At 74.2% G+C, this 56,168-nt stretch carries 52 protein-coding genes (2 of these 52 only partly in view); 26 read left to right on the top strand and 26 right to left on the bottom strand.

Annotated elements, in window-relative coordinates:
* The 10 genes from WCD58_RS23080 to WCD58_RS23125 form a co-directional block, all read right to left on the bottom strand.
* Positions 1 to 402, bottom strand: the 5' portion of a protein-coding gene (locus tag WCD58_RS23080; protein WP_337705425.1) for a VOC family protein. 222 nt of this gene lie to the left of the window's left edge; 402 of the gene's 624 nt are visible here — the first part of the coding sequence; the start codon lies at positions 400 to 402; its stop codon lies off the left edge, out of view.
* Between the two features lie 33 nt (positions 403 to 435).
* Positions 436 to 1,155, bottom strand: coding sequence for a TetR/AcrR family transcriptional regulator (locus tag WCD58_RS23085; protein WP_337705426.1), 720 nt, complete (start codon positions 1,153 to 1,155; stop codon positions 436 to 438).
* Positions 1,156 to 1,194: 39 nt separating this feature from the next.
* A complete protein-coding gene (locus WCD58_RS23090; RefSeq protein WP_337705427.1) occupies positions 1,195 to 2,382 on the bottom strand; it encodes a cytochrome P450 in 1,188 nt (395 codons plus the stop codon).
* Positions 2,379 to 3,143, bottom strand: coding sequence for a maleate cis-trans isomerase family protein (locus WCD58_RS23095; protein WP_337705428.1), 765 nt, complete (start codon positions 3,141 to 3,143; stop codon positions 2,379 to 2,381). Before WCD58_RS23095 ends, WCD58_RS23090 begins: the two co-directional genes overlap by 4 nt.
* Positions 3,140 to 4,858, bottom strand: a complete 1,719-nt coding sequence (locus WCD58_RS23100) for a (2,3-dihydroxybenzoyl)adenylate synthase (protein WP_337705429.1) — start codon at positions 4,856 to 4,858, stop codon at positions 3,140 to 3,142. The genes WCD58_RS23095 and WCD58_RS23100 overlap by 4 nt, the downstream gene beginning before the upstream one ends.
* Complete coding sequence (locus tag WCD58_RS23105) at positions 4,855 to 6,435, bottom strand: FAD-dependent monooxygenase (protein ID WP_337705430.1); 1,581 nt, start codon at positions 6,433 to 6,435, stop codon at positions 4,855 to 4,857. Before WCD58_RS23105 ends, WCD58_RS23100 begins: the two co-directional genes overlap by 4 nt.
* Positions 6,436 to 8,742: a hydantoinase B/oxoprolinase family protein gene (locus WCD58_RS23110; protein ID WP_337705431.1), complete on the bottom strand. Its 2,307-nt coding sequence runs from the start codon at positions 8,740 to 8,742 to the stop codon at positions 6,436 to 6,438.
* A 3-nt stretch (positions 8,743 to 8,745) separates the two neighbouring features.
* A complete protein-coding gene (locus WCD58_RS23115; protein ID WP_337705432.1) occupies positions 8,746 to 10,854 on the bottom strand; it encodes a hydantoinase/oxoprolinase family protein in 2,109 nt (702 codons plus the stop codon).
* A 98-nt stretch (positions 10,855 to 10,952) separates the two neighbouring features.
* Entirely contained in the window at positions 10,953 to 11,750 is a 798-nt protein-coding gene (locus WCD58_RS23120; protein ID WP_337705433.1) for an alpha/beta fold hydrolase, read from the bottom strand.
* Between the two features lie 90 nt (positions 11,751 to 11,840).
* On the bottom strand, positions 11,841 to 12,659 hold the full coding sequence (locus WCD58_RS23125) for an SDR family NAD(P)-dependent oxidoreductase (protein WP_337705434.1): 819 nt from the start codon (positions 12,657 to 12,659) through the stop codon (positions 11,841 to 11,843).
* Between the two features lie 60 nt (positions 12,660 to 12,719).
* Here WCD58_RS23125 and WCD58_RS23130 point away from each other — a divergent pair, with 60 nt between their 5' ends.
* Positions 12,720 to 15,098 carry a xanthine dehydrogenase family protein molybdopterin-binding subunit gene (locus tag WCD58_RS23130; protein ID WP_337705435.1) on the top strand — a complete coding sequence of 793 codons (2,379 nt, stop codon included), beginning with the start codon at positions 12,720 to 12,722 and terminating at the stop codon, positions 15,096 to 15,098.
* A gap of 9 nt (positions 15,099 to 15,107) precedes the next feature.
* On the opposite strand, the gene WCD58_RS23135 is transcribed toward WCD58_RS23130, so the two are convergent.
* On the bottom strand, positions 15,108 to 15,296 hold the full coding sequence (locus WCD58_RS23135; RefSeq protein WP_337705436.1) for a hypothetical protein: 189 nt from the start codon (positions 15,294 to 15,296) through the stop codon (positions 15,108 to 15,110).
* 104 nt (positions 15,297 to 15,400) lie between these two features.
* Positions 15,401 to 16,093: a TetR/AcrR family transcriptional regulator gene (locus tag WCD58_RS23140; RefSeq protein WP_337705437.1), complete on the bottom strand. Its 693-nt coding sequence runs from the start codon at positions 16,091 to 16,093 to the stop codon at positions 15,401 to 15,403.
* Positions 16,094 to 16,372: 279 nt separating this feature from the next.
* Between WCD58_RS23140 and WCD58_RS23145 the strand changes: the two genes are divergently transcribed.
* The gene (locus WCD58_RS23145; RefSeq protein WP_337705438.1) at positions 16,373 to 16,756 is read left to right on the top strand and encodes a hypothetical protein; all 384 of its coding nucleotides are present in this window, start codon (positions 16,373 to 16,375) and stop codon (positions 16,754 to 16,756) included.
* A 23-nt stretch (positions 16,757 to 16,779) separates the two neighbouring features.
* Complete coding sequence (locus WCD58_RS23150; protein WP_337705439.1) at positions 16,780 to 17,532, top strand: SDR family NAD(P)-dependent oxidoreductase; 753 nt, start codon at positions 16,780 to 16,782, stop codon at positions 17,530 to 17,532.
* Here the strand turns inward: WCD58_RS23150 and WCD58_RS23155 are convergent.
* A complete protein-coding gene (locus WCD58_RS23155) occupies positions 17,520 to 18,695 on the bottom strand; it encodes an LLM class flavin-dependent oxidoreductase (RefSeq protein ID WP_337705440.1) in 1,176 nt (391 codons plus the stop codon). The genes WCD58_RS23150 and WCD58_RS23155 overlap by 13 nt on opposite strands.
* On the opposite strand from WCD58_RS23155, the gene WCD58_RS23160 reads away from it, so the two are divergent.
* The gene (locus tag WCD58_RS23160) at positions 18,684 to 19,997 is read left to right on the top strand and encodes a phytoene desaturase family protein (protein ID WP_337705441.1); all 1,314 of its coding nucleotides are present in this window, start codon (positions 18,684 to 18,686) and stop codon (positions 19,995 to 19,997) included. The genes WCD58_RS23155 and WCD58_RS23160 overlap by 12 nt on opposite strands.
* 5 nt (positions 19,998 to 20,002) lie before the next feature.
* Here WCD58_RS23160 and WCD58_RS23165 read toward each other — a convergent pair whose 3' ends face one another.
* Both WCD58_RS23165 and WCD58_RS23170 read right to left on the bottom strand, forming a co-directional pair.
* Positions 20,003 to 21,718, bottom strand: a complete 1,716-nt coding sequence (locus WCD58_RS23165; protein WP_337705442.1) for a class I adenylate-forming enzyme family protein — start codon at positions 21,716 to 21,718, stop codon at positions 20,003 to 20,005.
* A gap of 218 nt (positions 21,719 to 21,936) precedes the next feature.
* The gene (locus WCD58_RS23170) at positions 21,937 to 22,698 is read right to left on the bottom strand and encodes an enoyl-CoA hydratase/isomerase family protein (protein WP_337705443.1); all 762 of its coding nucleotides are present in this window, start codon (positions 22,696 to 22,698) and stop codon (positions 21,937 to 21,939) included.
* 56 nt (positions 22,699 to 22,754) lie between these two features.
* Here WCD58_RS23170 and WCD58_RS23175 point away from each other — a divergent pair, with 56 nt between their 5' ends.
* Entirely contained in the window at positions 22,755 to 23,969 is a 1,215-nt protein-coding gene (locus tag WCD58_RS23175; RefSeq protein ID WP_337705444.1) for an enoyl-CoA hydratase-related protein, read from the top strand.
* On the opposite strand, the gene WCD58_RS23180 is transcribed toward WCD58_RS23175, so the two are convergent.
* From WCD58_RS23180 to WCD58_RS23190, 3 genes are read right to left on the bottom strand one after another with little or no spacing between them, the layout of a single operon-like run.
* Positions 23,923 to 24,537 (bottom strand): TetR family transcriptional regulator, encoded by a 615-nt coding sequence (locus tag WCD58_RS23180; protein WP_337705445.1) that lies wholly within the window; start codon positions 24,535 to 24,537, stop codon positions 23,923 to 23,925. The two genes, WCD58_RS23175 and WCD58_RS23180, sit on opposite strands and share 47 nt — an antisense overlap.
* On the bottom strand, positions 24,518 to 26,065 hold the full coding sequence (locus WCD58_RS23185) for an AMP-binding protein (RefSeq protein WP_337705446.1): 1,548 nt from the start codon (positions 26,063 to 26,065) through the stop codon (positions 24,518 to 24,520). The genes WCD58_RS23180 and WCD58_RS23185 overlap by 20 nt, the downstream gene beginning before the upstream one ends.
* Positions 26,062 to 26,550: an ester cyclase gene (locus tag WCD58_RS23190; RefSeq protein ID WP_337705447.1), complete on the bottom strand. Its 489-nt coding sequence runs from the start codon at positions 26,548 to 26,550 to the stop codon at positions 26,062 to 26,064. The genes WCD58_RS23185 and WCD58_RS23190 overlap by 4 nt, the downstream gene beginning before the upstream one ends.
* Before the next feature lie 77 nt (positions 26,551 to 26,627).
* Here WCD58_RS23190 and WCD58_RS23195 point away from each other — a divergent pair, with 77 nt between their 5' ends.
* From WCD58_RS23195 to WCD58_RS23215, 5 genes are read left to right on the top strand one after another with little or no spacing between them, the layout of a single operon-like run.
* Complete coding sequence (locus WCD58_RS23195; RefSeq protein WP_337705448.1) at positions 26,628 to 27,257, top strand: TetR/AcrR family transcriptional regulator; 630 nt, start codon at positions 26,628 to 26,630, stop codon at positions 27,255 to 27,257.
* Positions 27,258 to 27,303: 46 nt separating this feature from the next.
* Complete coding sequence (locus WCD58_RS23200) at positions 27,304 to 28,593, top strand: aromatic ring-hydroxylating oxygenase subunit alpha (protein ID WP_337705449.1); 1,290 nt, start codon at positions 27,304 to 27,306, stop codon at positions 28,591 to 28,593.
* Complete coding sequence (locus WCD58_RS23205; RefSeq protein ID WP_337705450.1) at positions 28,590 to 29,075, top strand: aromatic-ring-hydroxylating dioxygenase subunit beta; 486 nt, start codon at positions 28,590 to 28,592, stop codon at positions 29,073 to 29,075. The genes WCD58_RS23200 and WCD58_RS23205 overlap by 4 nt, the downstream gene beginning before the upstream one ends.
* Entirely contained in the window at positions 29,075 to 29,320 is a 246-nt protein-coding gene (locus tag WCD58_RS23210) for a hypothetical protein (RefSeq protein ID WP_337705451.1), read from the top strand. Before WCD58_RS23205 ends, WCD58_RS23210 begins: the two co-directional genes overlap by 1 nt.
* Before the next feature lie 9 nt (positions 29,321 to 29,329).
* Positions 29,330 to 29,929 carry a TetR/AcrR family transcriptional regulator gene (locus tag WCD58_RS23215; RefSeq protein WP_337705452.1) on the top strand — a complete coding sequence of 200 codons (600 nt, stop codon included), beginning with the start codon at positions 29,330 to 29,332 and terminating at the stop codon, positions 29,927 to 29,929.
* Here WCD58_RS23215 and WCD58_RS23220 read toward each other — a convergent pair.
* Positions 29,916 to 30,725 carry an enoyl-CoA hydratase/isomerase family protein gene (locus WCD58_RS23220; RefSeq protein WP_337705453.1) on the bottom strand — a complete coding sequence of 270 codons (810 nt, stop codon included), beginning with the start codon at positions 30,723 to 30,725 and terminating at the stop codon, positions 29,916 to 29,918. The genes WCD58_RS23215 and WCD58_RS23220 overlap by 14 nt on opposite strands.
* A gap of 53 nt (positions 30,726 to 30,778) precedes the next feature.
* Here WCD58_RS23220 and WCD58_RS23225 point away from each other — a divergent pair, with 53 nt between their 5' ends.
* The 4 genes from WCD58_RS23225 to WCD58_RS23240 are packed head-to-tail and all read left to right on the top strand — an operon-like array spanning position 30,779 to position 34,143.
* Entirely contained in the window at positions 30,779 to 31,573 is a 795-nt protein-coding gene (locus WCD58_RS23225) for an SDR family NAD(P)-dependent oxidoreductase (protein WP_337705454.1), read from the top strand.
* Between the two features lie 54 nt (positions 31,574 to 31,627).
* The gene (locus WCD58_RS23230) at positions 31,628 to 32,800 is read left to right on the top strand and encodes an acyl-CoA dehydrogenase family protein (protein WP_337705455.1); all 1,173 of its coding nucleotides are present in this window, start codon (positions 31,628 to 31,630) and stop codon (positions 32,798 to 32,800) included.
* Positions 32,801 to 32,821: 21 nt separating this feature from the next.
* Positions 32,822 to 33,436, top strand: coding sequence for a TetR/AcrR family transcriptional regulator (locus WCD58_RS23235; RefSeq protein ID WP_337705456.1), 615 nt, complete (start codon positions 32,822 to 32,824; stop codon positions 33,434 to 33,436).
* Complete coding sequence (locus WCD58_RS23240) at positions 33,433 to 34,143, top strand: YoaK family protein (protein ID WP_337705457.1); 711 nt, start codon at positions 33,433 to 33,435, stop codon at positions 34,141 to 34,143. The genes WCD58_RS23235 and WCD58_RS23240 overlap by 4 nt, the downstream gene beginning before the upstream one ends.
* Position 34,144: 1 nt before the next feature.
* Here the strand turns inward: WCD58_RS23240 and WCD58_RS23245 are convergent, their stop codons facing one another.
* Positions 34,145 to 34,930 carry an aldo/keto reductase gene (locus tag WCD58_RS23245; RefSeq protein ID WP_337705458.1) on the bottom strand — a complete coding sequence of 262 codons (786 nt, stop codon included), beginning with the start codon at positions 34,928 to 34,930 and terminating at the stop codon, positions 34,145 to 34,147.
* Between the two features lie 62 nt (positions 34,931 to 34,992).
* Between WCD58_RS23245 and WCD58_RS23250 the strand changes: the two genes are divergently transcribed.
* From WCD58_RS23250 to WCD58_RS23265, 4 genes are all read left to right on the top strand, one after another.
* Positions 34,993 to 35,814 carry a class I SAM-dependent methyltransferase gene (locus WCD58_RS23250; RefSeq protein ID WP_337705459.1) on the top strand — a complete coding sequence of 274 codons (822 nt, stop codon included), beginning with the start codon at positions 34,993 to 34,995 and terminating at the stop codon, positions 35,812 to 35,814.
* A 207-nt stretch (positions 35,815 to 36,021) separates the two neighbouring features.
* Positions 36,022 to 36,435 (top strand): hypothetical protein, encoded by a 414-nt coding sequence (locus WCD58_RS23255; protein WP_337705460.1) that lies wholly within the window; start codon positions 36,022 to 36,024, stop codon positions 36,433 to 36,435.
* Between the two features lie 135 nt (positions 36,436 to 36,570).
* On the top strand, positions 36,571 to 37,167 hold the full coding sequence (locus tag WCD58_RS23260) for a DUF3159 domain-containing protein (RefSeq protein ID WP_337705461.1): 597 nt from the start codon (positions 36,571 to 36,573) through the stop codon (positions 37,165 to 37,167).
* Positions 37,164 to 38,609: a carotenoid oxygenase family protein gene (locus tag WCD58_RS23265; protein WP_337705462.1), complete on the top strand. Its 1,446-nt coding sequence runs from the start codon at positions 37,164 to 37,166 to the stop codon at positions 38,607 to 38,609. Before WCD58_RS23260 ends, WCD58_RS23265 begins: the two co-directional genes overlap by 4 nt.
* A gap of 68 nt (positions 38,610 to 38,677) precedes the next feature.
* On the opposite strand, the gene katG is transcribed toward WCD58_RS23265, so the two are convergent.
* Positions 38,678 to 40,870, bottom strand: coding sequence for a catalase/peroxidase HPI (gene katG / locus WCD58_RS23270; protein WP_337705492.1), 2,193 nt, complete (start codon positions 40,868 to 40,870; stop codon positions 38,678 to 38,680).
* Positions 40,871 to 41,257: 387 nt separating this feature from the next.
* On the opposite strand from katG, the gene WCD58_RS23275 reads away from it, so the two are divergent.
* The 3 genes from WCD58_RS23275 (at position 41,258) to WCD58_RS23285 (ending at position 44,966) form a co-directional block, all read left to right on the top strand.
* Entirely contained in the window at positions 41,258 to 42,856 is a 1,599-nt protein-coding gene (locus WCD58_RS23275) for an adenylate/guanylate cyclase domain-containing protein (RefSeq protein ID WP_337705463.1), read from the top strand.
* A 233-nt stretch (positions 42,857 to 43,089) separates the two neighbouring features.
* The gene (locus tag WCD58_RS23280) at positions 43,090 to 44,358 is read left to right on the top strand and encodes a cytochrome P450 (protein WP_337705464.1); all 1,269 of its coding nucleotides are present in this window, start codon (positions 43,090 to 43,092) and stop codon (positions 44,356 to 44,358) included.
* Positions 44,355 to 44,966, top strand: coding sequence for a TetR/AcrR family transcriptional regulator (locus WCD58_RS23285; protein WP_337705465.1), 612 nt, complete (start codon positions 44,355 to 44,357; stop codon positions 44,964 to 44,966). Before WCD58_RS23280 ends, WCD58_RS23285 begins: the two co-directional genes overlap by 4 nt.
* A 6-nt stretch (positions 44,967 to 44,972) precedes the next feature.
* On the opposite strand, the gene WCD58_RS23290 is transcribed toward WCD58_RS23285, so the two are convergent.
* Both WCD58_RS23290 and WCD58_RS23295 read right to left on the bottom strand, forming a co-directional pair.
* Entirely contained in the window at positions 44,973 to 45,362 is a 390-nt protein-coding gene (locus WCD58_RS23290) for a tautomerase family protein (RefSeq protein WP_337705466.1), read from the bottom strand.
* A 211-nt stretch (positions 45,363 to 45,573) separates the two neighbouring features.
* On the bottom strand, positions 45,574 to 47,334 hold the full coding sequence (locus tag WCD58_RS23295; RefSeq protein WP_337705467.1) for a pyruvate dehydrogenase: 1,761 nt from the start codon (positions 47,332 to 47,334) through the stop codon (positions 45,574 to 45,576).
* 86 nt (positions 47,335 to 47,420) lie between these two features.
* Here WCD58_RS23295 and WCD58_RS23300 point away from each other — a divergent pair, with 86 nt between their 5' ends.
* Complete coding sequence (locus tag WCD58_RS23300) at positions 47,421 to 48,629, top strand: alpha/beta hydrolase (RefSeq protein WP_337705468.1); 1,209 nt, start codon at positions 47,421 to 47,423, stop codon at positions 48,627 to 48,629.
* Here the strand turns inward: WCD58_RS23300 and WCD58_RS23305 are convergent.
* A complete protein-coding gene (locus WCD58_RS23305) occupies positions 48,622 to 49,272 on the bottom strand; it encodes a TetR/AcrR family transcriptional regulator (protein ID WP_337705469.1) in 651 nt (216 codons plus the stop codon). The two genes, WCD58_RS23300 and WCD58_RS23305, sit on opposite strands and share 8 nt — an antisense overlap.
* A gap of 102 nt (positions 49,273 to 49,374) precedes the next feature.
* Between WCD58_RS23305 and WCD58_RS23310 the strand changes: the two genes are divergently transcribed.
* Both WCD58_RS23310 and WCD58_RS23315 read left to right on the top strand, forming a co-directional pair.
* Positions 49,375 to 50,001, top strand: coding sequence for a hypothetical protein (locus WCD58_RS23310; protein ID WP_337705470.1), 627 nt, complete (start codon positions 49,375 to 49,377; stop codon positions 49,999 to 50,001).
* On the top strand, positions 49,998 to 51,464 hold the full coding sequence (locus tag WCD58_RS23315) for a protein adenylyltransferase SelO (protein WP_337705471.1): 1,467 nt from the start codon (positions 49,998 to 50,000) through the stop codon (positions 51,462 to 51,464). Before WCD58_RS23310 ends, WCD58_RS23315 begins: the two co-directional genes overlap by 4 nt.
* Here the strand turns inward: WCD58_RS23315 and WCD58_RS23320 are convergent.
* Entirely contained in the window at positions 51,449 to 53,092 is a 1,644-nt protein-coding gene (locus WCD58_RS23320) for an FAD-dependent monooxygenase (protein ID WP_337705472.1), read from the bottom strand. The genes WCD58_RS23315 and WCD58_RS23320 overlap by 16 nt on opposite strands.
* A gap of 210 nt (positions 53,093 to 53,302) precedes the next feature.
* On the opposite strand from WCD58_RS23320, the gene WCD58_RS23325 reads away from it, so the two are divergent.
* Both WCD58_RS23325 and WCD58_RS23330 read left to right on the top strand, forming a co-directional pair.
* Positions 53,303 to 54,397, top strand: a complete 1,095-nt coding sequence (locus WCD58_RS23325) for an LLM class flavin-dependent oxidoreductase (RefSeq protein WP_337705473.1) — start codon at positions 53,303 to 53,305, stop codon at positions 54,395 to 54,397.
* Positions 54,397 to 55,014, top strand: coding sequence for an FMN reductase (locus WCD58_RS23330; RefSeq protein ID WP_337705474.1), 618 nt, complete (start codon positions 54,397 to 54,399; stop codon positions 55,012 to 55,014). The genes WCD58_RS23325 and WCD58_RS23330 overlap by 1 nt, the downstream gene beginning before the upstream one ends.
* On the opposite strand, the gene WCD58_RS23335 is transcribed toward WCD58_RS23330, so the two are convergent.
* A protein-coding gene (locus tag WCD58_RS23335; protein ID WP_337705475.1) for an MFS transporter crosses the window boundary here: on the bottom strand, positions 55,011 to 56,168 show its 3' portion. The gene runs 567 nt beyond the window's last position; 1,158 of the gene's 1,725 nt are visible here — the last part of the coding sequence; its start codon lies beyond the right edge, outside the window; it ends in the stop codon at positions 55,011 to 55,013. The two genes, WCD58_RS23330 and WCD58_RS23335, sit on opposite strands and share 4 nt — an antisense overlap.

Here is a 56,168-nt window from a genome sequence, read left to right on the forward strand (position 1 = left end):
GGTCTCGTGCTGGATCTGCATCTCGACCGGCCACTGCGAGTCGTCGAGCCGGCGCCGGTACTCCAGCAGGTCGTCCTGGTCGTCGACGTGGATGGCCAGGTGGCGCGACCGGACGAAGAACTCCGGGACCTCGGGGCCGAAGCCCGCGTAGACGTCGCCGCGCTCGTGGCCGTGCTGGCGGTCGAGGCCGAAGTAGTAGAAGAACGCGATCCGGTCGTCGTTGCCGATGTCGAAGAAGAAGTGGATGAAGTCCGGGTGGTCCTCCGGGCCCCAGCCGGCCGCGCAGATCGAGTGCACGACCGGGAAGCCGAGGACGTCCCGGTAGAAGCGCACGGTGCCCGCGGGGTCGAACGTCGGGAACGCGGCGTGGTCCACACCCCGGACCTTGTGCTCGAGCGTCATGAGAAGGAGGCTACGCCGACTTCTACGTCTCCGTCAATCTTTTGACGACTGTGCCGAGCCGTTGATGACGTGCTCCAGGTAGTCCAGGTCCTGGCGCAGCAGCGCGAGCGCCGCGGCCGGGTCGTCGGGGCGCGGGCTCGACGGCTTCCGGTCCGCCGGCTGCGCGACGAGCGCGACCGCCATCTCCGCCATCTGCTCGGCGACGTCGTCGACCGAGCGCGCGCCCCCGGGGTGGAACCACCACGCGATCCAGTTGCACATGCCGATCAGCGCGAGCGCGGTGGTGCGCACGTCGCCGGGGCGGAACTCGCCGCTGCGCACGCCCTGGTCGACGACGCGCACGACGCCGTCGAGCACCCGGCGCTTGGCGACCTCGTGGGCGCTCGCGAGGTCCCCGGGCAGCTCGGACTCCGAGCGGATCACGAGACGGAACCGCGCGGCGTGGTCGGCCTGGCGCGCCGCGAGCAGCCGCACCAGCGCGCGGATCTTCGCAGTGGCGTCGAGGTCGCGCCCGGCGATCTCCTCGACCATGTCGGCCGGACCCTCGGTGATCTCGGTGACCAGCCGCGCGAGCAGCTCGTCCTTGTTGCGGACGTAGTAGTACAGCGCCGGGCGCGTCATCCCCATCGCGTCGGCGATGTCCTGCAGGCTCGTGCCCGCGAAGCCGCGCTCGGCGAACAGCCGCGTGGCCTGCTCGTAGATCTGGGACTCGACGAGCTCGCGGCGGGTGGAGGCTCGCCCGGCGTCGCTCATGACCGGCGACGATACGGCGGGAGCGCCGTCACGCGGCGGTCACCACACCACGTCCACGCGCTGCGGCCCGCAGAACATCGGGCTCGCGACGTCGTCGTAGGTGGCGCCGGGCGCGAGCGCGAGCGTCGGGAGCCTGTCGAGCAGCGCCTCGAGCACCGTCGAGATCTCGATGCGTGAGAGCTCCGCACCCAGGCAGAGGTGCACGCCGTGGCCGAACGAGAAGTGCCGGCGCGCGGTCGGGCGGTCGAGGACGAACGCGTCGGCGTCCTCGCCGAACACCGTGGTGTCCATGTTCGCCGACTCCAGCCCGATGATCAGGCGCTCGTCGGCGGCCATCGCCTCGCCGTCCAGCGCGGTGTCGCCGGTGACCGTGCGCAGCACCCACCGGATCGCCGAGCCGTACCGCAGGCCCTCCTCACGCGTGCCCTCGACCAGCGACCGGTCCGCCAGCAGCGTCTCCCACCGGGAGCGGTCGACCAGGAGCTGGTACACCATCGAGCCGATCGTGTAGGCGGTGCTCTCCAGCCCGGCGACGAACAGCTGCCAGGCGTGGAACGCGACCTCCTGCTCGGTCAGCTCGCGACCGTCGACCCGGCCCAGCGCGAGGCGCGCGACGAGGTCGTCGGGCGGGTCCTCGTTGGTGCGCCGCGCGCGGGCGGCCGCGGTGAAGTATCCCTCCAGCCGGCGCCACTCGTCGGTGCCGACGAAGCTCGCCGGCAGGATCGCGGTGATCGCCAGCGAGAGGCGGGCGAGCTCGTCGGAGTCCTCCGCCGGGACGCCGACGAGCCGCGCGATGACCCGCGCGGTCAGCGGCAGCGCGACCTGGCCGACGAGGTCGGCGGGGCCGCCGTCCGGCAGGGCGTCGATCAGCTCGACGGCGTACTCGCGGACCCACGGCGCGGCGTCCGTGATCGCCTTGCGGGCGAAGCCGGGCCGCAGCAGCGCGCGCAGGGCGGTGTGCTCGGGCGGGTCGCTCTGGGTGATCAGCGCGGGCGGCGGCTCGGCGCCCTCGTCGCCTTCGAGCACGAAGTTGCCCGCGTTGCTGAAGGTGCCGTGGTCGAGCAGCGCCTGCCGGACCGTCTCGTGCCGCCCGGCGAACCCGAGGCCGGGGGCGACGCGGTGCACGGGGCAGCCGGAGCGGACCTCGGCGAGCTCGGCGCGCACCTCGTCGATCGGGCCGGGCGCGAGCGGGTTGAAGGGTGCGGTGCCGGACTCGGTGGTGGTCATCGCGCGCTCCTCGTGAGGCTCGGGGTGCCGGCCCGCAGGAGGGACCCGGCGTCGGGGAGGTCGGGGGCGAGGCCGAGGCCGCGCAGGAGGCAGAAGGCGCCCGCGGTGGCCGCGGACAGGACGGGCAGGCCGAGCTCCTGCTCGGCGCGCTCGACCAGGGGCAGCGAGGGCATCTGCACGCACGCGGAGATCACGAGCGCGTCGGCGCCGGTGAGGTCGAGCCCCCGCGCGGCGTCCATCACCCGCTCGCCGGGGATGCAGCCGACCTCCGCGTTGTCGGCGACCTCGAGCGCGGTCCAGTCGACGACCTCGAGCTCCTCGGCCTCCAGGTAGCCGACGACCTTCTCGGCCAGCGGCCGCATGTACGGCGTGACCAGCGCGATCCGGCGCGCGCCGAGCGCGGCCAGCGCGTCCACGAGCGCCCCGGCGCTGGAGACGAGGCCGGCCTCGACGCCGCGCTCGTGCAGCTGCGCGGCGACCTCCGACTCGACGCGCCGGTGCTCGCCCGGCCCCTGCGCCATGACGGCGACGAGGCACGCGTAGAGCAGCGCGTCGACGCGCGCGTCGGCGAGCTCGTCGACGCACCGCCCGCGCTGGTGGTTCATCGCCGCGAGCTCCTCGGGCGAGACCGTGTGCATCCGCATCCGGCTGCCGTGGAACGAGAACGTCGCGTCGCGGTGGCGCGCGAGCAGCGCGGGGACCTCGGTCTCGACGGTGACGTTGGAGCTCGGGACGACCATCCCGATGCGGTGGTGGCTCACAGCGCTCCCTCTGCGCGAAGCTTCTCGGTGATCTCGCCCGCCATCGCCTTCTTGTCGAGCTTCCCGACGCGGGTGCGTGCCAGGGCCGCGACGGGTTCGAGGCGCTCGGGCCACTTGAACGTCGCCACCCCGAGCCGGCGCAGGTGCGCGCGGACGTCGTCGAGCGTCACCGGCGTGCCGTCGGTGACGACGTACGCGCAGCCCCGCTCGCCGAGCCGCGGGTCGGGCATCGCGACCAGGGCGACCTCGACGAGGTGCGGGTGCGCGAGCAGCAGCAGCTCGACCTCCTCGGCGTTGATCTTCTCGCCGCCCCGGTTGATGAGGTCCTTGATCCGGCCCTCGATCGAGATCGCGCGGTGGCCGTCGATCACGCGGACCGCGGCGAGGTCCCCGGTGCGGTAGAAGCCGCCGGGGGTGAAGGCGGACTGGGATCCACCCGCGTTGCGGTCCTCCGCGGCGTAGTAGCCGCGCAGCGTGTACGGGCCGCGGGCGCACAGCTCGCCGACCTCGCCGTCGGGCACCGGCTCGTCGGTGCCCGGCGCGAGCACGACGGCCTCGTCGGCGGGCGACACGGGCGTGCCGACCGTGGTCCGGCGCAGCTCGGCGGACCCGTCGCGCGGGGTGACGAGGAAGAGCCCCTCGGCCATCCCGAACAGCTGGCCCACCCACGCGCCGCGGGCGCCCACGGCCGCGAAGAGCTCCTCGGACACCTTCGCGCCCGAGAGCACGACGATCCGCAGGTGCTCGGCGAGCGCCGGGAAGTCGGGGTGGTCGACCGCGCGGTAGTGCACGTGGCCGAACAGCACCGAGGTGGTGCGCTCGGCGACGAGCAGCGGCATGGCGGTGTCCAGCTCGTGGCCGGTGAGCACCAGGCACGCGCCGACGGTGTGCGCCGCGTGCACCCCGCACGTGATGCCGGCGTTGTGGATCACCGGGATGAGGTGGCCGACGCGGTCGTCCGCGGTCCAGCCGAGCACGTCGGCGTAGGCGCGGGCGTTGTACCAGTACTCGGCGTGCTGGCGCGGGATCAGCTTCGGGACGCCCGTGGTGCCGCCCGAGAGCTGGAAGACGGCGACGTCGTCGGGGTCGATCCCGCGCTGGATCGCCGCGACCCGCGAGCGCGCCTCGTCGGGGTCGACGTCCGCTCCGAGGTCGTCGAGCCGCACCGCGTGGGCGGGCAGGTCGGCGTCGGCGGGCGCGCCCAGCACCAGGACGTGCTCGAGGCTCGGGTGCCCCTCGGCCTGCTCGACGGCGAACGCGACGAGGTCCGTCCCGCGCGTGCCGTGCTCCACGAGGTGCGCACGCGCACCGACGGCCCGGCTGATGTGCGCGATCTCGTGGCCGCGGTGCGCGGCGAGCGTCGCGACCGGCACCAGGCCGGCCTTGAGCAGCGCGTACCAGGCGACGACGGTCTCGAGCCGGTTGGTGACCTGCACGAGCACGGGGTCGCCGGGCGTCAGCCCGAGCGCGGCCAGGCCGGCGCCGACGAGGTCGGCCCGGCGGTCGAGCTCCCGGTAGCTCAGCCGCCCTTCCGCGGCGACGACGGCGTCGCGGTCGGGGTGCTGCGCGGCGGCCTCGTGGAACTCGTCGGCCAGGGTCCGCGTGCCCCACAGCCCGGCGTCGCGGTAGGCCGCGACGACCTCGGCGGGGAACGGGACGCGCCGGTCGTCCCAGCGGGCGGTCGGTCGGCGGGTCGGGAGCGGTGCGGTGCTCATGTGTCCTTCCCGGGACGCAGGGCCACCAGGTGCGTGCGGTCGGCGGCGAGGCCGTCGGCGAGGTCGTCGCGCAGGTCCGCGGGTCCCGCGACGACGACGAGCGCCGGGGCGCGGCGCCGCAGCCGCTCGGCGACCTCGAGGCGCGTGAGCACGCTGGAGCGGTCGTCGCCGCCGGTCAGCCAGACGGTGCCGGTGACGTCGGCGCCCCGGGACACCGCCGCCTCGACCGCCTCCTCGCGTCCGGAGGGGCGGTCGTCGGTGCCGAGGTCGAGCACGGTCGCCCCGAGCGCCGCGGGGTCGTCGGGGACGACGCGGGTGTCGAATCCGCGCGACCCGGCGGGACCGTCGGCCACCGGCTCCTGTCCGGGCGTGGAGGGGCGCAGGGGCCGGTCGAGCACCCAGTCGGTCAGCGCCGCGCCGGCCGGCGGCTCCTCCCCCGCCCACTGCGTCAGGGCGGCCCCCACGAGGTCGGGGGTGCCGGCGGCGAAGCGGTCGAGCGAGACGTTCCCGGCGCGGCTCATGTAGGCCACGAGGAGCTGCTCGACGGGGAGGTCCAGGCGCTCGGGGAACGTCTCCCACCAGCGGCGGGACCGCTCCGCGATGTCCTGGATGCGCGTGACCGCGGGGCGGCGGGCCGTCTCGTAGGCGGTCAGCGCCGTCCCGAGGTCGTCGGCGCCGTCCAGCGCGGCGACCAGCGCGATCGCGTCCTCCATGGCGAGCTTCGTCCCGGACCCCACCGAGTAGTGCGCGGTGTGCGCCGCGTCGCCGAGGAGCACGGTCCGCCCGTCGTGCCAGCGCGCGCAGCGCACCGTGCGGAACTGCAGCCAGCGGGTGCGGTTGCCGATCAGCCGGTGGCCGTCGAGGTGGCGCGCGAAGACGTCGGACAGGTGGTCCAGCGCGACGTCGTCGGAGGCGTCGAACGGCAGCGCCGCGGTGGTCCGGTCGAACCCGGCCGCCCGCCAGGTCGCCTCGTCGGTCTCGACGAGGAACGTGCTGCGGTCGGGCGCGTACGGGTAGGCGTGGGTGACGTACACGCCGTGCTCGGTGCGCTCGGGCGCGAACAGCGCGTGCGGCAGGGCGATGTCGACGCCCGCCCAGAGGTACCAGCCGGTGCCCACCTCGACGTCCTCGCCGAACGACCCCGCGGCCCGGGTCGCGCTCCCGACCCCGTCCGCGGCGATCACCAGGTCGGCGTCGAGGTCGTCCGCGGCGCGTCGCGTGCCGAACTCGAGCTTCACCCCGGCGTCCTCGGCGTGGCGCTGCAGCACCGCGAGCAGCTCCGCGCGTCCCACCGCCACGAGGCTGGAGACGCTCATCCCGGCCTCGCGGTCGCCGACGCGCATCCGCATGTCGTGCGACCACGCGCTCGCGAGGATGTCGTCGAGCGAGGCGGGGTCGGCCTCGGCGAGCCGGCGCTGCGTGCGCGCCGCGAGCCCGACCCCGAACCCGAACGTCTGGTCCGGCACGCCCTGCTCGTGCACGACGACGTCGCACCCCGGACGGGCGAGCTTGATCAGCCGCGCGGCGTACAGGCCCCCTGGCCCCCCGCCGAGCACGGCCACTCGTCGGAGCTGCATCTACGACCTCGCGTCCGCGAGCACGCGGCTCGTCCGGGTCACGTCGTCGACGTGGTCGACCGGCACGACGGCCGTCGAGATCGCCGTGAAGCACCCGGGGCAGCAGTACTGCCGGAAGTGCACCGCGTCGTCGACGTACTCGCCCGCGCCGTCCACCACCTGCGGCCCCGCGTCGCTGACCGGCCCCTCGTAGCGCACGAGGTCGAGCTCGCCGACCGCGCCGGAGCCCAGCACCGTCGCGCAGTGCGTGCACGCCACCTGGTCGCCCACCGCGACGAGGTTGTCGTCGAGCCGGCGCGCGGTGCCGAGGTCGACCGTGGCACGGGCGCCCTCCGCGGAGCCCCGCGCGCGCCGGGCGTCGCGCAGCTCCCGGCGACGCGTCTCGGTGGCGCCGGTGTCGACGGTGCCGGCGTCGTCGACGACCACGCCGTAGGCCTGCGCCGCCGTGGCCGCGGTGACCTTCTCCTCGCGCACGTCGCGGGCGACGTCGGCGGGGTCGCGGGTCAGCGGGTCGCCGTAGCCCCCGCCGCCCTGCCAGAACATCGTGAAGACCTCACCGGGCGCCACGTACGTCTCGCCGTAGCAGGGCTGCAGCTCCGCGTCGCCGCCGATCTCCTCGAGGTCGGCGGGCAGCCGCCCGGCCCCGAGCGCCGTCGAGACGTCGCTGCCGCGCGCGATCCACTCGACCCCGGTGTTGCCCGGGTAGCCGCCGGCGAGCCCGTTGTTCTGGCTCACCGCCTTGCCGTTGGAGGCGAGGACGAGGCCGATCGGGAAGCTCGTGCCGTGCGGGGTGATCGCGAGCGACGCGCCCACGCCGCCGCGACGCCGTCCGGGGCCGCCGGAGTCGGGCTCCTCCCGCCGCCAGAGCGCGAGCACGGGGTAGAGGAACTCGGTCATCTCGACGTCGGGCACGCGCCCGAGCGGGATGCAGAAGAGGCCACCGGTGTCCATGCCGTCGGCCTGCGGCTGGGCGCCGTAGCCGCCCGCCATCGGGTCCATCATGATCGACAGGAACGGCGTCGGGACGGCCCCGCGCTGGTCGAGCCCGGCGATCACGGCGGTGTCCCACGTGCCGCAGCAGGTGGCCTGGACGTGCGCGTCGAGGTCCGGGGCCTGGTCGAGCATCTGGCTCAGGCACTCGGCGACGAGGTTGCCGGTCAGCCACGCCGGCCCGATCGGCCCGCGGCCGACCGCCGCCGGGAAGCTGGCGTTGTTGATCGTGCCTTCCTCGGCGACGAGGTCGAAGCACCGCATCAGCCCGCCGGCCGACCACGGGATGTCGCCCGCGAGGATCGGCAGCAGCGCCAGCATCACGCCGCCGCGCATGCCGGCGTAGGTGCAGTTGACGACGCCGGACTGCGGGTCGGTGCCGGTGAAGTCGAAGGTCAGGTGGTCGGCGGCCTTCGTCATCGCCACCGTGATCTTGTGCAGACCGCGGTCGCCGGTGTGCGACTGGTCCTGGTAGCCGGTGGCGTGCCAGGTGCCGTCGGGGAGGTCGGTGAGCTTGCCGCGCAGGCGCGACTCGGCGTCGGACATCATCCGCTTCATCACGGCCTTGACCGTGTCGGCGCCGTACTGCTCGATGACCGCGAGGAGGCGGTCGCGGCCGACGGTGTTGGCGCCGACCTTCGCGCGCAGGTCGAGCCCGATCATCATCGGGACCCGCGAGCGGCGGACCCACACGTCGGCGACGTCGTCCTGGAGCAGCCCGTCGCGCACGACCTTGACCGGCGGGGTGGGCAGCGACTCGGAGAAGACGTCCTGCGCGGCCGGGGAGAACGAGCCGAGGCCGACGCCGCCGAGGTCGGGCTGGTGGGCGATCGCGGAGGTCCAGCCGAAGAGCTTCCCCTCCCAGAACACCGGCTGGTAGACCATCGCGTCGTTCTGGTGCAGCCCGCCGCCGACCCACGGGTCGTTGGTGAGGAACATGTCGCCCTCGGCGATGCCGGGGTTGGTCGCGCGGTGCTGCAGCGTCCAGTAGATCGCGAGGTCGACGGCGCCGACGAGCATCGTGTTGTAGAGCCCGACCTGCACCTCCTGGCCGAGCTCGTCGGACACCGCGAAGTCGAAGTCGTTCGCGTCGGTGACGATCGGCGAGCCGGACATGCGCTTGAGCGCCTCGCCCATCTCGTCGGTCACCGACCAGAGGCGGTGCCGGATGACCTCGTAGGTCAGCGGGTCGACCGCGTCGATCTGCTCCTGAGTGACGGTGTGGACGGGCAGGCTCTCGGGCAGCTGCCCGGCGAGCGTGGCGGGGTCGATCGGGCGGCTCGAGAACCTCTCGGAGCCGGGGACGGCCATCACCATGGGTCAGGCTCCGTTCTGGGCGTTCGTGACGATGTGGAGGTTGCCGAGCTCGTCGACGGTGCCGGTGCGGCCGTCGGGGACGACGACGGTGGTCGTCGGGACCTCGATGACGGCCGGGCCCGTGACGACGTGGCCGGCGCGCAGGGCGGTGTAGTCGTAGATCGGGGTGTCGACGAAGCCCTGGCCGATCTCGAGATAGACGGGCCGGCGTGCCGACACCTCCGGCTCCCCGGACGCCTTCTCCAGCGGCGGCAGCTCCGGGCTGAACGGCAGGACGCCGCGGCCGCGGACGCGGTAGGTGATCGCCTGGATGCCGGCGGCGCTGAAGCCGGAGCCCTGGCCGTAGAGCTCGGCGTACTTCCGCTCGAAGCGCTGCGCGGCCTCGTCCATCGCGTTCTCGTCGAGCGGGCCGTCGCCGACGGGCACGGTGACCTCGGCGAGCTGCATCGCGTAGCGCATGTCGACCTCGCGGACGATCTCGACGCGGTCGAACTTGAGGCCCTGCCGGTCGAGGCCCTGGCGGACCTGGTCCTCGAGCTGGGCGAAGTTCTTCTCCGCGCGCACCGGGTCGACCGGGAGCTGGGCGGGGTCGGAGAGCTCCTGGGCGAGCGCGATGTCGGACGCGGCGAGGCCGTAGGCGGAGAACGCCGACGCGACCGGGCCGAGCGGGACGACGACCTCGTTGACGCCGAGGTGCGTCGCGTACTTCGCGCAGAACGCGGGGCCGGAGCCGCCGAAGGCGTAGAGGACGAACTCGCGGGGGTCGTGGCCTGCCTCGACGACGCTCTTGCGCAGCAGGTCGCCGGTCTGGGCGTTCTGGGCGGCGTGGATGGCCGCGGCGGCGTCCTCGACGGACAGGCCCAGCGGCTCCGCGACCTTCGTGCGGATCGCCTCGCGGGCCTGCTCCACGTCGAGCGCCTTGCGCCCGCCGAGCAGGCCCGAGGTCGGGAGGATGCCGAGCACGAGGTTGGCGTCGGTGTTGGTCGGCTCGGTGCCGCCCTGGCCGTAGCAGGCGGGGCCGGGGACGGCCTGCGCGCTGTGCGGGCCGATGCGCAGGTTGCCGCCGGCGTCGACCCACGCGATCGCGCCGCCGCCGGACCCGATGGCGTGCACGCGCAGGGTGGGGACGTTGATCGGGTGGTGGTTGATGACGGTCGTGGTGTCGCGCTCCGGCTCGCCGTCGACGATGAGCCCGACGAGGAACGTCGTACCGCCGACGTCGGTGGAGATGATGTTGCGGTGGCCGAGCCGCCGGCCCAGCTGCGACGAGCCGACGACGCCGCCGGTGAGCACCGACCCGACGGTCGAGATGGCCTGGGCCGGCGCCTCGGAGGCCGCGACCGCCCCGCCGTTGGACTGCATGACGAGCAGCGGGCCGGCGAGCCCGCGGTCCTTGAGGCTGGCCTCGAGGTTGGTGAGGTAGTCGCGCAGGCCGGGGCCGACCTGCGTGCTCATGATCGTCGTGGAGTTGCGGGCGAACTCGCGGATGCGCGGGCTGACCTCGCTGGAGAGCGCGACGTAGATGTCGGGGTCGATCCCGGCCACCAGCTCGCGGACGCGGCGCTCGTGGACGGGGTTGCGGAACGCCCAGAGCAGGGAGACGGCGATCGCGCGGATGCCGTCCTCGCGGAGCTTGTGCACCTGCGCGCGGACCTCGTCCTCGTCGAGCGCGACGATGACGTTGCCGTCGCGGTCGACGCGCTCGGTGACCTCGAGGGCGTGGCGCTTGGGCAGCAGGTGGTGGTCCTTGTCCTGCGCGAGGACGTGCTGCAGCTCGTGCGGGCTGCGCCCGAGGTAGCGCCCCTCGACGTTCATGATGAAGATCGAGTCGCGGTGGCCCTTGGTGGTCAGGAACCCGACCTCGGGGACCTGGCGCATCACCAGCGCGTTGAGGCTCGAGGTCGTGCCGTGGGCGACGTGGTGGGTGTCGGCCAGCATCTCCTCGACGGAGCGCCCGAGCTGCTCGGCGAGCAGCTCGAGCACGTCCAGCACGCCGCGGGAGTAGTCCGGCGGCGTCGACGGGGCCTTGGCCGCGATGACCGAGCCGGAGTCGTCGTCGAGCACCGCGTCGGTGAACGTGCCCCCCACGTCGACGCCGATCACGTAGGTCATGGATCACTCCTCGTCGAGCCGGCGTGACCCGAGCCACGCGTTTTACGGTGACGTCGACTATCTGACACTACCGAAGGCTCGTCAAGGGGCTGTCGGCCTCAGGCGTCGAGGAACGTCGTCACCGCGTCCTGCACGAGCACGGTGCGCGCGATACCGCCGAAGTGCGTGGTGCCGGGCAGGACCGCGAGCTGGGTGGCCGGGACGCCGACGAAGTCGCCGTTGACGTCGCCGCCGCGCAGGCGCAGGAACCGCACGGCGTGCTCGAGGCGGACGGCGTCGCAGTCGCCGACCGTGTAGAGCGTCGGGGCGGCGTAGCCCGCGATGTCCTCGTCGCTCCACGCCGGGCCGGCGTCGAGGGCCCCGAGCCTGTCGAGCAGGCCCTGCAGGCGCTCGGGGTGCGGCGACTTCGCGCGGTACGAGTCCGCCATGGGCGTGCCCTCGATCATGTCGACGGTCATGGCGCCGACGGCCTCGGTGTTCTCCGGGCGCATGCCGTCCGGGGTGAACGCCGCCGAGGAGACGACGGCGCGCCGGATCAGTTCGGGGTGGCGGATCGCGAGGGTCAGCGCGACCGCGCCGCCGACGCTGAAGCCGAACACGTCGACCTCCCCGATCCCGAGGTGCGCGAGCAGCGCGACGACGTCGCCGGTGAGCTCGGGGATCGAGAGCGGGCGGTCGATGTCGTTGGTGCGCCCGTGGCCCTGGAAGTCGGCGGCGATCACCGTGCGGCCCGCCGACAGGCCGGGCAGGAGTGCGCCGAACTGCAGGTCGATGTCGAACAGGCCGCCGTGCAGGAGCAGCAGCGGGGTGCCGCCGGCGTCCTCATCGCCGTGGATCTCGAAGTACATCTCCAGCTCGCCGATCGGGGCGTGGCCGGTGCGGGTGGGGGTGCTCATCGGGGCTCCTCGGGGGTGCGATCTCGTGCTGACACACGCGCGTCGAACGGCCCCGACGGTCTTCGACACGGTCCCCGGAGGATTTCTCGCTCAGGCCCCGTAGAGATCCATCCCGGCGTCGAGGGCGGGGAGCAGCAGCGTCCGCGGGGCGAGGCGCCCGCCGAGGGCGGAGAGCTGGTTGAGCAGGCCGGGGGTGACGCTGCGGTCGCCCCGGACCATCGCCGCGACCCCGGCCGCGGCGACGTCGGCGGCCTCGCCGACGAGGAGGTCGGGCACGCGGTCGAAGGCGTCGGTCCCGGCGGCGTCGGCGAACCCGGTACGGGTCAGGCCCGGGCTCACGGTGGTGAGGGTGACGCCGCTGCCGGACAGCTCGGTGTGCACGGCCTCGGAGAACGACTGCACGAACGCCTTGCTCGCGGCGTAGCTCGCCGCCCCCGGCAGCGGCTGGAAGGCCGTGATCGACGAGACGTTGAGGATGGCGCCGGGCCGGCCGTCCGCGGCGGCCCGGCGCACGAGCGCGCCCACGGCCGCCACGGTCAACGAGTGCAGCGCGAGGACGTTGAGCCGGACCAGCCCGTCGAGCGCGTCCTGCTGGTCGGCGATCTCGGCGACGCGGCCCGTCACCCCGAAGCCGGCCGCGTTGACCACCCCGGCGACGCGGTCGTCCTCGACCAGCGCGCGGGCGGCGGCGAGGTCCGCGTCGGCGCCGAGGTCGAGCGCGTGGACCTCCGCGTCCTGCCCGGAGAGCTCGCGCAGCTCCGCGGCGAGGTCGGCGAGCGCGTCGCCGCGGCGGGCGACGAGCAGCGTCGGGTGGCCGCGGCGGGCGAGCTCGCGGGCGATCGCCGCCCCGATCCCCGAGGAGGCCCCGGTGACGAGGACGGCGGCGTCGGGCCCGGGTGACGGCAGCATGACCCGCGAGTACCCGCTCGACTTGCGTTCGAGTGCGCTCGAAGGCCTAGCGTCGAGGACGTGCCTGGTTCGATCATGGGAACGGCCGTCCGCCGCGTCGAGGATCCCGAGCTCCTCCGCGGCCACGCCACGTACGTCGACAACATCGTGCCGCCGGGGACGCTGTACTGCGTCTTCGTCCGCTCACCGCTCGCGCACGCCCGCCTCGACACGGTCGACGTCGCGAAGGCCCGGGAGGCGCCGGGTGTCGTCGCGGTCCTGACCGGCGACGACATGACCGACATCCCCGACCACCGGCCGTTCATGGTGCTCAACGACGCCTGCGCGCGCCCGCTGCTCGCCCGCGGCAAGGTGCGGTTCGTCGGCGACATGGTCGCGGCGGTCATCGCCACCACGCGCGCCGAGGCCGTCGACGCCGCCGAGCTGGTCGAGATCGACTACGACCCGCTCGAGCCCGTCGTCGACCCCGAGGCCGCCCTCGCCGACGGCGCCCCGCTGCAGTTCGAGGAGCTGGGCTCCAACCTCGCCGCCGGGTTCCGCGACCCCGACGACGTCCGCCCGCTGGACGACGCCGACGTCGTCGTGCGCGCGCGGATCGTCAACCAGCGCCTCGCCGTGGCGCCCATGGAGGGCAACGCGGTGACGGCGACGCCGGGCGGTTCCGAGGAGCCGTACGACATGACCGTGCACGTCTCCACGCAGATGCCGCACGGGCTGCGCGGGCAGGTCGCCGCGCAGTGGGGCTGGGACACCGAGCGCGTCCGCGTGGTCGCCCCGCACGTCGGCGGCGGGTTCGGCGGCAAGGCCGGCATGGCGCCCGAGCACGCGGTGGTCATCGAGGCGGCGCGACAGCTGGGCCGCGCGGTGACCTGGACCGAGACGCGCTCGGAGAACCTCACCGCGATGCCGCACGGCCGCGGCCAGGTGCAGTACGGCGAGCTCGGGCTGCGCCGCGACGGCACGATCACCGGGCTGCGGGCCCGGGTGGTCGGCGACTCCGGCGCCTACGCGGGCTTCGGCGGCGCGCTCGCGCTCGGCCCGACGCGGAACATGGCGCAGGGCGTCTACCGCATCCCGGAGATCGCCTACGACGGCGCCGCGGTGCTGACCACGACGACGCCGATGGGCGCGTTCCGCGGCGCCGGGCGCCCGGAGGCCGCGGCGATGGTCGAGCGGCTGGTGGACATGGCCGCGCGCGAGCTCGCGATGGACCCCGCCGAGCTGCGGCGCAAGAACTTCCTGCAGCCCGAGGAGTTCCCGCTGACCACGCGCACGGGCTCGCTCTACGACTCCGGCGACTACGGCCACGCCCTCGACGTCGCGCTGCGCGAGTCCGGGTACGACGCGCTGCGCCGCGAGCAGGCGGAGCGCCGCGCGCGGGGCGACCGCGTCGCGCTGGGCATCGGGCTCGCCGTGTACGTCGAGGTCACCGCCGGGGGCGGCGGTGGCGAGTACGGGTCGGTGAGCGTCGACGCCGACGGCGGGGCGACGGTCGCGGTGGGCACCTCCGCGCACGGCCAGGGGCACGCGACCTCGTTCGCGATGATCGTCGCCGACCGCCTGGGCGTGCCGATGGAGCAGGTGCGCTTCGTCCAGTCCGACACCGCGGCGGTGCCGCGCGGCGGCGGGACGGGCGGCTCGCGGTCGCTGCAGCTCGCCGGCTCCAGCGTGCTCGTCGCGGCCGACACCGTGCTCGCGCGGGCACGCGAGGTCGTCGCGTCGGCGCTCGAGGCGGACGTCGACGACATCACCGCGGTCGACGGCGGCCTCGGTGTCGCCGGCGTCCCCGACCGCGCGCTGACCTGGCGCGAGATCGCCGCCGCGGCCGGCGAGCAGGGGGTGTCGCTGGCCGAGGTGCGCGACGAGCAGCAGCCCGGCGCCACCTATCCGTTCGGCGCGCACGTCTCCGTCGTCGAGGTCGACCTCGACACCGGGCGGGTCACGCCGGTCCGCCACGTCGCCGTCGACGACTGCGGCACGGTGCTCAACCCGACGCTGGTCGCCGGGCAGCAGCACGGCGGGCTGGCGCAGGGCATCTCGCAGGCGCTGTGGGAGGGCTTCTCCTACGACGCCGACGGCAACCCGACGTCGGGCACGTTCGCGGCCTACCTGCTGCCGACCGCGGCCGAGGTGCCGAGCTACGAGGCCTCGTCCACCGAGACCCCGACGCCCTACAACCCGCTGGGCGCCAAGGGCATCGGCGAGGCGGCGACGATCGGGTCGACGCCGGCGGTGCAGAACGCCGTCGTGGACGCGCTGGCCCCGCTCCGGGTGCGGCACGTCGACATGCCGCTGACGCCCGACCGCGTGTGGCGGGCGATCCGCGACGCCGAGACCGGTACGCCCGCCGACCCCTGGACCGAGCCGCCGGCGTTCTTCGCCGACCTGCCCGTGCGCGGCGCCGCGGCCGACCCGGAGGCCGCTGCGGTGGACGTGTAGACCGCGTCGTCAGCGGCGCTCGCGGGGGCGGGGCGTGACGAGGGCGGGCGCGCACACCCCGCAGCGCCGGCGCTGGGCCTCGACGTCCTCCCCCGCGGCCCACGCGCGCACCACGTCCACGGCGTGGGACCGCAGGCCCGCGGGGACCTCCTCGGGCCGGTGGTGGTGCAGCGACCCGTCGGCGATGGCGTCGCGCACCGCGGCGACGCCGGCGACGAGGCGGACGGAGGCTCTCTGGGAGGGTGCGACACCCGGCGAAACGGTCACATCGCCCCCAACGGCGCGGGCGACCCGGAACTCGATCACTCGATCGGGGCGGACCCCGAGCGGTCCCGGCGCGTCTCCCCCGGCACGCCGCCGCACCCGGCCCACACCATCGCCGCGGTGCGCGCCGCCCAGTCCTCGGCGAGGGTGTCGCCCCGCGCGGCGTGGGCCAGCCACGAACCGGTGAGCAGGTCCTCGGCCGTGGTGTGGTCGGCGTGCCCGCGCAGGTGGCCCGCCTCGACGCCGGCGCGCAGGCACGCCCGCAGCCGCCCGCGCCAGGGCTCCATGAGGTGGTGCCGGATCTGCTCGCGGACGCGGGGGTCGGTGCCGGCGACGAGCGCCGCCGCGACCAGGGCGGTCGCGTCGTGCTCGACGACGAAGCGCCGGAAGCGCGCGAGCTCGGCGACGAGGTCGGCGAACGGGTCGCCCGACGACGGGCCGGGGTCGCCGTCACGGATCGTCGCGAGCGCGGCGAGGGCGAGCTCGGTGCGCCCGGACCACCGCCGGTAGACCGCCGCCCGCGTCGTGCCCGCCTCCTCGGCGACCGAGGCGACCGACAGGCCCGGCAGCCCGTCGCGGCGCAGGTGGCGCAGCACCACCTCGAGCACGAGCCGGTCGATCTCGGTGTTGCGGGGACGTCCGCCGACGTGCGCCGCTCCGTCACCCGAGGTCGTCGGACGGACCGGCGGGGCCGCCGGCGGGCGCGCGAGGTCGTGCTCGGACGCGGACACGACCGCTAGGTGGCCCCGGCGCACCGATACACAAACGTGTCGTATCGCTGCATTCCGTGACCGATGTGACGGTGTGCCGATCACTCTCACGGGGGGCGACCGCAGCTGGGCCGACCGAGTGATCGGATCGTGACCTCGTGGTGCGCCATCCGGGGTCACTGACACGGACCGTATTGCCCAGTCGACTGTGGCAAGGATAACGTTTAGGTCGATTCGATACATGGCTGCTGTGTATCGCCGGGGGCGCGCGTGGGGGCCGACGGCACGGCGGGGAGGGACATGATGATCACGAACCGCGATCTGGACGTCATCGGTCTGCGCGACTTCACCGGGCTCGACGCGCCCGCCCCGAGCCGGGGGGTCACCTTCGTCGAGGACGTCACCTACGAGCTCCTCCGCGAGGTCCCGCCGTCCCGCGACGGGTGGTCGCTGCTCTGCCGCCGCGGCGGGCGCGTCTCCTGGTCGATGCCGCTGGCCCCGCGCGGCGCGGCGCCCCGCGTCCGTCCGGCCGTGGCCCAGGCGGTCGCCGTCCGCGTGCTCACCGAGCAGGGCGTGTTCGTCAGCGGCTGGAACCAGGTCCCGGCGCACGACGCCGCCGACCGCGACCACGACGAGCACTTCGTCGCCCGCCGGCCGCACGGGGCGTCGGCCCTCCCCGTCTGAGGAGCCCGATCTAGCCTCGGTCCGTGAGCGGACCGTGGGCGCTGGTGGCGGGCGGATCGGGTGGCATCGGCCGGGCGATCGGGCGCCGGCTCGCCGCCGACGGATGGGACGTCGCGCTGACCTACCGGTCACGCCCCGAGGCGGCCGCGGCGGCCGCGCGCGACGTCACCGACGCGGGCCGGCGGGCGGTGACGGTCGCCCTCGACCTCGAGGACGCCACCGCGGCGGCGGAGGTCGTGCGCACCGCGACGCCCGAGCCCCCGACGGCCGTCGTCTACGCCGCGGGCCCGCACATCCCGATGCGCTATCTCTCGGCGATCACCCCGGAGCAGTACCGCGCGCAGATCCTCGGGGACACGGTCGCGGCCTACAACCTGCTGCACCCGGCCATGGCGGTGCTGCGCGAGACGCGCGGGAGCATCGTCGCGCTGGTGACGCCCGCGATCGAGCGCTACTCGAAGAAGGACGCGCTCTCGTCGGCCCCGAAGGCGTCGGTCGCCGCGACCGTGCGGGGCATCGCCGCCGAGGAGGGCCGCTACGGCGTGCGCGCCAACTGCGTCGGCGTCGGGCTGATCGAGGGCGAGGGCATGTGGCGCGAGCTCGTCGCGCGCGGCGACTACACCGACGAGCTGCTCGACGCCGCGCGCCGCAACCTCGCGCTGCGCCGCTTCGGGTCGGTCGACGACGTCGCGGAGGTCGTCGCGTTCCTCGTGTCGCCGCGCGCCGGGTGGATCACGGGTCAGACCATCGACGTCGACGGCGGCTACGCCCTCTGACCGGCGATGTCGCGGTGCGGGTCGACGGCGGCGAGCTTCGGCAGCACCCGGTCGGCGTAGACGTCGAGCGCCCGCTGCGCGACGTGCTGGGGCATGCCGCCGAAGGCGAAGAGGTTGACGACCCCGCCCGCGTCGAGGGCCCGCACCCGCTCGACGGTCTGCTCGACGAGGTCGTCGGGGGTGCCGCCCATCTGCAGGTCGGCGAGGAACCGGTTGAACGCCGGCAGCCCGTGCCTGGTGATGTTGCGCCGCAGGCCCGCGTAGTACTCGTAGCCCGGCACGTGCTCCAGGCGTTCGTCGGTGAACCCGTAGTGGTCGATCGTCGAGCGCGCGTAGGCCGTGGCGTACTCGTCGTGCAGGTCGCGGGCGCGGGCCGGGTCGGGGTCGACGGTGGTGAAGTTGACGAGCACCGGTGCCGGCGGGTCGGCGCCGTGGATCCCGCGGAACAGCTCGCGGTACTCCGCGGTCTCGCGGACGGTGACCTCCCACGGCTTCTGGGCGATGAGCATCAGCCCGTAGCCGAGCGTCGCCATGATCCGCGCCGACTCCGGCGACACCGCCGACGCGTAGGTGCGCCCGCGGAACGTGGTGAACGCCGGCGGGTGCAGCTCGGCGCGCGGCTGGCGGTACAGCTCGCCGTCCGCCTCGATCGCGCCGGACTCGAACGCCCCGGAGATCGCCGTCGCGTACTCGACGAACCGCTGCCGCGACTCCCCCATCTCGAGACGGAACCCGTCGAACTCCACCGACCCGAGCCCGCGGCCCAGCCCGAGCACCACGCGCCCGCCCGACACCGAGTCCAGCCAGGCGATCTCCTCGGCCACCCGCACCGGGTCGTGCCAGGGCAGCACCATGACCATCGTGCCCAGCCGCGCGTGGGTCGTGCGACCCGCGAGCCAGGTCAGGAGCTGGGCCGGGTTCGGCATCATGTGGTACCGCGTGAAGTGGTGCTCGGCGGTCCAGATCGACCCGAAGCCCCGCGGCTCGGCCTGGTCGGCCAGCGCGAGCCCGCCGCGCACCACGTCGTGGTCGTCGCGCCCCTCCTCCAGGGCCTGGAAGAAGAGCCCCATCCCGACGTGCACGGCGACCGCCTCCTCGAAATCTGAATCCAGACTAGAAAAAGTGCCGGGCGTGGGCAACGATCCGGAGCCATGGAGCAGCACGACGTCGATGTCCTGGTGATCGGCGCCGGCGCGGGCGGCCTGTTCACCGCCGCCCGCCTGGCCCACCGCGGCTACCGGACGCTCGTGGTCGAGCGCCTCGACCGCGTCGGCGGCCGCGCCTCCAGCGAGGTGATCGACGGCTTCACGGTCAACAACGGCGCGATCGTCATCGAGACCGGCGGGATCACCGAGCAGACGTTCGCCGAGGTCGGCGCGCGCTTCGACGTGCGCCCCGCGAAGCCTCCCATCCTCTACCGGATCGGCGGCAAGGACGTCGACGTCACCGGCGGCGGCTGGGGCTACCTGCTGGGCAAGCTCACCCGGCAGGGCGCGAAGCTGCTCGACGGGCTCGGTGCCGCGCGGACCGACGACGGGCTGCCCGACGGCGGGCTCTCGACCGCCGACTGGGTGCGCCGCTACACGGGCAACGAGAAGGTCCACGGGATCTTCCGCAACATGTGCGCGTCGATCTTCGCGGTGAGCTCCGAGGACCTGCCGGCGGCGGTCTTCCTGACCTACTTCACCCGGCGCAGCGCGTTCAAGAAGTTCGGCTTCTGCCCCGAGGGCACGATCGGGGTCTGGCGCGCGCTCGCCGACGCCGTCGAGGGCACGGGACGGGGCGAGGTGTGGCTCGACAGCGAGGTCACGGGACTGGAGCTGGGTGACGACGGCACCGTCACCGGCGCGACGGTGGTGCGCGACGGGCGCGCGGTGTCGGTCTCCTGCCGCGTGGCGGTCAGCGACGCCGGCCCCGCCGCGACCGCCGACCTCGTCGGCCGCGACCGGCTCCCCGCCGACTACGCCGCGACGGTCGACACCACGCCGTGCGCGATGCTCGTGGTCAACTTCGCGAGCCGCGAGCCCCTCGTCGAGGCGCCGGGCCTGCTGAGCTTCGCCACCACGCGGCGGATGTGCTACGTCGCCAACTTCACCGCGACCTGCCCGGAGATGGCCCCGGAGGGCTGGCACCTCTACAACGGCACCTCGGTGCCCGAGCCCGCGACCGGAGCGTTCGACGCCGACCGCGAGCTCGAGCTGCTGTACGACGACCTCCGCGAGCAGATCCCCGGCTTCGACGGCGCCCGCGTGCTCTCGACGACGGTGTGGAGCGACGCCTGGCCGCCCCAGCGCGCGGTCGCGGGCCACGACCTCCCGCACACCACCCCGATCGCGAACCTCTGGAACGTCGGCGACGCGGTGAAGCAGTTCGCGAACGGCGGCACGACGGCGTGCGCGGAGACCGCCGCGCTCGTCGTCGACGAGATCGCCGCGCGGTTCCCGGTGCGCGCGGCGACGGCCTGAGGCCCTCAGGACGCGGGGACCGGCTCGGTCGCGCCCTGTTCCGCCACCATCCGCGCCAGGCGGAACTTCTGCACCTTGCCCGTCGGGGTCGTCGGCAGGTCCGTCGCCTCGAGGAACACCACGCGCCGCGGCACCTTGAACCGGGCGAGCTGCTCCCTGCACAGCGCGACGAGGTCGTCGGCCGTCACCGCCGCCCCGGCCTTCGGCACCACGCACGCGACGCCGATCTCGCCCCAGCGGTCGTCGGCGACCCCGACCGCGAAGGCCTGGCTGACCCCCGGGTGGCGCGAGAGGACCTCCTCGACCTCCTTGGGCATGACGAGCTCGCCGCCGGACTTGTAGAGCTCCTTGCTGCGGCCGGTGAGCACGACGTAGCGGTCCTCGGTGAGGTATCCGAGGTCGCCCGAGCGCACCCAGCCCTCGTCGTCCAGGGCCCGCGCGGTCTCCTCCGGCTTGCCGTAGAAGCCGAGCATGTTCGTCGGTCCGCGGGCCGCGAGCTCGCCCTCCTCTCCCGTCGGCAGCGGCTCGCCGGTCATCACGTCGATCGTGCGGTACTCGGTGAGGTCCCCGCTCCCGGGCAGCCCCGCGGCGCCCGCGAGCTTGACCCGGCCGACGGTCGCCGAGAGCCGCTCGAACGGGTCCTCGGGCAGCGAGAGCGTCATCGCCCCACCCTGCTCGGTCATGCCGTAGCCGGTGACGATCTCGTCGACGCCGAGGGTGTCGCGGACCTTCTCCCACAGCCACACCGGCGCGGGCGCGGCGCCGGAGAGGATGGCGCGCAGGCTGGAGAGGTCGCGGGTCGCGAGGTCGGGGTGCTCGAGGATCGCGACGGTCATCGTCGGCACGCACAGGATGTCGGTGGCGCGGTGGCGCTCGATGCCCTCGAGGTAGCGGCCGGGGTCGAAGGCGGTCTGCGGAACGATGGCGCCGCCGACCATCATCGCCGCCATGAGGCCCTCGACGTAGCCGAACATGTGGTAGCAGGGCAGCGAGAACAGGATGCGCCGGCCGTCCTCGAACGCCCTGGTCAGCGCCGAGGCGTAGCCGGTGCGCTGGCTCGCGTCGTGGGTGATGAGCACGCCCTTGGGCGAGCCGGTGGTGCCCGAGGTGTAGAGGATGTCGGCGACGTCGCCGGGGCCGGCGCCGCGCCCCGCACTGCCGCCCGGGTGCTCCCGGCCCAGCTGCTCCAGGTCCTCCACCGACCCCACACCGTCACGCGACCGCCCGTCGGTGGACAGGGTGACCACCCCGCGCAGCTCCGGGAGCGCGTCCTGCTCGCCACGGTCCCAGCCCGGCGCGATCTCGTCGAGCATCCCGAGGTGGTCGAGCCCCGCGAACCCGGTCATCGTGATCAGCAGGTTGGCCTCGGACTGCTCGAGGACGTAGCGCAGCTCGTCGGTGCGGTAGAGGTAGTTGAACGGGATGGCGATCGCGCCGGCCCGCGAGATCGCGAACTTCAGGGGCACGAACTCCACGTAGTTCGCCATCACCAGCCCGACCCGGTCGCCCGGGCGCACGCCGAGCGCGACGAGGCCGTCGGCGAGGCGCTCGGTCCACGCCTCGACGTCGGCGTAGGTCACCGTGCGGTCGTCGGTGATCACCATCGGGCGCTCGCCGAACTCCCCGGCGCAGTGCGCGAGCCGCTCGTGCAGCGTCATCGGCGTCCACGTCTCGAAGCGCCGCCGCAGCGCGTCCCGCCGCTCCTCGAGGCTCGCACCCATCGCGTCCACCCGTCCCTCGATTTTTTATTCGCGAGAAGAATATGAGCCGGTCGTGACCCGGACCACCCACAGATCCGTGACAGGTCGACCACGGTGAGTACAGGACACACCGGGCAGGGCATGTCGGGCGCGTCATCGGGAGATCAGGAGCGCGTGGTCCACCGCCGACGGCGCGTCGAGGGGGATGACGCGCTCGTGATCTCCGGGAGCGCCGTGCCCTACCGCCTCCGGAACCGGGCCAGCCGCTCGCTCACCGCCGGGTCCGCGAGGTGCTCCAGCACCACCTCGGTCTCGCGCGCCAGGCCGTCCTCGAGCGGCTCGCGCAGGCCCTCGTGGACGAGCCGCTTCGTCCGCGCCGCGGCGCCCGGGTCGGCGCGCAGCAGGCGCGTGACGACCTCGCCGACCAGCGCGTCGAACCCCTCGGCGGGCGCGCTGCGCCAGGCCAGCCCGAGCGCGACCGCCTCGGGGCCCGAGAGCCGCTCGCCGAGCAGGATGTGGGTGAGCGCGCGCTGCGACCCGAGCAGCCGGGGCAGGCGCTGCGACCCGCCGCCCGCGGGCACCTGGCCGAGGCGCGCGTGGTTGTCGGCGAGCACGGCGTCGTCGCGCACGACCACGACGTCGGCGGCCTGCACGAACTCGAAGCCGCCGGCGGTCGCGGACCCCTCGACCGCCGCGACCACGGGCACCGGGAGCGTCGCCACCACCGAGCACGCGCGGTGGAAGGCGTCGAAGAGCCCGCGCAGCGCGTCACCACCCGCGGCGCCCAGGCGCGTGACCTCGTCGACGTCGCCGCCCGCGCAGAAGTGCCCGCCCGCGCCGCGCACGACGATCACGCGGGTGCGGCCGGCCAGGTCGACGAGCGCGTCGTGGAGCCCCTCGGCCAGCGCCACGGTGATCGCGTTGCGGGCGTGCGGACGGTTCAGCACGACGTGCCCGACCTCCCCGTCGACCCGGGCCAGCACGGGCGCTTCCTCGGACACGGTGACTCCCCACCTCGGCGCGTGTTCTAATCCATATTAGAAGAATGGAGGCTCGCATGGAGTCGCACGAGAAGACCGCGCGCGTGCTGTACGACGCGCTGGCCACGGGCGACCGGGCGGCCCTCGACACCGTGCTCGACCCGGCGTTCGTCGGCGAGGCCACCGAGGGCCTGCCGTTCGGGCTCGGCGGGTCCCACCAGGGCGCCGAGGCGATGATCCGCGACTTCTGGTGGGCGATCGGGCGGCACTACCGCGCCCGCGCCGAGCCCGCCGAGTTCCTGGCCCTCGCCGACGGCGGGCTGCTCGTGCTCGGGCGCTACGCCGGCACCGCCCGCGACGGCGGCCGGGCGCTCGACGCGGCGTTCGCGCACGTCCTCACGTTCACCGACGACGGCCGCATCGCCGCGCTGCGCCAGTACACCGACAGCGCGCGCTGGGCCCGAGCTGTCGAACCAGCGGCGCGCTCCACGCCGGCCGGGCAGCGCGAGCTGCGCGTGGTCCGCTACGACGTCACCGGTGGCGTCGCGACCATCGAGCTCGACCGCCCCGAGGCCGGCAACGCGATCGACCCGACGATGGTCGAGGACCTCGACGAGGCCACGTTCCGTGCCGCGCACGACCCCGCGGTCCGCGCGGTGCTGGTCCGCGGCACCGGGCGCAGCCTCTCGGTCGGCGGCGACCTCGCGTTCTTCGCCGGCAACGCCGACGACATCCCCGAGCGGCTGCGCTGGATCATCGACCGCTACCACGTCACGCTCGACCGCCTCGCCACGCTGGACGTGCCGGTGGTGTGCGCGGTGCACGGCGCGCTCGCGGGCGGCGGGCTGGGGCTCGCGCACGTCGCCGACATCGTCGTCGCCGCCGACGACAGCCGTTTCGCCGTCGGCTACGGCGCCATCGGGCTGGCCTCCGACGGGGCGAACTCCTGGTACCTGCCGCGCCTGGTGGGGATGCGGCGCGCCCAGGAGATGTTCCTGCTCAACCGCATGCTCACCGGGCCCGAGGCGCTCGAGGCGGGCCTGGTCACCGAGGTGGTGCCCGCGGCCGAGCTCGCCGGGCGGGCCCAGAAGCTCGCGACCACGCTCGCCGCCGGACCGACGAAGGCCTACGGGCACATGAAGCGCCTGCTGCTCGCGAGCCAGGACGCCGACCTGTCCCGCCAGCTCGCCGAGGAGACACGGCACATGACCGCCTCGGGGGCCACCGACGACGCCCGCGAGGGGATCACGGCGTTCGTGGAGCGCCGCCGCCCGGAGTTCCGGGGCCGCTAGGGAGGCGCAGCAGCGCGAACACGGCGTCGGCCGTGCGGCCCGGGTCCTGGCCGGCGAGCCCGGCGGCGTTGAGCGCGCCGAGCAGGAGGTCGCGGACCTCCCCCGGCTCCGGCCCGGCGGCGAGGGTGCCGTCGGCCTGCGCGTCGGCGATCAGCCCGGCCCAGCGCCGCAGGTACTCGCGGCGCAGGGTGCGGAAGCCGTCGAGCTCCGCGTCGACGGAGAACGGCGGCGCGAGCACCACGACGGCGTAGTCGGAGAGCTCCGCGAGCGCGCGCAGGTGGGCGTGGACGCCGGCGCGCAGCCGCTGCGCCGGGGTGCCGGTGGGCACCGCCATCGCGTCGAGGCGCTGCAGCGAGGCGCGGATGCCCTCCTCGAGCACGGCCTCGACGAGCCGCTGCTTGGAGGCGAAGTGGAAGTAGAGGCTGCCGGTGCGCAGGTCGGCGGCCGCGGCGATGGCGTTCAGCGAGGCACCCGCGGGCCCGTGGCGCGCGATCTCGGCCGCGGCGGCGTCGAGGATGCGCCGTCGGGTCAGGTCGCCCTTGCTGACCTCAGTGGATGCGCCTGTCATGTCCGCGCCAGTATGGCTCGCGCAGGGTCGGCTTGATGACCTTCCCGGTCGCGGTGCGCGGCAGGGCGTCGACGACGTCGACGGACTTCGGGCTCTGGAACCCGGCGAGGCGCGCGCGGGCGAAGGCCACGATGTCGTCCGGGTCCGGGGACGCGCCGGCCGGGACGATCACGGCCTTCACCGCCTCGCCCCAGCGCTCGTCGGGGACGCCGATGACGGCGACCTCGGCGACGTCCGGGTGCTGGGCGAGCACGCGCTCGACCTCGGCCGGGTACACGTTCTCGCCGCCGGTGACGATGCGGTCCTTCGCGCGGTCGACGAGGTGGATGCGGCCGGCGTCGTCGAGGCGGCCGAGGTCGCCGGTGCGCAGCCAGCCCTCCGGGGTGAGCGCGGCCGCGGTCTCCTCGGGGCGGTGCCAGTAGCCGACCATGTTCTGCACCGAGCGCGTCCGGATCTCGCCGACGGCGCCTGCGGGCACGTCCTGCTCGGTGCCCGGGTCGACGACGCGCACCTCCACCCACGGGTACGCGCGCCCCGCCGACGCCAGCGCGGGCCCGCCCTCCCGGTGCTCCTCGGCGGAGAGCTGCGCGAACGCGCCGGTGGCCTCGGTCAGCCCGTAGATCTGCACGAAGTCGCAGCGCAGCGCCACCATCGCGCGCTTCAGCGCGTCCTCGCCGATCGGGGCGCCCGAGTAGATCATCTGCCGGAGTCCGAGCGGGCGGGAGTCGACGCCGGGCACCGCGCACAGCGCCGCGAGCATCGTCGGGACGCAGAACGCCGTGGTGACGCCGTGCGCCTCGATCGCGTCGAGCACGTCGCCGGGGACGAAGTCGCGGACGACCACCGCGCGGGCACCCCGGGCCATCCCCGCCAGCGCCCACGCCAGCCCGCCCATGTGGAACAGCGGCATCGCGACGAGGCTGACGTCGCCGTCGCGGAACCCCCACGCGGTCGCGATCTCGCCGATCAGCACGGCGAGGTTGGGGCCCGCGAACATCGCGCCCTTGGGCCGGCCGGTGGTGCCGGAGGTGTAGAGCTGGAACGCGACGTCGTCCGGCGCCGACGTGCGGCCGGGGTCCGCGGCCGGCCCCACCCAGTCGGGTAACGACCGCCAGGACGCGTCGCCGTCCACCGGGACCTCGCCCAGCACCACCACGCGCCGGCCGGACAGGACGTCCGCGAGCGCCGCCGCGACCGGCTCGTCCACCAGCACGACGGACGCGCCCGAGTCGTCGATCATCGACAGGAGGTCGTCGGTGGCCAGGCGCCAGTTCAGCGGGGTCAGCACCGCGGCGGCGAGGCCGGCGCCGAACAGGATCGGGAAGTAGGACGGGTCGTTGCGCGCGACGAGCACGACCCGCTCGCCGGGGGCGACGCCGTCGCGCACCAGCGCGGACGCGACCGCGCGCGCCTGCTGGCGCAGCGCGGTCCACGTCGTCCCCTCGCCGGGACGTCCGGCGGGCTCGACGGCGATCGCGTCGGGCGCGGCGGCGCACCGGTCCTCGAGCAGGGTGCGCAGACTCGTCATCGCGCACCGCCCCGGTGCACCCCGATCTGCTTCATCAGCCCGAGCAGGTCGTAGGTCGCGTTGAGGTAGCAGGCGCGGTCGCCGCGGAAGTCGAAGACCTCGAGCCCCGCGAAGGCGAACGGCCGCCCCGTCCCCTCGATGCCGGGCGGGTCGAGACGCCCGGAGAAGTGCCCGGTGCCGCGCCAGTGGAACGCCGCGCGGGCGCGGTCGTCGGCGAACAGCGGCGGCGCGGTGACCTCCCACTGCAGGTCCGGGTAGGCGCCGAGGACGTAGGCGATGTAGCCCTCCGCGGCCGCCGGGCCCTGCACCGCCCAACCGGTGTGGCGGGTGGTCGGGCTGTCGAGCACGAAGTCGTCGGTCAGCAGCTCGCGGCAGAGCTCGGGGCGGTTCTCGTTCCACGCCCGGATCCAGCCCTCGTACCAGCGGACGGCGAACGCGCGGTCGAGCACCGTCGCGTCGCACTTCGGGACCACCACTGCGGTCATGCCCACCTCCGGCTGATCTAACTTTGGTTAGAATCTAACGAGAAGCAGATTCCTCGGCAAGAAGTACGGTCGGCGGCGTGGCCACGGTGACCCGTCGGGCGCACGGCTCCCGTGCCCGGCGACGGCAGGAGAACCTCGCGAAGCTCCTCGACGCGCTCGAGGCGATGCTCGCCGAGGGCGAGTCGTTCACCGAGGTCAGTGTCGAGCGCCTCGCCGCCCGCGCCGGGGTCTCGCGGTCGACGTTCTACGTGCACTTCGAGGACAAGGGCCGACTGCTCAGCGAGCTGACCGCCGACGTCGTCGACCAGCTGCTCGAGGCCGGCCGCGGGTGGTGGGGGAACGACCCGCCGGCGTCACCGGACGAGCTCCGCGCGAGAGCCGGGACCATCGTCGCGACGTACCGCCCGCGCGCGGAGCTCATGCGCGCGGTCATCGACTCGTCGAGCCACGACCCCGCGGTGCGCGAGGTGTTCCGTGAGCTGACCGGCCGCTACGTCACCGAGATCACCGCCCACATCACGGCGGGCCAGGCGGCGGGGACCGTGCGCCGCGACGTCCCGCCCGGGCCCACCGCGCAGATGCTGACGGCGATGGCCGAGCGCGGGCTCGACCGGATGCTGCGCGGCGCCGACGACGCCGCCGCGCGCGACGCCGTCGAGGCCTTCACCGCGATCGTCTGGAACACCCTCTACCGCGACGCCCCCTGAACCTGGACACTGTGTCCAGACATGGTGTCCTGACGGGAGCGCGTCCATGACCACCACGGAAGCCGGCCTCCGCTCGCTGGTCCTCCCCGACCGCGTCCACGGCTCGCTCTACACCGACGACGAGATCTACGCCCGCGAGCTCGAGCGCATCTGGTACACGACGTGGGTCTACGTCGGTCACGCGAGCGAGATCCCGGAGCCGAACGACTACGTCCGCAAGACGATCGGGCCGCAGCAGGTCGTCATGACCCGCGACAAGTCCGGCGCGATCCACGTGCTGCACAACCGCTGCTCGCACCGCGGGAACCTCGTCTGCGACGCCGACCGCGGCAACGCCGGCTCGTTCCGCTGCCCGTACCACGGGTGGACGTTCGCGAACACCGGCGACCTGCTCGGCTTCCCGTTCAACCAGGGATACGGCGGCTCCCGCGCCCGCGCCGAGCTGCCCGGGCTCGGGGCGGCGCCGCGCGTCGAGTCCTACCGCGGCTTCGTGTTCGCGAGCCTCGCGTCGGAGGGGCCGACGCTGCACGAGCACCTCGGCGCGGCCGCCGAGCGCCTCGACCGGCTCTGCCGCCTCTCACCCGAGGGCGAGGTCGAGCTGACCGCGGGCTGGATCCGCCACGAGGTCACCGCGAACTGGAAGATGCTCGTCGAGAACGAGACCGACGGGTACCACCCGCAGTTCGTCCACTCCTCGATCTTCTCGATCTCCGGCAGCGGCATCGGCGCGCTCTACAGCGACCGGTCGACGGCGGTCACGCGCGCGCTCGGGGGCGGGCACACCGAGAACGACCTCAGCCCCGAGTTCCGCAAGCTCGGCGTGCCGATGGGCTGGGCGGGCACGCCGGAGGCGAAGATCCCCGAGTACGTCGCCGCCATGCGCTCCGCGTACGGCACGCGGACCGGCGACGAGATCATGATCAACGGCTCGCCCCACGTCATGATCTTCCCGAACCTGTTCGTCGCGGAGATCCAGCTCTTCCAGATCCAGCCGCTCGCCGTCGACCGGACCGTCCAGCACGTCACCGCGATCCAGTTCAAGGGCGCACCCGACCTCAACCGCCGCCTCGTCACCCAGTGCGTCGGCTCGGTCGGACCCGCCGGGATGCTGCTCGCCGACGACGCCGAGATGTACGAGCGCAACCAGCGCGGCGTCGCGCAGCGGCAGCCGGAATGGCTCGACCTCACCCGCGGGCTGCACCGCGAGCGCGTCGACGAGGACGGCTACACGATCGGCACCGCCACCGACGAGACGTCGATGCGGGCGATGTGGCGGCACTACCTGGAGCTCATGGAGACGGAGCCTGCCGGAGCTCGACCATCGGAGGAGTCGTGACGAGCGTCGACGTGGGAATCGACCTCCGCGAGGCCGAGCAGTTCCTCTACCGCGAGGCGCGACTCGCCGACGTGTTCGCGCTCGAGGAGTGGGAGGCCCTCTGGACCGACGACGCCGTCTACCACGTGCCCGTCGACCCGGACGCCGATCCGCGCACGCACATGTCGATCGTCTTCGACAACCGCGGGCGCATCGCGACGCGCATCAAGCAGCTGCAGACCGGGCGCCGGCACTCGCAGCGCCCGCCGTCGCGGCTGTGCCGGTCGGTGACGAACGTCGAGGTCGTCGGCGTCGAGGGGGACGACACCGTCGTCACCTCGGTGGTGCAGATCCTCGAGTCGCGCGACCGCGGGCGGACGTGGTGGGTCGGGCGGGCGACGCACCGGCTGCGCCGTGTCGACGGGGAGCTGCGCATGGCGGCGAAGACCGTCGTGCTGGTCGATTCCGATCGGTCCCTGCCGACGATGTCGTTCCTGATCTGATGGACGACCCCGGCGTCGTCGCCAACGAGTTCGCCACGGTGTCGGTCTCGGTGGACGACCGCGGCAACAGCACCCGCCTGCGCCTGGAGGACCTGCGCACCGGCACCGTGCGCTACCTCGACGCCCTCGAGCTCGAGTCGATCGTGTGGGCGCCGGACGAGTGGATGCGCGCGCTGCTCGACCCGTCGCAGCACCGGTGGCGCGACGCCGGTCGAGGACCCACCCGGGAGTCACTCGACCCCTAGGATCACGCCGTGCCCCGGGAGCGGAAGTCCGCCCGCACCCGCGAGCGCATCCTGGCCGCGGCCGCGCAGGTCCTGTCGCGCAAGGGCTGGGCGGGCACACGGCTGGCCGACATCGCCGAGGTCGCCGCGGTGCAGGCGCCGGCGGTCTACTACTACTGGCCCTCGCGGGAGGACCTGCTCGCCGAGGTCGTGGTCACCGGCCAGCAGGCGACGCTCGAGCACGTCGTCGCGTCGCTCGAGGCGCTGCCCGCGGACGCCTCGGCGCTCGACCGCATCGACGGCGCCATCGCCGCGCACCTCGAGGTCGTGCTGCGCCGCTCGGAGTTCTCGCTCGCGGCGATCCGCAACGCCGCGCAGCTGCCCGCCGACATCCGCGAACGCCAGCTCGTCGGGCAGCGCGAGTACGCCGACGTGTGGCGCCGGCTCGTCGAGGACGCCGTCGCCGCCGGGGAGCTGACCGCCGACGTGGACGCCCGCGCCGCGCGCATGCTCGTGCTGGGCGCGCTGAACTGGGCGCCGGAGTGGTGGAACCCCGAGCGCGGCCCGCTCGAGGACGTCGTCGCGACGACGCAGCACGTGGTGCGGCGGGGCCTCGCTACCCCCCGGTGAAGCGCGGCGCGCGCCGCTCGATCACCGCGTCCAGACCCTCGCGCGCGTCGGCGGTCCCCGAGAGCTCGGAGACCGTGCGCGCCTCCTCCGGCAGCTGCGCCTCGACCCGCGCGCCGAGCCCGGACCACAGCAGCCGCTTGGTGGCGGCGAGCGCCTGCGGGGCGCCGGCCGCGAGCGTCGCGACGAGCTCCTCGGTGCGCGCGGCGAGCTCGTCGTCGGGCACGACGGCGGTGAGGATGCCGGCGTCGAGCGCCTCGGCGGCGGACAGCACGGGGTTGGTCAGCGCGATCTCCATCGCCTTGCGCAGCCCCACGAGCGCCGGGAGCGTCACCGTCGCGCCCGCGTCCGGGGCCATGCCCACCCGCGTCGCGCCGCCGAGGAACTGCGCGGACTCCGCGGCCACGACGAGGTCGGCCGCGCACACCAGCCCGAACCCGCCACCGCCCGCGGCGAACCCGTGCACCGACGCGACCACGGGCGCGGGCAGCGCGAGCAGCGCCTGCACCACCATCTGCAGCCGCGAGGTGGCCTCGCGCAGGTAGTCCGGGAGCCCGGTGCCCTTGCCGGCGAAGGTCTTGACGTCGCCGCCCGCGCAGAAGTGCTTCCCCTCGCCGGAGATCACCAGAACCCGCAGCCCCGGGCGCGCGTGGCAGGCCATGACCGCGTCGTGGAAGGCGCGCAGCAGCTCGACGTCGAGGCCGTTGGAGGCCTCCGGCCGGTTGAGCCGCAGGCGCGCGACACCCCGGTCGTCGACGTCCAGCAGGACCGGTCCGGACCCCACGACCTGCTCGCTCACCGGTACCCTCCTCGCTGGTTTCTAATGCGGATTAACCGTACACGGGAGGGTCCATGGATCTCGCCCTCGCCGACGCCCGCGTGATCGTCACGGGCGGGGCGTCCAACATCGGTCGCGGCATCGTGCACGGCTTCGCGCGCGAGGGCGCCCGCATCCTGCTCGCCGACCGCGACGGCGAGCAGGCCGCACGGGTGCGCGAGGAGGGCCTCGCCCTCGGCGCGGCGGCGCTCGAGGTGCTCGAGATCGACCTGACCGTCGAGGGCGCGGGCGGGCGGGTCGTCGGCGCGGCGGTCGAGCGCTGGGGCGGCGTCGACGCGCTCGTGAACAACGCCGGCTGGAGCGTCCCGGGCTTCCTCACCGAGCAGACCGACCGGGCGCTGTGGCAGCGCACGATCGAGACGAACCTCTACACCGCGATCGACGCCACCCAGGCCGCACTCGGGCCGATGGGCGAGGCCGGCGACGGGTCGATCGTGTTCATCTCCAGCGACGCCGCGTTCGGCGCGATCCGCCAGGGCGTCTACGGCACGACGAAGGCCGGGCTGATCGCGCTCGCGCGCACCACCGCGCGCGAGCAGGGACGTCGCGGGATCCGGTCGAACGTCGTGTGCCCCGGGCTCGTGCTGCCCGAGGAGGGCGGCGTCGGCGCGGCGAGCCTGTGGGCCGGTGGACGCGACGCGGTGTTCGACGAGGCGCAGGTCGCGTCCGTCGTGAAGCAGCAGCCGCTGCGCCGGCTGACCACCCCCGCCGACATCGCCGACGCCGTCGTCTGGCTGTCCTCGCCGCGGGCGGCGCGCCAGGTGACCGGGCAGGTCGTCGCCGTCGGCGGCGGGTCGTCGATGCCGTAGACATCTCCCCCCGCCGTTTTTATTCTGGAGAAGAAACCGAGCCCGGGAGCCCGCGTGAACAAGACCTCGATCGTCCCCGAGACCGACGAGCGCGCCGCGCTGCGCGACGCCGTCACGGGACTGGTCGGCCGCTACGGGCACGACTACTTCGTCGCCCGCGCCCGCGCGCACGAGGAGCCGACCGCGCTGTGGAAGGACCTCGGCGCCAACGGCTTCCTGGGTGTCCACCTGCCCGAGGAGTACGGCGGCGGGGGCGGCACGCTCGGCGACCTCTCGGTGGTGGTCGAGGCCGCGTCGGCGGCGGGCTGCCCGCTGCTCATGACCGTCATCTCCCCCGCCATCTGCGGCACGATCCTGGCCCGCCACGCCTCGCGCGAGATGAAGCAGCGCTGGCTCACCGGCATCGCCGACGGCTCGCTGAAGATGGCGTTCGCGATCACCGAGCCGGACGCCGGGTCGAACTCCCACGAGATCACGACCACGGCCCACCAGGACGGCGACGGGTGGCGGCTGAGCGGGACCAAGTACTGGACCTCCGGCGTCGACGAGGCCGACGCGATCCTCGTCGTGGCGCGCAGCGGCACCGCTGATCCGTCCGGCCCGCGACGTCCGCTGTCGCTGTTCGTCGTCCCCACCGACTCCCCCGGCCTGACGTACCAGCCCATCGAGGCCGCGCTCGTGCAGCCCGAGCACCAGTTCACGGTGTGGTTCGACGACGTCCTGCTCGGCCCCGAGGCGCTCATCGGCGACGACGGCAACGGGCTGCGCCAGGTGTTCTCCGGGCTGAACCCCGAGCGGATCACCGCGGCCTCGATCAGCAACGGCATCTCGCTGTACGCGCTGGAGAAGGCCGCCGCCTACGCGACGCAGCGCACGGTGTGGAGGGGCGTGCCGATCGGCGCGCACCAGGGCGTCGCGCATCCCCTGGCGGAGGCGTACATCCAGGTGTCCCAGGCCCGCCTCATGGCCGCGCGCGCCGCGGAGCTCTTCGACGCCGGCGCCGACGCGGCCGAGGCGTCGAACATCGCGAAGTTCGCCGCGGCCGACGCGTCGCTGCGCGCGCTCGACCAGGCCATGCAGACCCACGGCGGCAACGGCCTCGCGCTGGAGTACGGGCTCGCCGACCTGTGGTTCCTCGCGCGCATGCTCAAGACCGCGCCGGTGAGCCGCGAGATGGTGCTGAACTTCGTCGCGCAGCACAGCCTCGGGCTGCCGTCGTCGTACTGACGGGCGTCCTAGGCTGAGCCGATGACCGGCACCGTGCGGGACACGAAGTCCGCGCGGACCCGGCGGCGCGTGGTGGACGCGGCCGCCCACGTCCTGCTGCGCCGCGGCTACGCCGGCACGCGCCTGTCGGACGTCGCCGAGGTCGCCCAGGTGCAGGCGCCGGCGATCTACTACTACTTCTCCTCGCGCGACGAGCTGATCGACGAGGCCGTCGCCGTCGGGCTCGACCGCGCGCAGACGCTCGTGCAGGACGCGCTCGCCGAGGCCCCCGCGGACCTGCCGGCGATCGACCGGCTCGCGATCGCCGTCGCGGCGCACCTGCGCACCCTGCTCACGCACTCCGACCACGCCGCGGCGGCCGTGCGCACCGTGCCGCAGCTGCCGGAGGCGATGCGCGAGCGTCACCGCCAGGCGCAGCGCGACTACCTCGCCGTCTGGCGCGGGCTCGTCGCCGAGGTCCGCGACGACGGCGACCTCGACCCCGCGCTCGACCCGGGCACCGCGCTGATGGTGGTGCTGGGCGCGCTCAACTGGACCGCCGAGTGGTGGGACCCGGCGCGGGGCTCGCTCGAGGGCGTCATCGACGCGGCGCAGCGCCTGGTGCGCCAGGGTCTCGCCGCGGACGCGCACCCGTGACCGGCGCGCTGCGGCGCGCGCTCGTCGACGACCGCGACGGCCCGCTGCCGGCGATGCTCGTGGCGCTCACGATGCTCGCCGGCGTCGTCGACGCGACGAGCATCCTCGCGCTCGACCACGTCTTCGTCGCCGCCGTCACCGGCAACATCGTCTTCCTCGGGATCGCGCTCGCCGGCGCCGGCGGCTCGATCGTCTCGCCGGTCGTGGCGGTCGCCGGCTTCGTCGTGGGCGCGGTGATCGGGGCGCGCATCGTGCGCCGCCCCGGCAGCCACCGCGGCCTCGCGGTGCGCGACATCGCGGTGTTCAAGGCCCTCCTCGCGGTCCCGGTGACGATCGTCGTCGTGGTCGCCGCGGACCCGCTGCCCCCGGTCACGCGCCTGGTGGTGACGGCGCTGCTCGCCGCCTCGATGGGCGGCCAGCTGGCGCTGATCCGCGCGCTCAAGGTGCCCGACCTGCTCACCGCGGTGCTCACGCTGACGACGATCGGCATCCTCACCGAGCACGGCACCGGGCGCCACGACCCGTCGGTGGTCCGCCGCGGGCTCGCCCTGCTCGCGTTCGTCGCCGGCGTCGTCGCGGGCGCGCTGCTGTGCCGCCTGGTCGCGCCGGGTGCCGCGCTCGCGCTCGGGCTGGCGATCATCGTGGGCGTCGGCGTGAGCTCCCACGCCGTGGGCCGCGCCGAGGCGCCCTGGACGGCACCCCGGTAGGTCAGGGCCTGCGCCGCAGCAGCCCGAGCGCCGCCAGGTCCGCGCGCGAGAGCTCGAAGCCGGTGACGTCGAGGTTCTCGCGCAGCCGCTCGGTGCTCGACGACTTCGGGAAGACGATCAGGCCGTGCTGCAGGTGCCAGCGCAGGACGACCTGCGCGGGCGTGCGGCCGTGGCGCCGTGCGATCCGGCGCACGATCGGGTCGCGCGCGAGCTTGCCCTCGCGCAGCGGCGCCCACGACTCCGTCGCGATGCCGCGGCGCCGGTGGTAGCGCCGCATGGGGCTCTGCGGGGTCCGCGGGTTGAGCCGGATCTGGTGCACCGAGGGCACGACGGCCGTGGCGTCGACGAGACGCTCGATGCCGGCGCGGTCGAAGTTGGAGAGGCCGATCGAGCGCACCCGCCCGTCGGCCCGCAGCGACTCGAGCGCCCGCCAGGTGTCGACGTCGTCGCCGTCGCCGGGCCGGTGGACGAGGAAGAGGTCGACGTAGTCGGTGCCGAGCCGGGTGAGGCTGTCGTCCAGCGAGGCCGGTGCGGCGTCGCCGTGGAACGGGTCGTCGAGCTTGGTCGTGATCCACACGTCCTCGCGCGGGACGCCCGACGCGCGCAGCCCCTGCCCGACGCCCGCCTCGTTGCCGTAGCCCTGCGCGGTGTCGATGTGGCGGTAGCCCATCTCCAGCGCGGCGCGCACCAGCGCGGCGGTGTCGTCCGGGGGCACCTGGTAGACGCCGAGCCCGAACTGCGGGATCGCCGTGCCGTCGTTGAGCCTGAGGTTCGGGATGCCGGTCATCGATGCCGTTCCTACACCGGCGTGGATCCCGCGCCGTGGTGCAGGCCTGGGACAACGCTGGGGTGAACACCGACAGCGCGCGCTGGGTCGGCTCGATGCCCGAGGTCTACGAGCGCTGTCTCGTCGGCCCGGTCTTCGCGCCCTTCGCGACGGAGCTCGCCCGGCGCGCCGCCCGCGGTGGCCCCCGGGACGTGCTGGAGCTGGCGGCCGGCACCGGCGCGGTGACCGCGGAGCTCGTCGCCTCCTGCCCCGACGCCGCGATCACCGCGACCGACCTCAACCCGGCGATGGTGGAGCGGGCCGCACCGCGCGTGCCGGGGGCGGCGTGGCAGGTCGCCGACGCGGGACGGCTGCCGTTCCCGGACGCGGCGTTCGACCGGGTCGTGTGCGGCTTCGGCGTGATGTTCCTGCCGGACCGCCGCGCGGCCTACGCCGAGGTCGCCCGCGTCCTGCGACCCGGCGGCCGCTTCCTGTTCACGACGTGGGACACGCTCGCGACGCACGGCTTCGCCCACCCGCTCGGGCTGGCGCTCGGGCAGGTGTTCCCCGGCGACGTCCCGGCGTTCCTCGAGGCGGTCCCGCACGGCTACACCGACACCGACCGGATCGCCGACGACGTGCGCGCCGGCGGGCTCGACGTCGTCACCGTCGCGACCGTGACGCTCGAGGGCCACGCCGACGACGCCCGCCAGATCGCCGCCGGGTTCTGCACGGGCTCGCCGCTGCGCGCCGACCTCGAGCGGCGCGGCCACCTCGACGGGACGGTCGAGCGCGTCGCGACGGCGATGACCGGGATGCTCGGCCCCGGGCCGGTCACGGCCTCGATGACGGCGCACGTCGTCGAGGCCGAACGGCCCGTGTCCCCGGGACACGGGTGGTACTGAGGGGTCACGGGGACGTCGGTCCACGGCCGGTCGGAGATCACCAGGCCGAAACGCACCGTCGATCATGGACTGGGCGTGCATTTCGGACTGCTGATCTCCGAATTCGCTCGTCGGAGCCGCGACCCGCCGGAACTGGGACTCGCCCCGCGGCGCCGTACCAGGAATCATGTGACGGCGACACCGGCACGCGGCGAAGGGCGGGGGATCGTGTACGCGGATCTGCTGGCCCAGCGCGTGGTCGACCTGGTCGAGGGCGCGGCGTTCCCCCACCTCGATCCCACCTCGGTCATCAGCGTGATCGCGCTGCTGCTCGCGGGCGCCGGCTTCGTCACCGTCCGGGACTACGCCCTCGGCGGCGGCGACCGTCTGCCCCTGCTCGTCGCGGAGCCGTTCCCGCGCGTCGAGGCCTCGATCGGCATCGTGCCGGCGGTCTCGGCGTCCCCCGACTCGCCGGCCGAGGCCCTCACGGCGCGGCTCGCCCGGTACGCGCAGCACCCCGCCGTCGACGGCCTCGTCGTGGTCGGTGCCGGCGCCGGACCGGTGCCGATGCCGCGCACGGTCGGCGGTGTGCCGCTGCGGGCCGCGATCGCCACCCTGCGCACCGTCGGTCCCACTCACTGAGACAGCGACCCGTTCGGCCCAGCGGTCGCCGCGAGATCGTTACCGAGCGCGAGTCGCCGAGCCGACACAGGTCTTGAACCCCTGCGCTCCTGCTCTCATGCTGACGGAGAGTCATCATCGTCGGCAGGAGGCATCGTGCAGAAGGCCGCCATCTTCCTGGGGTTCGTGCCCTGGATCGTCTTCTCGGTGATCGCGGGTCCGAGCACGTGGATGTGGGCGGCGCTCGCGGCGTTCCTCTGCTCGCTCGTGCTCGCGGTGCCGGACTGGCGGCGGAGCCGGTCGATCAGCATCCTCGACGCCGCCGCGCTCCTGTTCTTCGCCGTGCTCGTGGTGCTCGCGCTCGTGCTCGACCGCGCGGCGCTGCAGCCGATCGAGGACCGGGCCCAGCTGCTGTCGAGCATCGTGATCGCCGTGGTGGCCCTCGGCTCGCTGGCCGTCGGCCGCCCGTTCACCGAGTTCTACGCGAAGAAGCAGGCGCCGCGGGAGGTGTGGAACACGCCGACCTTCAAGAAGGTCAACCGGGTGCTCACCGGCCTGTGGGGCGGCGTCTTCGTCCTCAACGCGCTCTGCGACGCGGCGGTGGGCTACCTCGGCGCGAGCCCGGACGTCTTCAACTGGGTCGTCCCGGTCGTCGCGATCGTGGTCGCCGTCAAGATCACCAGCTGGTACCCCGAGCACGCGGCGCGACAGGCGCGCGAGGCCCACGGTGCGCACGAAGCGAGCGCCGCATGACCACCACCGCGCCCAGCGGCCCCCCGCCCGTCGACGCCGCCCACGACCCGCACCTGTCCGGGACCTTCGAGCCGGTGATCGACGAGATCGACGCCGGCGATCTCGAGGTCACCGGCGAGCTGCCGCCCGAGATGGACGGCATGTACGTCCGCAACGGCCCCAACCCGCGCTTCACCCCGCTCGGCTCGTACATCTATCCCCTCGAGGGCGACGGGATGGTGCACGGCCTGTGGGTGTCGGGCGGCACGGCGCGGTACGCGAACCGCTTCGTGCACACGCCCATGCTGGACGCGGAGATCGGCGCCGGCCGCGCGCTGTGGGGCGGCCTGATGACCGGCTACACGCCGGGCGCGGACGAGGTCGGGCCCTCGCTCGCCGGGGTCGCGAAGGACCTGCCCGACATCAACGTCGTCCGCCACGGCGGCAGGCTGCTCGCGCTCGCGGAGTCGGCGCCGCCGTACGCGCTGACCGCGGAGCTCGCGACGATCGGGAAGGAGACCTTCGGCGGATCGCTGCCCGCCGGGCTCTGCGCCCACCCGAAGGTCGATCCGCGCACGGGCGAGATGGCGGTGTTCTGCTACGGGCTCGAGCCGCCGTACCTCACCTGGGCGATGCTGGGCCCGGACGGCGGCACACGGCGGGCGCCCACGGCCGTCCCCGGCGTCGACGAGCCCGTGATGATCCACGACATGGCGATCACCGAGCGCTTCCTCGTGCTCGTGCTCGGTCCGCTGTACTTCGACATGGCCGCCGCGATGCGCGGCGGCTCCCTGCTCGCGTGGCGTCCGGAGGACGGCACCCGCATCGCGCTGATCCCCCGCGACGGCGGCCCGGTGCGGTGGGCGCACACCGAGGCGTTCTGGAGCTGGCACAACGCCAACGCCTTCGACCTCCCCCCGACCGCCGACGGCGCAGCCGGCGGCGTCGTGCTGGACCTCGTCACGTGGTCCCGGCCGGGCGGGCTCTCGCCGGACACGAGCCCGGTCGTCGGCGGGATCTCGCGCGCCGAGATCGACCCGGTGGCGGGGTCGATCACCCGCCGGTTCCTCACCGACCCGCACGGCATGGAGTTCCCGCGCGTCGACGACCGGCTGCTGGGCCGGCCGCACGGCGTGATCGCGCTCGGGACGAAGACCGGCCGCGCGTCGCTCGCGAACGGTGAGTTCGACGCGGTGCTGTGGCTCGATCCCGCGACGGGACGCACCGAGACCTGGGACGCCGGCGACCTCTCGGTCGGCGAGCCGTGCTTCGTGCCGCGGCCCGGCGACACCGACTCCTCGCACGGCTGGTGGGTCACGTTCGCCACCGACCGCACCGACCGCTCGAGCTGGTTCGTGGTGTTCGCCGCCGCCGACCCCGCGGCCGGGCCGGTCGCCCGCGTCCGCATCCCGGTGCGGGTGCCGCTGGGTCTGCACGGCGCCTGGCTGCCGACCGAGGAGTAGGCCCCCGGAACGAGGGACGCCCCGGCTGCGACGTGCGCAGCCGGGGCGTCCCTCGTTCCGTCAGGTGATCAGTTCAGGTCGTAGCGGTCCAGCTGCATGACCTTGTCGAACGCCTTCGCGAAGTCGCGGACGAACTTCTCGGCGCCGTCCGAGGACGCGTAGACCTCGGCGATCGCGCGCAGCTCGGAGTTCGAGCCGAACACGAGGTCGTTGCGGGTGCCGGTCCAGCGGACCTCGCCGTCGGCGCCGCGGGCCTCGTAGATGCCGTCCTCCTCGGCCACGCCCGCCCACTGGGTGTTGCCGTCGAGCAGGTTGACGAAGAAGTCGTTCGTCAGCTGCCCGACGCGCTCGGTGAGCACGCCGTGCGTCGAGCCGCCGGTGTTGGCGCCGAGGACACGCAGGCCCCCGACGAGCACCGTCAGCTCCGGCGCCGACAGGTTGAGCAGGTTGGCGCGGTCGACCAGCAGGTACTCGGCGGGGAGCGCGTGGCCCTTGCCGAGGTAGTTGCGGAAGCCGTCGGCCTTCGGCTCGAGGTGGGTGAACGAGTCGACGTCGGTCCACTCGAGCGACGCGTCGGTGCGGCCCGGGGTGAACCCGACGCTGATGTCGTGGCCCGCGTCCTTCGCCGCCTTCTCCACCGCCGCGACGCCGCCGAGGACGATGAGGTCGGCCAGCGAGACCTGGGTGCCCGAGGCGTTGAACGCCTTCTGGACGTCCTCGAGGGTCGACAGCGTCCGGCGCAGCTCCTGGGGGTCGTTGACCTCCCAGTCGATCTGCGGGTCGAGACGCACGCGGGCGCCGTTGGCACCGCCGCGCTTGTCGCCGATGCGGAACGTCGACGCCGACGCCCACGCGGCCTTGACGAGCGAGGAGACGCTCGCGCCGGAGTCGAGGATCTGCTTCTTCAGGTCCGCGATCTCCGAGGAGCTGACAAGCGGGCCGTCGTGCGCGGGCACCGGGTCCTGCCAGATCAGCGTCTCGTGCGGCACCCAGGGGCCGAGGTAGCGCTGGATCGGGCCCATGTCGCGGTGGGTCAGCTTGTACCAGGCGCGGGCGAACGCGTCGGCGAACTCGTCGGGGTTCTGGTGGAACCGCTGCGAGATCTCCTTGTAGACCGGGTCGACCTTCAGGGAGACGTCGGTGACGAGCATCGTCGGCTGGCGGGTCAGCTCACCGGTCTCCGGGTCCGGCACGGTGTTGGCGCCGCCGTTGTTCACCGGGCGGTATTGCCAGGCGCCGGCCGGCGACTTGTGGAGCTCCCACTCGTAGCCGAAGAGGTTGTCGAAGTAGCCGTTGCTCCACTGCGCCGGCGTGGAGGTCCAGGTGACCTCGAGGCCGGAGGTGATGGTGTCGCGGCCCTTGCCCTTGCCGAACTTCTGGTGCCAGCCGAGGCCCTGCTCCTCGATCGACGCGCCCTCGGGCTCGGGGCCGACGTACTGGTCGGGGTCGGCCGCACCGTGGGTCTTGCCGAACGTGTGGCCACCGGCGATGAGGGCGACGGTCTCCTCGTCGTTCATCGCCATCCGGCCGAAGGTCTCGCGGATGTCGCGGGCCGCGGCCAGCGGGTCCGGGTTGCCGTCGGGGCCCTCCGGGTTGACGTAGATGAGGCCCATCTGCGACGCGCCGAGGGGCTGCTCGAGCTGGCGGTCGCCGGTGTAGCGCTGGTCGCCGCCGAGCCAGTAGTTCTCGGGGCCCCAGTAGGTCTCGTTGTCGGGCTCCCACACGTCGGGGCGGCCGCCGGCGAAGCCGAAGGTCGTGAAGCCCATGGTCTCGAGGGCGCGGTTGCCGGCGAGGATCAGCAGGTCGGCCCAGGAGACCTTCTGGCCCCACTTCTGCTTGACCGGCCACAGCAGGCGGCGCGCCTTGTCGAGGTTGCCGTTGTCCGGCCAGCTGTTGAGCGGGGCGAAGCGCTGCAGGCCCATGCCCGCGCCGCCGCGGCCGTCGGCGAGCCGGTAGGTGCCGGCCGAGTGCCACGCCAGCCGGATCATGAAGCCGCCGTAGTGGCCGAAGTCGGCGGGCCACCAGTCCTGCGAGGTGGTCAGGACGTGGTCGACGTCGGCGGCGAGCGCGTCGAGGTCGACGGTCTTGAAGGCCTCGGCGTAGTCGAAGCCCTCGTCGAGGGGGTTGGAGACCTGGGTGTGCGTGCGCAGGACACGCAGGTTGAGCTGGTTCGGCCACCAGTCGACGTTGCCGCCACCCTCGGTGGGGTGCGCGAGACGACCCGCGTGGACCGGGCAGCCACCCGCGTCCTGCGTGTTCATCTCGGTCTCGCGGGTCACGTGTTCGGACACGAGGAAGTCCTCCGGGTCACTGAGCTGTCAATGCGGTGGAGCCGGGCTCCCGGACCTGTCGAGCCCCCCGAGAGGCGGTGGGGCGGGTCCGGGCCGGCGGTGACACGGCTCGCAGTGTCGCCCCTTTTCTGGAACAGATCAAGAATCCGCGGTGAGTGAGCAACATCTGCGCGTCGTCGATCACCAGCCGACCAGCAGTGATGACGCGGCGCACACCTCGGCGCCCGCGTGCCACGCGTTCGGCGGTGTCCGCGGACGACCGTGACCACGCAGGGCAACGATCTCCGTCGGGTGGCGTCCGCCGCCCGACCCCCGGCGTATGCGGTACCGCCGGTACCGCATGGCTAGGCTCGGGGGATGACGACCGTGTCCGCGGAAGGGTCGGTCGGAGCGTCGGCCGGGGGGTCGGCGGGTGGGGCGTCGTCGGGTGGACCGGCCGACGGCCGCGGCACCGTCCACCAGGACTTCCGGCCGGCGACGAAGGCGATGGTCGGCGCGCAGGTGGTCGTGTCCAACGTCGTCGGGGCCGCCATCGTGCTCGGGCTCGCCGGGTACGTGCTGCCTACCCAGTCGCTCGTCGCCGACCTCGAGGGGGCCCTCGCCCGCAACCTCTGGGCGTTCGGCTTCTACCTCGCCGCCGCGGTGCTCGTCGGGCTCGGGTGGGGCTACGCGTGGGTGCGCGTCCCGCCGCCGCCGGCGTCCGCCGACGACGCGGATGCGTGGGCGCGCCACCGCCGCCTGGCGCGCCGGGCCGTGCTCGCCGCCCCGATGCGGATCACCGTCGTGCAGGCCGTCCCGTGGATGCTCGCCGTCCTGCTCTTCGTCACGATCAACGCCCGCTTCTCGCTCACCGTCGCCCTGACCGTCGGGTGCGTGGTGGCGCTCGGCGGCATCGCGACCGTCGCCGTCGGCTACCGGCTCTCGGAGCTGACGCTGCGCGGCGAGGTCGCCCGGGTGCTCGCCGAGGACCCGCCCCAGCGGCTCGGCGTGATCCCCGGTGTCGCGGCCCGCTCGCTCGGCGCGTGGCTGCTCGGCACCGGGGTGCCGGTGCTCGGCATCGCGCTCGCCGCGGCGGCGTCCCTGCTGTTCCGCGACTACTACACGGTCACCCGCCTCGGCGTGGTCGTGCTCGTGCTCGCGGTGGTGTCGCTGGCCGTGGGGCTCCTGCTCACCGCGCTGACGTCGACGGCGATGACGACGCCGGTGATGGCGGTCCGCGACGCCCTGCGGCGCGTGCAGGAGGGCGACCTCGACGCCCGCGTGGAGGTCTCGGACGCCACCGAGCTCGGGATGCTGCAGGCCGGCTTCAACGAGATGGCAGCCGGGCTGCGCGAGCGCGACCACGTCCGCGAGGTCTTCGGGCGCCACGTCGGGCAGGAGGTCGCGCAGGCCGCCGTCGCCGACGAGATCGAGCTGGGCGGCGAGGTGCGCGAGGTCGCCGTCGTGTTCGTCGACATCATCGGCTCCACGGAGATGGCGTTCGACCGCCCTCCCCAGGAGGTCGTCGCCGTGCTCAACGCCTTCTTCACCGAGGTCGTCGACGTGATCGAGCGCCACCGCGGCTGGATCGACAAGTTCGAGGGCGACGCGGTCCTCGCGGTGTTCGGGGCGCCCGACGACCACGCCGACCCGGCGGCCGCCGCCCTCGCCGCGGCGCGCGACCTCGCCGAGCGCCTCGAGGGCCGCGACCCCGGCGCCGGCATCGGGGTCTCCGCCGGCCCGGCCGTCGCGGGCAACATCGGCGACGCCCGCCGCTACGAGTACACGGTGATCGGCGACCCGGTGAACGAGGCCGCCCGCCTCTGCGACGTCGCCAAAGGCCTGCCCGGCCGCGTCGCCGCCTCCGACGCCGCGACCTCCCGCGCCGGCGAGTCCGAGGCGGCTCACTGGACCGAAGTCGACGTCGTGCGCCTGCGTGGCCGCCACCGCGTCACCCACGTCCACGCCCCCGGCTGACACGAGCGATGCGGCATTGCTGGCGCCTCACGCCAGAATCGCCACATCCTCGCTCGCGCGACACGCCGAGTTGCTCTGTCGGCGTGGTGCGGGGTGTTCCAGCGTGGCGGCCACGCTGACGTTCAACGTCAGGAGGGCCCCCACGATCATGAACACGGCGCCAGGCTGCACGGGGATTTCATGCACGGTGTGCATCGGTGCACGCCGTGCATCAAGTACGTACGGTCGGGCTCGTGGACGACACCACCGACACCGCGACCAGCTCCCCCACGGCGATGCGCGGCGTGATGCCCGCCGACCTCCTCGAGCGCGACGCGCGCTGCCCGTTCGACCCCGCGCCCGGGCTCGTGGCGCGCCGCGACGGCGACCCCGTGCAGCCGCTGCCGCTCGCCAACGGCGCGCGGGCGTGGCTCGTCACCGGCTTCGACGAGGCGCGCGCGGTGCTCGCCGACAGCCGCTTCTCGAACGACCGCATCCGCCACCCCGACGCGACGCAGATGACCGCCGAACAGGCGTCCTCGGGCTATTGCCCCGTCGACGTCCCGGAGCGCCAGGACGGCATGTTCATCTTCATGGACCCGCCGGAGCACACGCGGCTGCGCAGCCTGCTCACCGGCCAGTTCACGGTGCGCCGGATGCGGGCGCTCGAGTCGCGGCTGCGCGAGATCGCCGTCGAGCACATCGAGGCGATGCGGGCGGCCGGCACGTCCGCCGACCTCGTGCCCTCCTACGCGCTGCCGCTGCCGTCGCTGATGATCTGCGAGCTGCTCGGCGTCGACTACGCCGACCGCGAGACGTTCCAGCGCAACACCGCCGTCGCGCTCAGCTCGACGTCCAGCGACGAGGACCGCGCCCGCGCCGGCGGCGAGCTCTACGCGTTCATCGCCGGCCTCGTCGCCGCGAAGCGTGCCGCGCGCACCGACGACCTGCTCTCCGGCCTGGTACACGACGCCGACCCGCCGCTGACCGACGCCCAGCTGATCGACATGACGCTGGTGCTGCTCGGCGCGGGCCACGAGACCACCGCGAACAACCTCGCCCTCGGGATGTTCGCGCTGCTCGAGCGCCCCGAGCAGCTCGCCGCCCTGCGCGCCGACCCCTCGCTGATCGACGGCACCGTCGAGGAGCTGCTGCGCTACTGCTCGATCATCCAGCTCGGCGTCAGCCGCGTCGCCACCGAGGACGTCACCATCGGGGGCGTGACGATCGTCGCGGGCGAGACGGTCGTGCTCGGCACCCCCGAGACCAACCGCGACCCCCGCCACTGGGACGACCCCGACCGCCTCGACGTCCACCGCCCCCGCTCGCCGCACCTCGCGTTCGGCCACGGCATCCACCAGTGCCTCGGCCAGCAGCTCGCCCGCGCCGAGATGCGCGTGGGCGTCGAGGAGCTCGTCACCCGCTTGCCCGACCTGCGCCTGGCCGTGCCCGCCGAGGAGGTCCCGCTGCGCAACGACATGCTGATCTTCGGCGTGCACGCGCTGCCGGTGACCTGGGCATGACCACCGCCGCCCCGGACGGCCGGCGCGAGCGCAAGAAGCTCGCCACCCGCGCCGCGCTGCGCCAGGCCGCCCTGCGCCTGGCGCTGCGCGACGGCGTCGAGAACGTCACCGCCGAGCGCATCGCCGACGAGGCCGACATCGCGCGGCGCACCTTCTTCAACTACTTCTCCAGCAAGGAGGAGGCGGTGCTCGCGACGGCGGCGCTCGGCGCGGAGGCGGTCGTCGCGCGCTTCCGCGCCCGCCCGGCGGCGGAGTCGGTGCTGACCGCGCTGCGCGAGGCGGTGCTCGAGGTGATGGACCGCGACGACGTCGCCGGCCACGAGCACGTCGCCGTCCTGCGCCTCATCCGGCGCGCGCCGTCGCTGCTCCCCCAGCAGCTCTCGGTGCTCGCCGCGCAGGAGCGGGCGCTGGCGGCGGCGATCACCGAGCGGCTCGACGGCCCCGACGACGCCTACGTCCGCCTCTGCGCGACCACGGCGTTCGCGGCCCTGCGCGTCGTGCTCGACCGCTGGCTCGAGCGCGCCGACGACGCGGCGCCGCCCATCGACGTGCTGCGCGCCGAGGTCACCGACGCCTTCACGACCCTCGCCGGGGGCCTCGACCGGTAGCGCGGATCAGGCGATCGCGCCCGGGTCCTCGCTCGCCTCCGGCAGGATCACGCCGCCTTCCATGACGTTCGCGCCCGGTATCTCGACGAGGAAGAGCGCGATCTCCTCCCTGGCGTCGCCGGTGATCGCGCACCAGGCGTCGGCGAGGCCGTTCAGGAGCTTCCCGCGGGTCTCCTTCGTCCGGCCCTCGCGGATGAGGCCGACCATGCGCGGCGCGGAGGTCGGCTCCCCGGCGGTGAAGATGCTGTCCGGCGAGACCTCGGTGAACGAGCACTGCACGTACGCGCTCGGCGCGCCGGTGACCTCGCCGTGGACCTTCGTGAACGCCGCGGCGATCTCGGCCCGGTGCGCGAGCACGGCGCTGCCGGTGGGGGCGGTGAACTGGTAATAGGGCATGCCCCGTGACGGTAGCCAGTCGCGACGCCCCCGGCGACGCCTCTCCGCGCCCGCCGGTGATCGTGGGGGCTTTCCTGGCGTCTGACGTCAGCGTGGCCGCCACGCTGAGACACCCCGGACCACGCCCACCACGGCGTGTCGCGCCGGCGAGGATGTGGCGATCCTGGCGTCAGACGCCGGCAATGCCGCATCGCTGGTACGAGGGAACGGCTCAGCGCAGGGGGTGGCGCGGGACCGAGCGCAGGTTCGAGCGGGCGAGGTCGACCATCTTCCCGACGCCGCCGGCGAGCACCGTGCGCATGCCCGCGAGCGCGAAGCCGCGGACCTGCTCGGCGGTGATGTGCGGCGGGATCGACAGCGCGTTGGGGTCGGTGCGCACGTCGACCAGCGACGGGCCGCGGTGGTCGAGCGCCTCCCGCAGACCGGCGCGCAGCGAGCGGGGATCCGACACGGTGACCGCGTGCAGCCCGGCCGCGCGGGCGATCGCGCCGAGGTCGGCGGGGCCGTGGTCGGTCTGGAACGACGGGAAGCCGGCGACCATCATCTCCAGGCGGATCATGCCCAGCGAGCCGTTGTTGAAGGCGACGACGGTGAGGTCGAGGTCCTGCTCGACGGCGGTCAGCAGCTCGCCGAGCAGCATCGTCAGCCCGCCGTCCCCGGACATCGACACGACCTGACGCCCGGGCTGCGACACCGCCGCCCCGATCGCGTGCGGCAGCGCGTTGGCCATCGTCCCGTGGCGGAACGAGCCGAGGATGCGCCGACGCCCGGTCGGCGAGATGTAGCGCGCGGCCCAGACGTTGCACATGCCCGTGTCGACGGTGACGACGGCGTCGTCGTCGAGCTCGTCGTCGAGCACCGACGCGACGTACTCGGGGTGCACGGGTCGGTGGTCCTCGACGCGTTGCGTGTAGGCGTCGACGACGTGCTCGAGCGCGTCGGCGTGGTGGCGCAGCATCTCGTCGAGGAACGCGCGGTCGGTCTTCTCCTCCACGAGCGGGAGCAGCGCGCGCAGGGTCGCGCCGACGTCGCCCTCCACGCCGAGGTCGAGCACGGTCCGCCGCCCGAGGTGCCGCGCGTCGCGGTCGACCTGCACGGTGCGCGCCTGCGGCAGGAACCCGTCGTAGGGGAAGTCGGTGCCCAGCAGCACGAGCAGCTCGGCCTCGTGGCTCGCCTCGAAGCAGGCGCCGTACCCGAGCAGCCCGCTCATGCCGACGTCGTAGGGGTTGTCGTACTGGATCCACTCCTTGCCGCCCAGCGAGTGCCCGACCGGCGACTTCACCCGCTCGGCCAGCGCGAGCACCTCGTCGCGGGCCTCCCGCACCCCGGCGCCGACGAACAGCGTCACGGTGCGCGCGCCGTTGATCCGCTCGGCGAGGGCATCCACGCGGTCGGGGGCGGGCTGGACGACCGACGACGGCGCGACGAGGTCGCCCCGGCCGGTCGGGTGCGCGGCGGGCAGGGCGGTGATGTCGCCGGGCAGCACGAGCACCGACACCCCGCGGTCGGCCAGCGCGGTCTGCATCGCGATGCGCTGCAGGCGCGGCATCTGCTCCGGCCGGGAGATCAGCTCGACCCAGGAGGAGCACTCGACGAACAGGCGCTCGGGGTGCGTCTCCTGGAAGTAGTTGGTGCCGATCTGCAGCGACGGGATGTGCGACGCGATCGCGAGCACCGGCGCGCCCGAGCGGTGCGCGTCGTACAGGCCCTGGACGAGGTGCGTGTTGCCGGGCCCGCAGCTGCCGGCGCAGACGGCGAGCGTGCCGGTCAGCTGCGCCTCGGCGGCCGCGGCCAGCGCGCCGGCCTCCTCGTTGTGCACGTGGATCCAGTCGACGCCGCCCTGCTCGGCACCGCCCGAGCGGCGCACGGCGTCGACGATCGGGTTGAGGCTGTCCCCGACCAGCCCGTAGATCCGGCGGACGCCGGCCTGGATCAGGACCTCGATGAGCTGGTCGGCGACGGTGCGAGCCATGCGCGTGATCTTCTCGCCGGACACCCCTGCACGCGAGTGACAGGGCACCCGAAAGTGCGCATCACCACCCGGTGCACCCTGGGTACGTGGAGGCTGTGGCGGACCAGGACACGAACGCGCGGGGACGCGCCCCCGCCGTCGCGCTCCTCGTCGTCCTCGCCCTCGCGACCCTGTTCCTGCTCGCCGCGGCGATCACCGCGCTCGCGCCGCAGACCGACCTGTTCGGCGCCGAGCCCTCGAAGCGGATCGTGGTCGTGTGGGGCCCGCTGCTCGTGCTCCTCGGCGTCGTCGTGACCGTCGGCGCGTGGCTGGCGCGGCGCCCGAGCACGCGACGGGCCCTCACCACGACGGTCGCCGTCGCCGCGACGATCGCGACGCTCGTGCTCGCCGGGGCCGTCGGCGCCGTGGTCACCGCGACGCTGGCCGGCGGCGGCAGCGTCGACCCGTGGCGGGCGCTCACCCTCGCCGGCCCGCCCGACGGCTCGGCGCCCGACGCGCGCACCGTCTACACGACCACCCCGCAGGGCCAGGACCTCCACCTCGCGATCACGCGTCCCCGCAACGCGGCCGGCCCGGCGCCCGTGTTCGTGTGGGTGCACGGCGGCGGCTGGGCGACGGGCTCGGAGCTCGACCGCGCCGCCGACATGCGCCGCATGGCCGACGCGGGCTTCCTCGCGATCTCGGTGGAGTACACGCTCGCCGAGCCGGGCCGCCCGACCTGGGACGTCGCGGGTCCGCAGGTCGCCTGCGCGCTCGCGCAGGTCGCCGAGCACGCGGCCGAGCAGGGCGGCGACCCGCGCCGGATCGTGCTGGGCGGCGACTCCGCGGGCGGCCAGCTCGCGGTCTCCGTCGGCTACCGCGCCGCGGCCGGCACCCAGCCCTCGGCGTGCAGCTCGCCCGTCCCGGTGCCCCGGCCGGCGGCGATCGCGACGATCTATCCCGCCGTCGACCTCGCGGACACCTGGCGCCGCGGGCAGGGCGCCCAGCGCTTCGCCGTCGGCTACACCGGTGGCACGCCCGACGAGATGCCCGACCGCTACCGCGCCGTCACGGGTGTCGACGCCCTGGGCCCCGGCGCGCCGCCGACGTTCGCGGTCGTACCGGCCCGCGACCACCTCGTCCCGCCGGAGGGCGCGACCCGGTTCCTCGAGGCCGCCCGCGCCGCCGGGGCGGACACCGCGCAGGTCGACATCCCCTTCGCCGACCACGCCTTCGACACCGGCCCGGACGGCTCGCTCGGGCACCAGGCCGCGTTCTCGACGCTCGAGCACTGGGTGACCACGCAGGTCAGGTGACCGCCTCGCCGATCACCCCGTGGGTGGCCGCCCGCACCGCCTCGGTGAGCCGGGCGACCACGTCCTCGCCGGTGATCGCGACCCCCTCGGCGAGCGCCACCGCGTAGTCCTCGGTGGTGATGCGCAGGGCGGCGCCGAGCGTGGCGGCCTGGACGCGCACGGCGAGCTCGTCGGGTGCGCGGCCGAGACGGTCGGCGATCACCTCGGCGAGCACGGCCTCGGTGCGCTCGTGCACCACCAGCCAGATCGCGCGGAACGCCGGCTCGGTGCGGGACATGGCGATCACCGCGAGCGCGGCCTCGTCGTCACCCGGCGACGCGGGCGCCGACACGCGGGCGTCGGCGACCATGTGGTCCTCGAGCGAGCGCTCGCGCGGCCAGCGGCGCAGCATCGCGACGAAGGCGTCGGCGGACTGCGAGAGCAGCGGCTCGACGCAGCTCTCCTTGCTGCGGAAGTAGCGCCACAGGGTGCGCACCGACACCCCCACGCCCTCCGCGATCTGCTCACCGCTGGTGGCCGCGAGGCCCTGCGCACGGAAGAGCCGCACGGCCTCGCGGGAGATCTCCAGGCGCTGCTGGCCGCGGCGCCGGTCGCTCATCGGCCGTCGCCCGCGGGGGGCACGCGTCGCCTCCGGGACCGTCATGGCCGGTGAGGTTAGTCGCTCGGGCCCGAATTGGTGTCATCGAGTGTCATGAAGTGTGCACCCGGGCGCTGCCCGTGCGGGGGTGAGCGGGTAGCCCCGGGCATGGACCGCTTCGAGGGCTGGATCGCCGGCGTCGGCACGGCGGGCGGGCTGCGCGCCGTGGTGGGGCACTGGCCGTCCTCGCCACTCGGGGCGTTCACCGACGTCATGGTCGAACGCCCCGACGGCCGCCGCATCCTGCTCGCACCCGACGAGGACGTCGCGGACTTCGTGGGCGCCACGTACACGTTCGACGAGACGCGCCTGGGCCCGGTGAGCCACGTCGCCGGCATCGGCGAGCACCGCGTCACCACCGCCGACCTCGAGCTGACCCTGCGGGTCGGCAGGCGCCCGCCGCTGGGGTGGCTGCTGCGCGCGGTCCCGCGCCCGCTCGCGACCGCACCCGCGTGGATCGCCGCGATCGACGCCGTGGCCCGGCGCGTGCTGCCCGGCGTGCGCACGGTCGGCAGCGCGGGCGGCGGGCGCCGCGAGTACTACGGGGCGCGGGACCTGCACCGGGTCACCGCCGCCTCCGTGCGCTGGGAGGGCGCCGACCAGGGCCCGCTCGCGCCGGTGTCGCCGCCGGTCCGCTTCGGGTTCGGGTCGACCCCGCGCAGCCCCTCGCTGGTCCGCATCACGACGCTGATCAGGCATACGTCCCCGAACACACGGTTAGCCTCGGACACATGACCGTCGCCGCGTCGCCCGTCACCCTCGACGACTGGTTCGTCCGGGACCTCGGGGGCCTCTACCAGCCGTGGCAGGCCGCGCCCGCCCCGTCGCCGGAGCTGGTCGCCCTCAACGACGAGCTGGCCGGCGAGCTCGGCCTGGACGCCGAGGCGCTGCGCAGGCCCGAGGGTGTCGCCGTGCTCGCCGGCGCGGCGGTGCCCGCGGGCGCCACCCCGGTCGCCATGGCCTACGCCGGCCACCAGTTCGGCAACTACTCACCCCGCCTCGGCGACGGGCGCGCGCTGCTGCTCGGCGAGATCACCGGCACCGACGGACGCCGCCGCGACCTGCACCTCAAGGGCTCGGGCCGCACGCCGTTCGCCCGCGGCGGCGACGGGCTGGCGACGCTCGGTCCGATGCTGCGCGAGTACGTCGTCGGGGAGGCGATGCACGCGCTGGGCATCCCGACCACGCGCGCCCTGTCCGTCGTCACCACCGGCGAGCGGGTGATGCGCGAGCGCCCGCTGCCCGGCGCCGTCCTCGCCCGCGTCGCGTCCAGCCACCTGCGCGTCGGCACGTTCCAGTACGCGGCGGCCACCGGCGACGCCGACGTGCTGCGCCGGCTCACCGAGCACGCGATCGCGCGCCACCACCCGGAGGCCGCCGAGGCCGAGCGGCCGGCGCTCGCCCTGCTCGAGGCGGTCGTCGAGGCGCAGGCGGCGCTCGTCGCGCAGTGGATGGACGTCGGCTTCGTGCACGGCGTCATGAACACCGACAACATGACGATCTCCGGCGAGACCATCGACTACGGGCCCTGCGCCTTCCTCGACGCCTACGACCCGTCGACGGTGTTCAGCTCGATCGACCACGGCGGCCGCTACGCGTACGGCAACCAGCCGCAGGCCGCGCAGTGGAACCTCGCCCGGTTCGCGGAGTCGCTGCTGGGCCTCATCGAGGACGACCCGGAGGACGCGATCCCGGCGGCCACCGAGGTCGTGTCGTCGTTCGCAGAGCGCTTCGGCCGGCACCGCTCGGCGGGGCTGCACGCGAAGCTCGGCCTCACCGGTGACCACCGGGAGCTCGTCGAGGAGCTCGTCGCGCTCATGGCCGAGCAGAAGCCGGACCACACCCGCTTCTTCCGCGGCCTGTCGAGCGCCGCGCGGGGCGACGCGTCCCCGGTGCTCGACCTCGTCGTCGACCGCGAGGCCGTCGACGCGTGGCTCGCGCGCTGGCGGTCGGCGCTGGAGCAGCAGGACCGCCCGGCCGGGGAGTCCGCCGACGCGATGGACCGCGTCAACCCCGTCTACGTGCCGCGCAACCACCACGTCGAGGCGGCCCTGGACGCCGCGGTCGCCGGGGACCCCGCGCCGTTCCACCGGCTCGTCGACGTCGTCTCGCGTCCCTACGAGGAGCGGGCGGGTCTCGAGGACTACGCGAAGGGCGACCCGTCGGCCACGGGGTACGTCACCTACTGCGGCACCTGATCGGCCGCCCCCACCAGCGACTGCAGGTACGCCGCGAACTCGGCGGTGACGATCGGGCGCGCGGTCCAGCCGACGTAGCCGTCGGGGCGCACGAGCACCGCGTCGCCGCCGCCCATCCCGTACACGGCGGCGAGGTCGCCGACGCTGTCGACGAGGCACGGCTCGCCGGCGTCGGCGAGCACGGCGCCCAGGTCCGGGCCGACGACCACGTGCACGCGCAGCGGCAGCGGCACGGTGGCGGCGTGGACCCGAGCGGCGTTCACCTCGGCGATCTGGGCGACGTCGTCGACGTAGACGAGCAGGGCGTGCTCGGTGGCCGCGAGCACGGCGTGCAGCCGGATGGGGTCGGTCACCGCCGGGCGCCGCAGCCCGCGGGCGTCGGGCGCGCGGTCGCCGGGCGCGACCCCGAGGGTCTCGCCGACCGACGCGACGATCGGGCTGTCGGAGTAGTTCACGAGCAGCTGCGCCTCGCGCCGCAGCATGGCCGCCGGCTCCTCGGCGTCGAAGCCCTCGCGGGCGTGGCGGGTGGTGCGGCCGACGACCTCCTCGCCGACCGGGTGGCGCTCGACGTGGTAGCTCTCGAGCAGGCCGGGCGCGGCGACGCCGTCGAGGACGAGCGCGAGCTTCCACGCGAGGTTGACGGCGTCCTGGATGCCGGTGTTCATGCCCTGCCCGCCGGTCGGCGGGTGGATGTGCGCGGCGTCGCCGGCGATGAAGACGCGCCCGTCGGAGTAGCGGTCGGCGAGCCGGTGGCTGATGCGGAACACCGACGACCAGCGCAGGTCGGACACGGTCGTCCGCTGCGGGGCGAGGCGGTCGACGACGGCCTGGAGGTGGTGCAGCTCCGGGGCGTGGCCGCCCTCGAACCCGTGGGCGACGCCGCCGGCGGCGCGGGTCGAGAGCTCGGGCGGCGCGAGCATCGAGACCCGGTAGCGCCCGGCGCCGGGCAGGGGGATCGCGACGAGGATGTCGTCGGGGCCGTCGGGCTGCGCGCGCGTGCAGCGGACGCCGTAGCCCGCGGGCATCGCCCAGTCCAGGACGACGTCGCCGAGCATGTACTCCTCGTCGAAGGCGTCGCCCTCGAACTGCAGGCCGAGGCCCTTGCGGACCACGCTGTGGGCGCCGTCCGCGCCGACGAGGTACGACGTCCGCACCGTCTCCTCGCCGGCGGGCGTGCGCAGCCGCACCGTCACCCCGTCGGCGTCCTGCTCGAAGCCGACGAGCTCCGTCGCGCGCTCGACCGATCCTCCGTGCCGGCGCAGCTCCTCGGCGAGCAGGCGCTCGGTCGTGTACTGCGGCAGGGCGGTGAACCCGAAGGGCACGTCCGGGGGCAGCGCGAGCTCGGTGCGCGCGACCGCCGCGCCGTCGCGGTAGACGACGTTGCCGCGCATCGTGCGCACCTCGTCGAGCGCCGCGGTGAGCATGCCGCTGCGCTCCCAGTGCTCCAGGGTGCGCGGCTGGAGCCCGACGGCCTTGGCGTAGCCCCGCGGCGCGGCGAGCTTCTCGACCACCCGCGCCCGCACCCCGCGCCGCGCGAGCTCGACCGCGGCGGTCAGGCCGACGGGCCCGGCGCCGACGACGACCACATCGACGCTGATCTCGACGCTGACGCCCACGTCCACGCCCACGGCACGCTCCCGTCCGTCACCCGACGTACTCGCGATACCCCGACTACTGGACCGAACGTGGTGTCAGCGCGGCCCCTGTTGACGGTGAGTACACAGCACAGGCCGGACGACAGTCAACGAGATCCTCCGGCGCCGGCGCGGAATAGTTGACACGTCCACCACTGTTCGGCAGAGTGCAAGTTGAAACGTCAACGAATGGAGCGCAGGGCCATGCAGTTCGGTGTCTTCTCGGTCAGCGACATCACCCCCGACCCGACCACCGGCGGCGCCCCCACCGAGGCCGAGCGGCTCGCGGCGGTCCTGCGGATCGCGGAGAAGACGGAGGAGGTCGGCCTCGACGTCTTCGCCCTCGGCGAGCACCACAACCCGCCGTTCTTCTCGTCCTCCCCGACGACGACCCTCGGCTACCTCGCGGGCCGCACCCAGCGGCTGCAGCTGTCGACGGCGACGACGCTCATCACCACGAACGACCCGGTGAAGATCGCCGAGGACTACGCGATGCTGCAGCACCTCGCGGGCGGCCGCGTCGACCTCACGCTGGGCCGCGGCAACACCGGCCCCGTCTACCCGTGGTTCGGGCAGGACATCCGCGCCGGCATCCCGCTCGCGGTCGAGAACTACGCGCTGCTGCGGCGGCTGTGGGACGAGGACGTGGTCGACTGGGAGGGGAAGTTCCGCACCCCGCTGCAGGGCTTCACCTCGACGCCGCGCCCGCTGGACGGCGTCGCGCCGTTCGTGTGGCACGGCTCGATCCGCAGCCCCGAGATCGCCGAGCAGGCCGCGTACTACGGCGACGGCTTCTTCCACAACCACATCTTCTGGCCCGCCGACCACACCCGGCGCATGGTCGACTTCTACCGCCGCCGCTTCGAGCACTACGGCCACGGCGACGCCGACCAGGCGATCGTCGGCCTCGGCGGCCAGGTGTTCATGCGGAAGAACTCGCAGGACGCCGTGCGCGAGTTCCGGCCCTACTTCGACGAGGCCCCGGTCTACGGGCACGGCCCGTCGCTGGAGGACTTCACCCGCGAGACGCCGCTGACCGTCGGCAGCCCGCAGCAGGTCATCGACCGGACGCTGGGCTTCCGCGACTACGTCGGCGACTACCAGCGCCAGCTGTTCCTCATCGACCACGCCGGCCTGCCGCTCAAGACCGTCCTCGAGCAGCTCGACATCCTCGGCGAGGAGGTCGTGCCGGTGCTGCGCAAGGAGTTCGCCGCGGGCCGTCCCGCGCACGTGCCGGACGCGCCGACGCACGAGTCGCTGGTGGCAGCACAGCTGACGAAGCAGGAGGTCACCGTCTGATGAGCACCCGCACCCTCGCGGTCGTCAGCGCCGGCCTCTCGGTGCCGTCGTCGACCCGGCTGCTCGCCGACCGCCTCACCGACGCCACGGTGACCGCCCTCGGCGAGCGCGGGGTCGAGGCCCGGCCCGAGGTGATCGAGCTGCGCGACCACGCCCGCGACCTCGCCGACCACCTCGTCACCGGCTTCCCGAACGCCGCGCTGCGCCCGGTGCTCGACACCGTCGCCGGCGCGGACGGGCTGATCGCCGTGACGCCGATCTTCTCGGCGTCCTACAGCGGCCTGTTCAAGACGTTCGCCGACGTCCTCGACCGCCCAGATCTTGGCAGCAACGCGCTGGCGGGCACCCCGGTACTGCTCGGCGCGACGGCGGGCACCGCGCGCCACCAGCTCGCGCTGGACCACGCGATGCGCCCGCTGTTCGCGTACCTGCACGCGACGGTCGTGCCGACCGGGGTGTTCGCGGCGTCGGAGGACTGGGGGGCGACCCCGGAGCTGGCCGAGCGCATCACCCGCGCGGCGGGCGAACTCGCCGACCTCGTGGCCGCGCGCCCGGCGGGCCATGTCGCCGACCCGTTCGCCGCCGCGGTGCCGTTCGAGCAGCTCCTGAAGGGCTAGACCCGGACCGGGGCGGGCGCATCCCGCTCGCCCCGGGTCCGTGCCACCAGGTCGACGTCGCGCTCCACGCCGTCGGTGCCGGTCAGCGGCTCGGCCTGCGCGATCCCGGACCACTGCACGACCAGCAGGTGCGCCCGCCCGGTGCCGGTGCGCCGCACCGCGAACGCCCCGTCCTCACCGGCGCGAACCGTCCCGAGCTGGTGGCCGTCGGTGCTGACCACGGTGAGCACCGCGCCGGCGGCCGGCCCGTCGCGGTGGCGGACCACGCCTCGCACCAGGGCGGGCGCGTCGGGCTCGTCAGGCTCGTCAGGGGTACTGATCGGCTCCGTCGTGCGCGCCACCGGCCGCTGCGGCGGGATGGCGGCCACGATGGCCACCGCGACCACGGCCGCCCCGGCGCCGAGCAGCATGACCAGCACGAACGCCGCCTCGGTGGGCACGCCCGCCGCGGAGACGAGCGACGCCAGCAGCACGCCGGCGACCGCGCTCGCGACCGAGGTGCCGAGCGCGCGCATGAGGTTGTTGAGGCTGTTCGCCGCCGCCGTCTGCTCGACCGGCACCGCGGCCATGATCAGCGAGGGCATCGCCCCGTAGCCGAGCCCGATGCCGCAGGCGATGACGATCGAGCTGATCACCAGCTCCCACACCGAGGAGTGGAACACCGCGCCGACGCCGTAGCCGACGGCCACGACGAACGCGCCGAGCATGAGGGTGGTGCGCGGGCCGGACGCGGCGCTGATGCGCGCCGACACCGGCGACATCGCCATCATGCAGAGCCCGCCGGGGGCGAGGACCAGGCCCGCGACGAGGATCGACTGCCCGAGCCCGTAGCCGGTCGCCACGGGCAGCTGCAGCAGCTGCGGGTAGACCAGCGACATCGCGAACATCGAGAAGCCCATGACGATGGACGCGGTGTTGGTCAGCAGCACCTGGCGGCGGCGGCTGACCCGCAGGTCGACCAGCGGCTGGCGTGTCCGCAGCTCCCACCACGCCCACAGCAGCAGCACGACGGCCGCGACGACGAACAGCGTCACCGTCGTCGCGCTGCCCCAGCCCCAGGTGCCGCCCTTCGACACCGCGAGCAGCAGGCTCACCAGCGCGATCGCGAGCCCGACCGCGCCGACCAGGTCGAACCGCCCGCCCGCGCGCTGCGC

This window comes from Actinomycetospora flava, from assembly GCF_037400335.1.
GTDB lineage: Bacteria > Actinomycetota > Actinomycetes > Mycobacteriales > Pseudonocardiaceae > Actinomycetospora > Actinomycetospora flava.

What these genes read in the sequence shown, in the direction of transcription:
- WCD58_RS23085 (WP_337705426.1), bottom strand. Translation starts at nt 1,155, where the DNA reads ATGAGCGACGCCGGGCGAGCCTCCACCCGCCGCGAGCTCGTCGAGTCC.
- WCD58_RS23090 (WP_337705427.1), bottom strand. Translation starts at nt 2,382, where the DNA reads ATGACCACCACCGAGTCCGGCACCGCACCCTTCAACCCGCTCGCGCCC.
- WCD58_RS23100 (WP_337705429.1), bottom strand. Translation starts at nt 4,858, where the DNA reads ATGAGCACCGCACCGCTCCCGACCCGCCGACCGACCGCCCGCTGGGAC.
- WCD58_RS23105 (WP_337705430.1), bottom strand. Translation starts at nt 6,435, where the DNA reads ATGCAGCTCCGACGAGTGGCCGTGCTCGGCGGGGGGCCAGGGGGCCTG.
- WCD58_RS23110 (WP_337705431.1), bottom strand. Translation starts at nt 8,742, where the DNA reads ATGGTGATGGCCGTCCCCGGCTCCGAGAGGTTCTCGAGCCGCCCGATC.
- WCD58_RS23115 (WP_337705432.1), bottom strand. Translation starts at nt 10,854, where the DNA reads ATGACCTACGTGATCGGCGTCGACGTGGGGGGCACGTTCACCGACGCG.
- WCD58_RS23120 (WP_337705433.1), bottom strand. Translation starts at nt 11,750, where the DNA reads ATGAGCACCCCCACCCGCACCGGCCACGCCCCGATCGGCGAGCTGGAG.
- WCD58_RS23125 (WP_337705434.1), bottom strand. Translation starts at nt 12,659, where the DNA reads ATGCTGCCGTCACCCGGGCCCGACGCCGCCGTCCTCGTCACCGGGGCC.
- WCD58_RS23145 (WP_337705438.1), top strand. Translation starts at nt 16,373, where the DNA reads ATGATGATCACGAACCGCGATCTGGACGTCATCGGTCTGCGCGACTTC.
- WCD58_RS23160 (WP_337705441.1), top strand. Translation starts at nt 18,684, where the DNA reads ATGGAGCAGCACGACGTCGATGTCCTGGTGATCGGCGCCGGCGCGGGC.
- WCD58_RS23165 (WP_337705442.1), bottom strand. Translation starts at nt 21,718, where the DNA reads ATGGGTGCGAGCCTCGAGGAGCGGCGGGACGCGCTGCGGCGGCGCTTC.
- WCD58_RS23175 (WP_337705444.1), top strand. Translation starts at nt 22,755, where the DNA reads ATGGAGTCGCACGAGAAGACCGCGCGCGTGCTGTACGACGCGCTGGCC.
- WCD58_RS23180 (WP_337705445.1), bottom strand. Translation starts at nt 24,537, where the DNA reads ATGACAGGCGCATCCACTGAGGTCAGCAAGGGCGACCTGACCCGACGG.
- WCD58_RS23185 (WP_337705446.1), bottom strand. Translation starts at nt 26,065, where the DNA reads ATGACGAGTCTGCGCACCCTGCTCGAGGACCGGTGCGCCGCCGCGCCC.
- WCD58_RS23190 (WP_337705447.1), bottom strand. Translation starts at nt 26,550, where the DNA reads ATGACCGCAGTGGTGGTCCCGAAGTGCGACGCGACGGTGCTCGACCGC.
- WCD58_RS23200 (WP_337705449.1), top strand. Translation starts at nt 27,304, where the DNA reads ATGACCACCACGGAAGCCGGCCTCCGCTCGCTGGTCCTCCCCGACCGC.
- WCD58_RS23210 (WP_337705451.1), top strand. Translation starts at nt 29,075, where the DNA reads ATGGACGACCCCGGCGTCGTCGCCAACGAGTTCGCCACGGTGTCGGTC.
- WCD58_RS23225 (WP_337705454.1), top strand. Translation starts at nt 30,779, where the DNA reads ATGGATCTCGCCCTCGCCGACGCCCGCGTGATCGTCACGGGCGGGGCG.
- WCD58_RS23235 (WP_337705456.1), top strand. Translation starts at nt 32,822, where the DNA reads ATGACCGGCACCGTGCGGGACACGAAGTCCGCGCGGACCCGGCGGCGC.
- WCD58_RS23245 (WP_337705458.1), bottom strand. Translation starts at nt 34,930, where the DNA reads ATGACCGGCATCCCGAACCTCAGGCTCAACGACGGCACGGCGATCCCG.
- WCD58_RS23265 (WP_337705462.1), top strand. Translation starts at nt 37,164, where the DNA reads ATGACCACCACCGCGCCCAGCGGCCCCCCGCCCGTCGACGCCGCCCAC.
- katG (WP_337705492.1), bottom strand. Translation starts at nt 40,870, where the DNA reads ATGAACACGCAGGACGCGGGTGGCTGCCCGGTCCACGCGGGTCGTCTC.
- WCD58_RS23275 (WP_337705463.1), top strand. Translation starts at nt 41,258, where the DNA reads ATGACGACCGTGTCCGCGGAAGGGTCGGTCGGAGCGTCGGCCGGGGGG.
- WCD58_RS23285 (WP_337705465.1), top strand. Translation starts at nt 44,355, where the DNA reads ATGACCACCGCCGCCCCGGACGGCCGGCGCGAGCGCAAGAAGCTCGCC.
- WCD58_RS23290 (WP_337705466.1), bottom strand. Translation starts at nt 45,362, where the DNA reads ATGCCCTATTACCAGTTCACCGCCCCCACCGGCAGCGCCGTGCTCGCG.
- WCD58_RS23295 (WP_337705467.1), bottom strand. Translation starts at nt 47,334, where the DNA reads ATGGCTCGCACCGTCGCCGACCAGCTCATCGAGGTCCTGATCCAGGCC.
- WCD58_RS23305 (WP_337705469.1), bottom strand. Translation starts at nt 49,272, where the DNA reads ATGACGGTCCCGGAGGCGACGCGTGCCCCCCGCGGGCGACGGCCGATG.
- WCD58_RS23310 (WP_337705470.1), top strand. Translation starts at nt 49,375, where the DNA reads ATGGACCGCTTCGAGGGCTGGATCGCCGGCGTCGGCACGGCGGGCGGG.
- WCD58_RS23315 (WP_337705471.1), top strand. Translation starts at nt 49,998, where the DNA reads ATGACCGTCGCCGCGTCGCCCGTCACCCTCGACGACTGGTTCGTCCGG.
- WCD58_RS23325 (WP_337705473.1), top strand. Translation starts at nt 53,303, where the DNA reads ATGCAGTTCGGTGTCTTCTCGGTCAGCGACATCACCCCCGACCCGACC.
- WCD58_RS23330 (WP_337705474.1), top strand. Translation starts at nt 54,397, where the DNA reads ATGAGCACCCGCACCCTCGCGGTCGTCAGCGCCGGCCTCTCGGTGCCG.